The sequence below is a fragment of the Salinivibrio proteolyticus genome (genome assembly GCF_027286365.1).
GTDB classification, from domain to species: domain Bacteria; phylum Pseudomonadota; class Gammaproteobacteria; order Enterobacterales; family Vibrionaceae; genus Salinivibrio; species Salinivibrio proteolyticus.
In genome coordinates this window covers 1,074,731-1,132,401 of record NZ_CP114584.1, presented here as the reverse complement: position 1 = coordinate 1,132,401, position 57,671 = coordinate 1,074,731, and the positions used below count along the sequence as shown (strand labels likewise).

The window sequence follows — 57,671 nt, the reverse complement described above, 5'->3', positions numbered from 1 at the left end:
TCTCGCTAATCTTGGCGCACTTGGAACGCTAGGTTGGTGATTACTAACTTGCGTTATAACATCCCCAAGATATCCACACCTCATCAGCGTGTCGTTCTCTTGCAATATCGCGGTTATATCACTATCTTGTAACGCATCGACAAGCCGACCCCTATATATAGTGTATGAGCGACGCAACGTCCGCATAGAGGCCGACCAAAAAATCATCAGGCATTTTATAAAATCTTGCGAAAATAGCAGTTTGGCAAGGAAATTTTGGGAAAGCACACAAAATGAACAAAGAAATAACCGTACTTAAGCGTGATGGACGCAAAGAAAATTTAAACCTCGATAAAATCCATCGCGTTGTTACTTGGGCTGCAGAAGGCCTCACCAACGTCTCCGTTTCTCTCGTCGAGATGCGCTCTCACATCCAGTTTTACGATGGCATGCGTACTGAAGACATTCATGAGACGATCATCAAAGCTGCAGCGGACCTAATTTCGGAAGAAAGCCCAGATTATCAATACCTTGCTGCTCGCCTAGCGGTGTTCCACCTACGTAAAAAAGCGTACGGACAGTTCGAGCCGCCCACGCTCGTGAAGCATGTGAAAAACATGGTTGAGAAGGGTAAATATGATGCCCACATTCTCGAAGACTACAGCGAAGACGAGCTCGACACCCTAGACAGCTATATCGACCACTGGCGCGATATGAACTTCTCATACGCAGCCGTTAAACAGCTGGAAGGCAAGTACTTGGTTCAAAACCGTGTGACCGGTGAAATCTACGAGAGCGCCCAGTTCCTGTATATGATGGTTGCTGCGTGCTTGTTCGCTGCCTATCCAAAAGAAACGCGCCTTGATTATATCCGTCGTTTCTATGATGCGGTTTCTCAGTTCAAGATCTCATTGCCCACGCCAATTATGTCTGGGGTACGCACACCAACGCGCCAGTTTAGCTCGTGTGTACTGATCGAGTGCGACGATAGCCTAGACTCGATCAACGCGACCTCTAGCGCCATTGTTCGCTACGTATCTCAGCGTGCGGGGATTGGTATCAATGCCGGTCGTATCCGCGCGTTGGGTAGCCCAATTCGTGGAGGTGAAGCTTTCCATACGGGTTGTATTCCGTTTTATAAATACTTCCAAACTGCTGTTAAATGCTGTTCACAAGGCGGTGTGCGCGGTGGTGCAGCCACCTTGTTCTACCCTATTTGGCACCGTGAAGTTGAATCCCTGCTGGTATTGAAAAATAACCGTGGTGTGGAAGAAAACCGTGTGCGTCACATGGATTACGGTGTGCAGATCAACAAACTGATGTACACCCGCCTACTAAAAGGTGGCAACATCTCCTTGTTCTCGCCGTCTGATGTACCGGGACTGTATGATTCGTTCTTTGAAGACCAAGAGAAGTTTGAGCGTCTGTACACCCAATATGAAGCTGATGCATCTATTCAGCGTGAAACGGTCAAAGCTGTCGATCTTTTCTCTTTGATGATGCAAGAGCGCGCATCAACCGGTCGTATCTATATCCAAAACGTGGATCACTGTAATACGCACAGCCCATTCGATGCGTCTGTGGCACCAATTCGCCAGTCTAACCTGTGTTTGGAAATTGCACTGCCGACCAAGCCACTCAACAATGTTGAAGACGAAAACGGTGAAATTGCGCTGTGTACCCTCTCTGCATTTAACTTGGGTGCGCTGGAGTCACTGGACGAGCTTAGCGAGTTGGCCGATCTGACCATCCGTGCGCTGGATGCCCTGCTTGATTACCAAGACTACCCGCTACCGGCAGCACGTAAAGCGACCATGAACCGCCGTACCTTGGGTGTTGGTGTGATCAACTTTGCTTACTACCTAGCGAAACATGGTGTACGTTATTCCGATGGCAGCGCAAACGGTCTGACTCACCGTACCTTTGAAGCGATTCAGTATCACTTGCTTCGCGCCTCTGTTGAGCTTGCAAAAGAGAAAGGCGCCTGCCCAGCGTTTAACGAGACTACCTATTCGCAAGGTATTCTGCCAATTGATACCTACAAGAAAGATCTGGATGGTATCTGTGACGAGCCTCTGCACTTAGATTGGGAGACGCTGCGTAAAGACATTCAAACGCATGGCTTACGTAACTCAACATTGACCGCCTTGATGCCATCAGAGACGTCATCACAAATCTCAAATGCCACCAATGGCATTGAGCCACCTCGTGGTTACGTATCGGTAAAAGCATCGAAGGACGGTATCCTCAAGCAGGTCGTGCCGGAATTCCATAAATACAAGAATAACTACGAGCTGCTCTGGAACATTGGTAGTAATGATGGCTACTTACAGTTAGTCGGTATCATGCAAAAATTCGTCGATCAGGCGATTTCCGCCAACACCAATTATGATCCGAGCCGTCATCAAAGTGGTAAAGTTCCAATGAACCAACTACTCAAAGACCTGCTCACCGCTTATAAACTCGGGGTTAAAACCCTGTACTATCACAACACCCGTGATGGTGCGAGCGATGGTCAATCGGATCTGAGTGCTGCGCAAGCAGAAGATGATTGTGCCGGCGGTGCATGTAAGATCTAACAAATTGGGGTAAGGGCCTGCCCTGCGGGCCCTTTTCTAGAGGTTAATAGGATTCATGACTTACAGTACGTTTTCTAAAGTCAACAACGACCCATTGAAAGAGCCAATGTTCTTTGGCCAATCGGTCAACGTGGCGCGTTACGACCAACAAAAATATGAAATTTTTGAAAAGCTGATCGAAAAACAGCTTTCTTTCTTTTGGCGCCCAGAAGAAGTTGACGTGTCAAGTGACCGCATTGATTACAACAAGTTACCCGAACATGAAAAGCATATTTTCATCAGTAACTTGAAGTATCAAACGCTGCTCGATTCCATCCAAGGCCGTAGCCCGAATGTCGCCTTGCTTCCTCTGGTGTCAATTCCTGAGCTGGAAACTTGGATTGAGACGTGGAGTTTCTCAGAAACCATCCACTCACGCTCATACACCCACATTATCCGTAATATCGTTGCCGATCCGGCGATTGTATTTGATGATATTGTGATGAATGAGCACATCCAGAAGCGCGCCAACGACATTGCGCAGTACTATGACGACCTCATTCAAACCACTAACTACTATCACCAGTTAGGGGAAGGTACCCATACTATTAATGGCAAAACCATCAGCTTAAGCCTGCGTGCGTTAAAACGTAAGCTGTACCTGTGCCTGATGTCAGTGAATGCACTCGAAGCGATTCGTTTCTACGTCAGCTTTGCTTGTTCATTCGCCTTTGCGGAGCGTGAACTGATGGAAGGCAACGCCAAAATCATCAAGTTTATTGCCCGTGATGAGGCGCTTCACCTTACAGGCACCCAGCACATGCTGAATATTCTGCGTAGCGGGCAGGACGATCCAGAAATGGCTGAGATTGCCAAAGAGTGCGAGCAAGAGTGTTTTGATCTCTTCAAAGACGCCGCTGAGCAAGAGAAAGACTGGGCAGAATACCTGTTCCGTGATGGCTCTATGATTGGCTTGAACAAAGACATTCTTTGCCAGTACGTCGAATACATCACCAACTTGCGTATGTCGGCAGTCGGCCTTGCCCCTGCATACGATAACGCCACCCAAAACCCGATTCCGTGGATCAATGCGTGGCTATCTTCCGACAATGTGCAGGTTGCACCGCAAGAAGCCGAAATTAGCTCATACCTCGTGGGTCAAATCGATAACGAAGTGAGCGTTGAAGACTTTGGTGACTTCGAGCTATGACCCGAATCACGATTGAAGTGAACGGTATCAAGGTGGGTGGCAACACCCACCAAAGTTTGCTTGAACAACTTGAGCAAGCCGGTATTCAACCCGAATATCAATGCCGCAATGGCATGTGCGGTGCGTGCCGTTGTCAATTGCAACAAGGTTCGGTCAAACAAGAAGACGCGATGGCATTTGTTCGTCCCGGCGAAATTCTTACTTGCCAAAGTGCGCCACAGACCGATGTGTCAATTGAATTTGAATACCAGCCAGCAGCTAAAGCAAAAGTCGTTAATGAGTAGTGAGCCTACGCCCACTACTCCTCTCACCTTAGCGCCCAACAGGCACCGATTTAAGCAATCGTCTCAGCATCAATAAAAATGTCATCATGGCGCGCTAATGATGCGTAATCGGCAATCACCGGCTGCCCATGAAGATAACGCCTTAACATGTCCAGCAATACCGTCGCCATATAACAGCGCGCGTTGTCATGGGAGAAATGGCGTTTAAAGCTTAGTCGCTGTCCCCACTCTCCCTCGGGGGTGGAAATCGCCACGCAAATTTGTCCATGAAGCTCAGGACCACATGCTAAACCAATTTGATGCTGGCCTTGTACAATGGCCGCGCTGGCCATGGCTAATGAGGCAGCGAGCGGGTTGGCAACGGCTTGTTCGGGCACATGCGCATTTGACATGACCCAGCCTTGCTCGACCAAGTGTGCAGCTTGACCGTTTAACGTGCTAGCTAACCATCCGCCCGTAAATTGCTCCACCACCTTTAATACCGCACCTTGACGATTGAGATCGGCGGCCAGCGCTTGCACCATCGCTTGGTTGCAACTGACAACATGATCGCCAAGGCATGATTGCACCGCATCAATGAGCTGCACTTTATCGGGATGATCGTCAGCCATGAAGAGTTTCACTTCAATAAACGGCAGACTCGAGCGATAACCCAGCGTCACATCGTCAGGCAACGAAACAGATGCCATGGCATCGCTGATCCCCGATTCGGACAAGCCAAATGTAAACGAACGGTAACAAGAACGCGCACTGGGTGCATAGTTGTGGCTTAATTCAGGCAGAATCTGCTGCTCTACCATGCAGAAAAATTCTGAAGGCACCCCAGGTGTAAAATAGAAGTGACAGCCATTTAAGTGGCAATAAAAGCCACAGGCAGTGCCATTGGGATTATCGATGAGGCGAGCGCCCTCAGGGAGCATGGCTTGTTTTAGGTTGCTTTGCGCCATAGGACGGCCATGACGCTCGTAGCGCTGCTTTAATTCATCCAGCCAGGTTTCATTGAGTGTCAGCTCTACGCCCATCGCCGACGCCATCGCTGCCGTGGTTAAATCATCGGTGGTTGGCCCTAACCCACCATTCACAATCACCACATCCTCGGTTTGAGATAGCCGAACAAGCTCAACCGCCATCTCATCGAGCTCATCCCCGACGGTGACACGCCGAGACATCGCAAATCCATTTTCGTACAGCATGCGGGACAGCCAAGCCGCATTGGTATCTGTGATATCGCCAAGCAAAACTTCTTCACCGGTCGACAGCATCGCGATACGTGGCATGGGTGTTTTATGTTGTTGATTGTCCACCTAGCCGCTCCTTTTGATTAGTATCCTAGAGCATTGATTATGACATCACACGCCATTACGCACTAGCCCAAGCTAATCGTACACTTTATTTTACGGCGTCGTATCTGTATCATTACACTCATCAGTTTTTTAATCTGCATAAGCAGTGCACAATACGCATAAATTCACGTTATCTTTTGTGCGAACACAACAATTAACTTTTTATTTACACTGGTTAAACATTATATGAACAAGGTACTAGGAAGTTCGCTAATCATTGCAGGTACGACCATTGGCGCAGGCATGCTCGCGTTGCCGCTTGCCTCTGCAGGAATCGGGTTTGGCGCATCGATGGCGCTGATGGGGGTGATGTGGGCCTTGATGACCTACACCGCATTGTTGATGCTAGAAGTGCACCAATACGCCGACGCTGACGCCACCCTACACAGTCTCGCAAAACAATTTTTAGGGGATAAAGGCAAATGGCTGGCATCGTTCGCGATGCTGTTTCTTTTCTACTCACTTTGCGCTGCTTACATTGCGGGCGGTGGTAGTCAGTTGAATGAGAAGCTTGCACAGTGGTCCTCGATTCAACTCCCACCCGCAGCGGGCGCGGTGCTGTTTACCTTGGTGTTTGGATTGGTGGTGACACTGGGAACCAGCAAGGTAGATTTAATCAATCGTGGGCTATTCACGCTAAAAGTGGTGTTCTTGATCTTGGCCCTAACACTACTCACTCCCCATGTATCGAGCATTAATTTGGTCGAAATGCCGGTGGAGAAAGGCTTGATGGTTGCCGCACTCCCGGTCATTTTCACCTCGTTTGGCTTCCATGGCAGCATCCCTTCGATTGTACGTTATGTGGGGATTGATTTGCCCTCTTTGCGCAAGGTGATGATTATTGGTTCAACCTTACCCCTCGCCTTGTACATTTTTTGGCAGGTCGCGAGCTTGGGGAGCGTGGCGCAGTCAATCTTGCTACAAAACGGTGAGTTGTCACAATTTGTGAAAGTCATTCAGGCAGTGGTGCAACAAGACTATATTGCCTCGAGCATTTCGCTGTTCGCAGACTTGGCACTCGCCACGTCATTCTTAGGCGTGAGTTTAGGGTTGTTTGACTTTATTTCAGACAGCTTTAAGCGTCAGGACACAGTCGGCGGTCGACTGCAAACAGCAGCAATCACTTACTTACCACCGCTTGTTTTTGCACTTTTCTATCCACAAGGCTTTATCACTGCCCTTGGCTATGCTGCCATCGCACTGGTTATTCTTGCGGTCGTGTTGCCGGTGCTAATGGTACGTAAGGCTCGCCAGACCGTCTCTACCGACAACCATTATCAGGTCATTGGCGGTAATTTAGGCCTGAGTTTGGCGATGGTCGGCGGTATCGCTGTGGTGGTTGCGCAATTTATGGCGTAAACTTCCCGATCACCGTACACTATCAAAACGCCCAGCTTTGGCTGGGCGTTGCTTATGGGCAATGACACGCCTATCGCTATGTGCCTCTACCCACCTAAAAGCCCTCTGACCAAGGTACTCACCCCTGCTAACGTACACAGCACCAACATAGCGCGCCGAACCAGTACAGGCTTCACCTTCGGCGCGACACGGTAGGCTAACCATGTTGCGAGTAAAACCGCGGGCACCGCGAATGCGGCTTGCTGAACATGCCACCAAGTAAGATAGTCCGTCGCGCCCAGCGCAATCAATGACAAGATACAGCTAATCACAAAGTAGCCGGCCAAGCAGGCACGCATCTTATTCACTTCCGCATGCTGCAATACCAGTGCCATCGGCGGCCCACCGATGCTGGTTGTGGTGCCCATGACCCCCGATGTAAACCCAGCAATAAAGAAGTTGAGGCGATTCGGTGCAATGTTGAGGCGTGCCATACTGGCAAACACTGCCAGTAAGACCGCCGTGCCAATGATGATTTCTAGCATTTGCGTCGTTACCACCAACATAATGGCGCCTGCTAGCATGGTGCCAGGCACACGCCCCAAGTACGCCCAGCTTAAATCACGAAAGGACAGTTGGTGGCGATACTGCCACGCATTGATACTGGCGAGGGTCAGCCCCACCATTGAAATCGTGGTTGGGACCAATTTCGGATCAATCATAAGCAGCAGCGGCGCAGCAACAATCGCCATGCCAAAACCAATTAAACTTTGCACAAAACAGCCTAAGCCTAGGATCACGGCCACGGCAAATGACACGCTTAAATCTGCCATAGTAAAGCTTCTTTATATTAAGTTATTTGCGCGAAATTCTAGCGGCTAAGCGCACGCGATACTATCACTCATTAACAGATTGATTACTCAGGCGTGTCAATTCTACGTAACACGTAAGCAACGTGCTGGCGAAGCGCTTTCCTTAGCGACGCGTGGCATGAATAAGCAGATTGCGTGGCGTTAAGCTCGGTGCACAAAACTGGACGAGATCGGCGTGATAGTTATGTTGCTCAAGATACAGCACCCGATCGAGCGCTAGCCAGAGTTCTAAGGCTCGGCGGAACGCAGACTTCACGACATTGATTTGTTCCAGAATCACAAATCGCGTCTCTCCCCGAGCCAAATACGGCGTAAAGTCGGTATCGCTAGATACGGTTAAGCCTTTTTGCGTCGCGCCCCAATGACAAAACGCCTCAAAGCCATCATTCAGTTGCGACTTTTGAATCGCCGGCAGCGGTAAATACTGGTCAGACTGAAAAGCATCACGCTGCCACTCATCAAACCCTAACCGGTACGTGACTTCTTGATAGCGCTGACGACGGACACGCTCACCACCGGTGGCCGCTTCTTGAACCGCGATTTTAAGATCGGTTTTGCTCAGGACCAATCCTGCTTGCTGCCCCGCATCTGACAAAGGTTGATACGTCTTACCCGTGATCAATTGATAACAACACGGTGATACACTTATCGCGTTAAGATCGGCCGCAACCGCTTGGCGCAATAGGTGCACATGCAGATCGCCACAAGCATGCAGCGCCAAGGCATGATCGCAGCGATGAATCACGGGTAATGCCGCATCACTAAAGGCATCTAGGTGATGAAACTGCATCGGCAACTGGTGCTGTTCAGCATAAGCTTGGCCTTGTTCACAAAGCGCCTGCTGCCACTCTAAACTGTCCACTCGCGCGGGTGTACTTGCCGCCACAGCCCGGCCTAAATATCCTTTCCCCGCACACCACTCTAGATATCGTTGCGTTGATGGCTGTGTGGGGACGGCGCTCAAGTAAGTGCGGATTTGCGCCCACTTCCGCCCGGGGACGCCTACGCCAAGCCGCTCATCCATAGCCACTGCTGCCATCTTAGCCTCTGGGACATCCGTTAAGCGTGGAATCGCGGCCAACGCTGGCCACCAGTTCGCCAGTTGCTCTGCCACTTGATTCGGCGCCGCCTTCCATTGCGCGGCCTTTGAAATGTCGAGCGTTGAAAGCCATTCACACAGTTCAGGGCACGATGACCAAGGCAGACGCGCATGTGCCATCGGCATGGGTCGCCATAACCACTGATAGTCCACCAGCAATTCGGTCAGTTGCTTAAATTGAACAAGATATAACGAGTTAGGCATCGGGCTGGCACCTTGATTGGTCGACAAATAGCGGCGTTACTGGGATCAAAAAGGGCTGCCGAAGCAGCCCTAATGGCAATCCCTTATTTTATCGAATCGGTAGTGGAATGTCCTTAAACATTGCCTCAATTTCTTCGTTAGAGCGCAGTGCGACGGCTTGGTCAACAACGTTGCGCGTCAAATGAGGCGCGAAACGTTCGATAAAGTCATACATATAGCTTCGTAAGAAGGTTCCTTTGCGAAAGCCAATCTTGGTGGTGCTGGCGCCAAAGATATGGCTCGCATCAATCGCTACCAAATCGGTATCTGTATGACTGTCCATCGCCATACTGGCAATCACCCCGACTCCGAGCCCCAATTTCACATAAGTTTTTATCACATCGACATCGGTCGCGGTGAAGACAATTTTGGGGGTGAGATGAGCGCGATGAAAGGCTTCATCTAGCTCTGAGCGACCAGTAAAGCCAAACACATAGGTCACCAGTGAATAGGCCGCTAAATCTTCGATGGTGATCTGCTTTTTCTGCGCCAGTGGGTGATCTGGGGTAACGATAATTGAGCGATTCCAGTGGTAACAAGGTAGCATCACCAGATCTTCATAGAGGTGAAAGGCTTCCGTTGCAATCGCAAAGTCCGACGTCCCTTTAGCGACCGAGTCTGAGATTTGCGTAGGTGTGCCTTGGTGCATATGCAACGACACTTTCGGGAAACGCGCAGTGAAGGTTTTGATCACCTCAGGCAGTGCATAGCGCGCTTGGGTGTGCGTGGTTGAAATGTTCAGGTTCCCCATCTCTGGGTGGGTGTGCTCGCTTGCCACCGCCTTAATGCTCTCAACCCGTGAGAGAATATCTTGCGAAATAGAGACAATCGCCTCACCTGCTGGTGTCACTTTGGTTAAGTGCTTACCGCTCCGCTCAAAAATCTGCACGCCCAGCTCATCTTCTAACAACCTGACTTGTTTACTGATCCCTGGCTGAGAGGTATATAAACTCTCTGCCGTCGCAGACACATTCAAGTTATGATTGACGACTTCAACGATGTATCTAAGCTGTTGTAGTTTCATAGTGCAGACGCATGAGCCTCGTAATAAAAGTGACCGCCTTGGGATTTCTCTTCTTCATTTATATACCCAAATTCGATTATTTAATAGGCTTTGGTTATATAAACGTTAGTGATTGCACATTCACTAATCGATCCTGTGCCTATGGTGTGAGAAGGATGGAATATTCCTGCGAGGAAAACCCAGAATCAAGCAATTAGAGTCGCGAATTCCACCAACATGGGCCACACTCAAACAAGCTGACGCGAGATCGAACGTAAGTGAGGTTGAAACTCAGGTTAGAGACGGATCACTGAACCGTGTTAACACCTGTATTCATGCTATCTCTGACCTTAGAGATCGTGTATCTTAATCAGTTGAGTTTATTACAAGGAACATCGACGCTGAATTATGAATATTGCCTTGATAGCTGGCCTTTGTGTCATATTGCTCGGCCTGATTGTCGGCTACAACATTTTGGCTCAACAGCGCAAACAGATTGAATCGCATAAGCGTCAAGAAATGGCCAAACACATTGCGGTAATCGACGCTACCGAAGAGCTAATTGGTAACGCTCATAACCTGCCTTATAGCGGGACTTTGTTAGTTTGTTTGAACAAGAAGATCCTTGATTCACTCAAAGCAATGCATGAGATCGATAACTCAGATAAATCTATTCCGCAGCGTATCAGCGCCACGCAAGCGCAAATTGACCAAATTAAACAGAGTTTCTCGAACAAAGAATCGACATCATTTCGTGTCCCAGATAGCGACCGCCAAGCCATTTCCATGCTGAAACTGGTAAAGCGCCTTCGCTCAGTGATTAAAGCAGAGCACTCAAAAGGCCGTTTACAAACCCAAGCCTTTGTGGCTGAAAATGCGCGCCTTGAGCAGATGCAGCTCAAAATCAATATTGAGAACGTGGTGAAGCGCGCTAACGAAGCGAAGCGCAAAGGCCAGTTAGGAACGGCACAACAATTGTTGAAGAAAGCGATCGATGTATTGGGCACCAAAAACGACAATTACTCGGCGCAAATGAAAGAACGCCTTCAGCAAATGCACACTGAGGTGACAGAAACACTCAATACCGGTCACGAAAAGAACAAGTCCGATCAAGAGCAAGAGAAGAGCGAACTCGACGAACTCTTCGCACCAAAGAAAAAATGGTGATGGGCTCAAAGCGAATAATAGACTCAAAAAAGGCGCTTATCGCGCCTTTTTTATTGGCTTAACGCCGGCATCTCCGGCTTAAGCGCTAAATCGCATTTTGATATGGTCAAGCACCCCATCCGACGCTTCTTCCAGCAAATCCAAGACTTTTTCAAAGCCCTGCGCGCCACCGTAGTAGGGATCGGGGATTTCCTGTTCTTCGCCCTCACTCCAACTTAAAAACAAAGAGAGCTTGGATTGATGCGCGTCCGGACACATCATTTGTAAGTCGGATAAGTTGCTCTGATCCGCCGCCAATATCATATCGTGTTTTGCAAAATCATCGGGCTGGATCTGTCGAGCACGAATACCTGCGAAGGAATACCCTCTCGCTTCTCCCGCTTTTTGACTACGTGGGTCGGGCGGATTACCTTGGTGGTATCCCGCCGTCCCTGCCGAGTCGATACGAACCGCCAGTCCTCTGGCCTCAGCACGTGCTCTTAGCACGGCTTCAGCTGTCGGTGAGCGACAGATATTGCCTAAACACACCACCAACACACTGGGTATCGTTGCCGCTTCCTTCATTCACTATTACTCCTTTTGCCTGCGAGCTCACAGTGTATCAGGTCGTCTATTTGCGCGACTAGCTTAGTGCCACCGTATAATCAATCACAATTAAATCCTCAATCACGGGACGAAACACTTCCTTTAACGCTTCGTGTGCAGGATGGGGCAAATAGGTTTGTCGCGCCGTCTCATCACGAAAGGTCATTAAAATCACATGGCTGTAGCCTTGGTTTTTCCCCTCTGGGCTATTGTTTTCGCCCCACTCTACCGACTCTACACCTTCAATAGTTGAGGGCATCGCCTCGAACGCATCACGGACAGCCTGAATCTGCGCATCGCGTGCATTGGGCACAAACCGTACTACCAGTACATGACGTATCATTTTAAATTCCTTGTTGATTTGCCAAATCGACGCTTAATTGTTCGGAAAGGAACTGATTGAATGCTTGCCAAGACTGCTTGTCGGCTTGTTCGCGATAACGCTCCGAACCAAAGACAGTAAAGGCATGAGGTGCCCCAGCATACACTTGCGACCAGTAGTCAAGGTTGGCAGCTTCGAGTTCATTAATCAGCTGCGCAAATTCACTCATGGGAACGGCTTTATCCGCACCACCGTGAGCAATAAAAAGTGGTGCAATATCTTGTGAATACGCCTGCCCACTTGGGGTTTCCAAGCCACCGTGAAAACTGGCATAACCACTGACTGGCATCTGCTGCGGATTGCGTGCAAGTTCGAGTGTCACTGTCCCGCCAAAGCAATATCCTGCCACCACAGGCGCCTCAATCCCTTGCGACTTTGCCGCTTCCATGCCCGCTTGAATTAAGGTTTGCATCCGTGCTCTATCTTTATACAGCGCGCCTGTCGCCGCCCGCTTCGCCTCTAGCGTTTGAGGCCGGTTCCCTTTACCGAACATATCAAGCGCAAAAACACGATACCCCATTCCCGCCAACATGTCCGCTCGTTGCTGCTCATACTCAGTCAGCCCATCCCAGTCATGGATGATCACCACACTGCCCTTTTCAACCGAGCTAGGGGTCGCTAGATACCCGGAAAACATCTCATTGTCCCATTGATAATCGATCTGCTCTCCCGCCAATACCGGAAGTGAGAAAAGACATGTTACTGCCGCTAGACGTCGCATTGTTTGTTTCATCATTTCATCCTTGGTTGGTCTAGGTATGGGTGGTATTCAGTGCATGGTCTCTTTACTATAGACACAGGTTCATCGTTTATTGGAAATCAAATGTCTGAACAGGGTCATAAAAAACGCCAACAAAAACTCAAAGAGATGGTTGATGCCCGCGTAGAAGCGGCTCAGCAAGAAAAAGGATTACTGCTGATAATAACGGGGAATGGAAAAGGCAAATCAACCTCTGCCTTCGGTACAGTAGCACGAGCAACAGGCCACGGGCTCAAATGCGGGGTGGCGCAGTTTATAAAGGGAACGTGGGCATGTGGCGAGCGCGATCTGCTATCGCAGCATGGCGTTGACTTTCACGTGATGGGCACCGGATTTACATGGGATACCCAAGACAAAACCGCGGATACGGAAGCCGCGCAGCAAATCTGGCAACACTGCCAATCCATGCTGGCTGATCCAAACTACGACTTGGTCGTTCTTGATGAGATCACCTATATGATCACCTACGGTTATATTGAACTAGACAGCGTGGTCGCCGCATTACAGGCAAGGCCCGCCGACCAATCAGTGATTATCACCGGCCGAGGTGCCCACCGCCAGTTGGTAGATATGGCCGATACGGTCTCAGAAGTCCGTAACGTGAAGCATGCGTTTGATGCTGGGATCAAAGCGCGCCAAGGTATCGACTGGTAGTTCTGGTTTTAACCATAAAAAAATGGGCGAATACGCCCATTTTTAGTGATGCTGCTGCCCAACCTCAGGAGGATGAACGGACCTTTGCCTGTTGTTCCTCATTCGGGTAGCAATCTTTTTGATTACACAACAAAGCATCAATCGACTGGTCGCCGAGTAAGCGCCGCCAGAGGGCAGGGATAGTGCGAGGCAAGACCGGCCCTGGCTCTAGCTGACGCGGGGGAACAGGGCGCCATTCTCCTTGGTCACTTTGCTCGGCAAGCAAAAACTGGAACGGCCGATAGTTCGCCATACCTAATCGCAAGTCTGTGACAACTTGCTGCCCCCCACGATTTTCATAGCGTAAAAAGTCTCGTGCAAAAAAGCGCAAGGCGGTCAATGATTCTGACTCCGCCAGTGGCCATCCTTGCTGCTCAAACGCCATCCAATCAATCTCAGGCGTTTTGTCCAGTCGCGAGGCGAGTCCTTCCCAATAGGTCTGCTCACCTCTCACCACAATACGCCAAAGCACCGTATTAAACGGTGTGGGGGTAATAAACATGGGCTTTCCCGCCAGCTCAGTACCTTGGGTTTGTTGCGCCACGCGCGCTTTTATTTGCTCAAGCTGATACACAGAACTTAACAAATAAAGAGTCGATGCGATAAGTCCAACCACGCATAGCCTTGCTGCGTTCGTTCTCCATACTAGGGCCGCAAGCACACCGATCAGCAGTGGTAGCGTATACAAGGGGTCGATGATAAAAATACTGGCGACCGCAACAGGCGGCTTATCTAGCGGCCAAAAGAGCTGTGTGCCATACGCCGTCATGGCGTCAAGTAATGGATGGGTAACCAACACACTGACCACCAACACCATCAGCTGCCATAAAGGCCATGTTTTATCACTCAAGCGCCACCAGAGTGCCGCTATCGCGACACCCAAGGGCGGTAACACAAACAGTGAATGGCTAAAGCCACGGTGGTTGACGGTATTCGCCACCGGATCGCCATAATCAATCACGACGTCGAGATCTGGTAAGGTTCCTAACAGAGCCCCCGCTAAGAGCACCTTAGGGCTACAGCGTCGGCCTGCGATCACACCCGAGACAGCCGCGCCCAAGGCAGCTTGTGTTACAGAATCCATATGCGATATCTGTCCTTTATCCCGTTTGTATTACATAGTTTGGTACCGCATAAAGCGATCATTTAAACAAGTTGAGTAACTTGTCAGCGGCTTCTTTCACTTTCTCGTCATCGGCTTTATCCCCGAGTAACTTTTTAATGCCGCGTTGCGCTTCTTTACGCGCTTTCTCTTCCAGCACTTTATTGCTACTCAGTAGCTTTTTAATGTCGAGTTTGTAGCTTGGCGCCTGCCATGTTCCCGCAACATCAACGGGAATGGTCACATCCCGCAGTTCATCGATGTCTTTGCCGCCTTGGCCTTTGCTGGTCTCGACCACTGAGGTATACACCGCAAAATCGAGCGTCTCTTTCAATAAATCTGTCTGCCCTTCACTGCGTACGCGCAACGCAGGTGCTTCCAGCAATAAATCGTTGGTCCGCGCCATCCCATTTCCAAGCACAAAGCTTGCGGTCAGCGCACTGAAGTCGGTTTTACGGACTTCGTCAACATATTCCGACTTCTCACCTTTGAGCGTTGCCTTGGCTTCACGCAGCATCTGCGCCAAATTGATCCCATTGATTGCACCGTCTTCAAAGAAGATCGCAACACGGCCATTGATGGCTTCACGCAATGCATAAGGAGATAGCCCCTTACCTTGTACATTGACGTCAACGTTTCCTTTGCCTGCTAATAGATCAACTTCGGCAGCGTCTTGAAGCAGCGGTAGCACCTCGATACCTCGCGCCCGCTTGCTGACCTCGTACCGTGCCGGCGAGACTGACGCATCCAATACCGCACTTGCCGATACCGTGCCTTGATAGGCCTCTGTCACAAAGCGCGATAAGGTGACTTTACCCCGGTTAATGGCCACTTCGGTTTCAGTTTGACCGAGTTCGACGTTAGCGACTTTGAGTCCTTGAAGGGCAAGGGTTCCCGCTACATCCAATTGTTGTAGCGCGGATAGATCAGGCTCTTCTCGACTCAATGCTAGCGTGGTTTGCTCTTGTGGGGCTGCCGATGATGAAGACGCCGAAGCGGCATTGCCTTTATCTTGTTGGGGCGCCTCTGTCGTCGTGGGCAGTAATGCATCCACATCAATGCGGTTGGTGTTCAGCGCAAAACGAACTTGGGGAATATCAGTGAGCTTGACGGCCACTTTGCCATCCACGATCACTTGGTCGGTGTTTAAACGACCAACAAGATCCGTCACCGTGACCGCATTCGCGTCCATATCATAATCAATATCCGCTGCCAGCTGCTGCGTGATTGACTGGTTAGGCACCGCCTCACCCGAGACCGTAGTCAACATATCCAGCCCTTGAATCGCAAACTGCCTCAAAGACGACGCAACCGTGACTTGCGCTTTACCCGACGTTTCTACGTCCATATCTGCGGTCTTTAACTTGGCGTTAAACCCAAGCGCTGAAGCTTCATCCAGCGCAAAACTTTCTAAGGTAAGATTTGCTTCGCGCAGTGTCACGTCTCCCGATTGCGCAGATAATGTCATCGCAAACTGACGTAACTGACTTTGCATCGGATCGGTCATCAATTTCACATCACCTTGGCCTTGCAGGGAAAAGGTTTCTGCATTTTGGCTTCCCACCAGCGAAACGCTTACCGGCGTCCACACCGCCGGTGCCAAATTGCCAATCTCTACATTCACCTCATCAAGGCGTGTCTGTGTACTCGCTTGATCATCTTTGAGCAGCACACTGGCATTACTGACACGCAACCCTTGTAGCGTTATATCCCAGCCAGCAGCCTGTGTTTCGGCTGGTGATGCTGAGTTGCTCGGTGTCACAGGTGTGCTTTCCGTGGTGGTTTCAGACTCGGCTTGCTGTGGGGTAAGGTTAGTTTCACCATTGGCAAGCGTTTGGACAAAAATACGCGGATCTTGCAGTAAGATTTCACCCACATGGAGCTGCTGAGACAGTAAAGGCAACACATCAATAGACATTTGCGCGCGCGACAGCGCGAGCAAGTTTGGCTCATCAAACCCGGGGCGGTTTTTCACTGCCACATCCGCCACTGAGAAGCCCAAGCTCGGCCAAAACTGCCAATCGATATCACCATCAATGACCAAATCAAAGCCAGTTTGCTGTTTCACTTGCTCAACTAACATCGGCTTAAATTGATTCGGGTTAATGGTGGCGACAACGGCGGCCAGACCACCGATAAGGATGACCAGTAACCCAGCCACTATCGCCGCAATTTTCTTTACCATCACTGTATGCTCCTTGTTCGCGTGGCGAAAATAACGCGTTATATTTGATAGCGTTATCGACCACAGTTCGACAATCTGGTTCCATTTCATCAAAAAATGCGCCCGTAGGCGCATTTTGATAGTTAAGCCTTATCTTGGCTAATTCGCGAGGCGACCGCCCCTTGTTGGTTCTTATATTTGGCGTTATCACGCTTATTGTAGGGTTGCTCTGCCGGCCCTGACATGGGCTCAAAACTAAGCGCGCCAATGGGCATGCCTGGGCGCAGTGCAAGTGGCAAGCGGCCATTATTATAAAACTCTAACACAATGCGGCCCGACCAACCTGGATCGATACGATGCGCAGTCACATGCACCATCAGTCCCAAACGCGCCAATGATGAACGGCCATCAAGCCAGCCAACAATATCATCGGGTAACGTCACGGATTCATGAGTGACTGCCAGAGCCAGCTGCCCGGGGTGCAAATAAAATGCCTCCCCTTCAGCAACCTCGATTTCATCACTCATCACCTTTTCGAGTTGCGCATTGACCTCTTCTTTTGGGCCAGACAAGTCGATGTAGGGGGCGCCATGATCATTAAAGACACGAAATTGGTTACCTAGAGTCACATCAGCCGTGACACCTGAAATCGATGCATCAGCCGGACGCGGATCAATTTTGATGCGGCCATCATCGAGGTGCTCTTTGATATGCCTGTCGCACAGTCGCATCGGGGTTCCTCACTGTAGATGGTTTTAGAACACGGCATCACGCAAGGTCGCATGTGCCGCTATTCGCTAGATTATCGGTTGGTTTACGCTTTTAGCAAACGGGCAATATGCGCTTTTAGCACATCAATGGCAATCCGGTTTTTACCCCCGCGAGGCACAATGATGTCTGCATATTGTTTTGACGGCTCAATAAACTGCATAAACATAGGGCGGACCGTCTTTTGATATTGCTCCATGACAGAATCCATGGTGCGGCCACGCTCGGCAACATCACGTTTCATGCGGCGTAGCAAACAGATATCAAGTGGGGTGTCCATAAAGACGCTAGCGTGGATCAAATTGCGAAGACGAGGATCGGTGAGCAGCAGAATACCTTCGAGGATAATGACTTTTTTCGGGGTCATCGTCGTGGTTTCCGCCATTCGGGTGTGCTCAGAATAACTATAAACTGGCACATCAACCGACTGACCGGCGACCAATGCTTCCAAATGCTCACACAACAGATCGTGATCCAGTGCCTGTGGGTGGTCATAATTCGTTTTTACGCGCTCTTCCATGCTGAGGTGGCTTTGATCGCGGTAGTATCTATCTTCCGTGATCACGCCGATTTGATGATCGCCGACTTTTTCCTTTAATTCCTTATAAATGGTGCTGGCGATAAGGCTTTTACCGGATGCAGAGGCGCCTGCGATGCCGATAATAACGCAGTGGTGGTTGTTATCACTCATAATATGAATACCCAGAGGAAACTTGGCGGAATCAACATAAACCGCCTGATTATAGGGAGTTGAGCCGGCTGGCGCCAGTGAAAATCTTGCTTGATCGCCACATCAGCCGGCATTCGCGTCTCAACAGCGGTCCGTGCTCAACCTCTAGGACAAGGTTTGTATAGCTATCTGTTCAGGACGCGTTTCACCTTGCCAATACAGTTTACTCGCCACCGTGCTCGCCATATCACGATACGCATGGGTATGCTCGCTCTCAGGACGTGCCACGACACTTGGCTTTCCGCTATCAATGTCTTCACGAATGAATACATGCAATGGCACCTGCGCCAAAACTGGCGTGCCTTGCTGCTTCGCCATTTTTTCCGCGCCGCCCGTGCCAAAAATTGCCTCATGATGCCCACAGTGAGAACAAATGTGATAACTCATGTTTTCAACCACCCCTAACACAGGGACCGAGACTTTCTCAAACATCGCCACGCCTTTTATCGCATCGGCGAGTGCAAGGTCTTGCGGCGTCGTCACGACCACCGCGCCGTTTACCGGAAACTGTTGCGCCAAACTTAATTGAATGTCGCCCGTCCCCGGTGGCATATCTACCACCAAATAATCCACGTCAGGCCAGTGGGTTTCATTGATTAATTGAGCGAACGCTTTCGACGCCATCGGACCACGCCAAACTGTCGCGTTGTCGGCCGGGACAAGATAACCAATCGAATTCGAGACAATGCCATAGCGCGACACAGGCTCCATCAGTTTGCCATCGTGGGTTTGCGGTTCGCTATGCTGTGCACCGAGCATGAGAGGCACAGATGGTCCATAGATATCTGCATCCAACAGCCCCACACTTGCCCCTTCCGCGTGCAAGGCGAGCGCTAAGTTCACCGCTGTGGTGGACTTACCAACGCCCCCTTTTGCCGAACTGACCACAATCAGGTTTTTCACCCCTTTTACCGGCGCTTTGTCACCGGCTTTCAGCGGAGCGACGCGCTGGGTCAATGAAAACTGGCTTGCGTTTTCCGGTACCTGTACGGCGAGCCAGTCAGAGAGCGCTTGGATGATCGACCCCGCGGCAAAAGGAAACACCACCTCAATACTGTTTTCATGATCCTTGACCCAATGCGGCTGGCTGGCCCATTGGTCGATCAACCCCGGATGAGAGAATTGATTAAGTAACGTCACCGCTGCGTCTTGGCTCATCACTGATGCCGCTTTTTTCGTTGATTTGTTCTTTTTGCCGCCAAAAAACATGCTTCACCGTCCAATTTATTCATTATTTGGGTCCGCGTCCCTAACCAATTATGCGTAAACGCCTTATGACACGGCCTTGCTCTAGGCAAGGCATATCGTATCAGGTAAGATTTCCGCAATCATTCCATTCATATCATAAGAGCGAACAAACAAGATTATGGCTGCAAACCCACGTAAAATTTTGGTGACCTGTGCGCTGCCTTATGCGAACGGCTCAATCCATTTGGGCCACATGCTCGAGCATATTCAGGCAGATGTATGGGTCCGCTATCAGCGCCTGCGCGGCAATACCACTCACTTTATTTGTGCCGACGATGCTCACGGCACGCCTATTATGTTGAAAGCGCAGCAAATGGGCGTGGAGCCCGAAGCCATGATCGCCGATGTGCAAAAAGAGCATAAAGCCGACTTTGATGGCTTTAACATCAGCTTTGATAACTATCACAGCACACACAGCGAAGAAAACCGCGAGTTGGCGTCATTCATTTACACCCAATTGCGCGATAAAGGCTATATCACCAGCCGTACGATTTCACAGCTGTTCGATCCTGAAAAAGAAATGTTCTTACCGGATCGTTTCGTCAAAGGTGAGTGCCCGAAATGTCACGCCGACGACCAATATGGCGATAACTGTGACAACTGTGGCGAAACCTATGCACCGACGGAGCTCATTAATCCTCGCTCGGCAGTCAGCGGTGCCACCCCTGTGATGCGCGACTCTGAACACTTTTTCTTTGATTTGCCGCAGTTTGAGCAAATGCTGAATACCTGGACCAAATCAGGTGCGCTGCAAAGCGAAATTGCCAACAAAATGAACGAGTGGTTCGAAACCGGTCTACAACAGTGGGATATCTCGCGTGATGCGCCCTATTTTGGTTTTGAGATCCCAGACCAACCCGGTAAGTTCTTCTACGTTTGGCTCGACGCCCCAATTGGTTATATGGGCTCGTTCAAAAACTATTGCAACAAGCACAACGACATCGACTTTGACGAATACTGGAAAGAAAATAGCGAAGCCGAACTTTATCACTTTATCGGTAAAGACATCGTCTATTTCCACAGCTTGTTCTGGCCAGCGATGCTGGATGGCGCTGGATTCCGTAAGCCAAACAACGTCTTTGTGCATGGCTATGTAACAGTAAACGGCGCGAAAATGTCCAAATCGAAAGGGACATTTATCAAAGCCAGCACTTATCTAAAACATCTCGACCCTGAGTGTTTGCGTTACTATTACGCCGCGAAGCTAAACAGCCGTATCGATGACCTTGACCTGAGCTTGGATGATTTCATCCAACGCGTAAACTCAGACATCGTCAATAAAGTGGTCAACCTTGCTTCGCGCAACGCTGGTTTTATTAGCAAGCGTTTCGATGGCCAATTGGCCGATACCTGTGCTGAGCCTGAGCTTTATCAGTCATTTGTCGACAAAGCCGAGCACATTGGTGAGCTTTACGAAGCACGCGAATACAATCGCGCTATTCGCGAGATCATCGCCTTGGCAGACAAAGCAAACCAGTATGTCGATGAGAAAGCCCCTTGGGTGGTTGCTAAAGAAGAAGGCAAAGACGCCGAGCTTCAAGCTATTTGTTCTGTCGGCATTAACCTATTCCGCGTGCTCATGACATATCTGAAACCTGTGATGCCTCAGCTTGCAGAGCGTGCCGAAGGATTCTTGAATGACACCCTGACTTGGGAAAGCATTGCTCAGCCACTGACAGGCCACGCCATTAGCAAGTTTAAAGCGCTGTTTAGCCGTATCGATCCGAAAGCGGTGGATGCCATGATTGCCGACAGCAAAGAAGATGTCGCGGTGGAAGAGGCAGAAAAAGCGAAAGCGCAAGGTCCTTTAGCGGATGATCCTATCGCTGAGGAAATTGAGTTTGGCGATTTTGCAAAAGTCGATCTGCGTGTGGCTAAAATTTTGGAATGTGAATCCGTGCCTAAAGCGGACAAGCTGCTCAAGTTTAAGCTCGATATTGGTGGTGAAACTCGCCAAGTGTTCTCTGGGATTAAATCGGCTTACAAGCCTGAGGATTTAGTCGGTAAACACACGGTGATGGTCGCAAACTTGAAGCCACGTAAAATGAAATTTGGCATGTCAGAAGGCATGATCCTCGCTGCGGGACCGGGTGGCAAAGAGTTGTGGATCCTTGAACCACACGAAGGCGCCCAAGCCGGCATGCGTGTGATGTAAGCCAAGACTCACTGGCACCGCGCCACCTTGCGGTGCTGAGATGAGCGTAAAAGAGAGCCTTGATGGCTCTCTTTTTTATGCGCGCTTTTAGTGAAACATTCGCCAATGCGTCAAAACAGTGCATCACTTCACCAGCACAGTGCGAAAACGGCGCAGTTTTCTTTCATTGTCGGCTGCCTAGCCCCTTGCACAGGGCGTGATAAATCTCTCATTTTAGGCACGATTCCTGCTGGGTAGGTCATATCAGCGACTGAAACGCAGGGAGCGACTATGGAATGGCTATTAATGGTAGGAACATTAGCATTGAGCATCGCGGTGGTGGTAGCGGTACAGCTTTTCCGTCAGCGCCCAGATTTGCACTTACACCAACTGCATGAACTACGTGTGCTGTTACAGCATGCTCAGCACTTAGCCACCCAACCCAGTATTAGCTCAGACGACTACCAAGTGCTGTTAAGCCAAACGCGTCACCTTCACCAACTGGCTCCTCAAGCGCAAAAGCCGATGTATCGACTCTTTTTTCACCACCTTCATGCCTTACCGTCTTACGACAACGACACCCAAACCCGTATGAAAAATCGGGCTCTGCAACATATCGTCTACTTGGTGGATGAAGCAGTCCCGCCAGCATTGATCGCGCAACGCGACGACACCCGTTTGGAGAGCTATCAGCAAATCTGGTATACGATTTTAGAACTATTACAAGCAAGGCAGCGTTACAGCCATGCGGCATACCAAGAGCAACAATCCGCGCGCAACGCCCAGCAATCTCTCACTTTGCACCAGCAAATACTCGCGAAGCGCTTACGCCAACTGCAGGCTTTGTCATTGGCCGACGACATCCAAAAAGAAATCACCCAGGTGTTAAACCAGCTCGCGCAGTCAGAACAACTGCCCTTTGAGCATAAAGTTGCGCTATCGCAGCGCGTAAACCGAATTATGCTTCATGTGCTCGACAGCTTTATCGCACGTGTGCTGACACGCTATCCCTGCCAACACGATGATGCACTTAGCCCCATCGCGCCGTTTCCTCAGTCAGGTTCGGGGCAATGACCTGCCTCAACAGCGTGTCGTCACCCCAATAAAAAAGGGCCGGCAATCATGCCGACCCTTTGTTCTTTAACCCTGACTCACTTCATTAGCCAATGTGCGTTTGACCGCCCATGTATGGACGCAATACTTCAGGGATTTCAATGCGGCCATCTGCTTGTTGGTAGTTTTCTAAAATAGCTACCAGAGTACGACCAACGGCCAAGCCAGAACCGTTCAAGGTATGCAGTAACTCAGGTTTTTTCTCACCTTTGCGACGGAAACGCGCCTGCATTCGGCGTGCTTGGAAATCTTGCGTGTTTGAGCACGAAGAAATCTCACGGTAGGTGTTTTGTGCAGGTAACCAGACTTCAAGATCATAGGTTTTCGCCGCACCAAAGCCCATATCGCCGGTACACAGCAACACTTTACGATATGGCAGGTTAAGCAGTTGTAACACCTTCTCTGCATCCGCAGTGAGTGATTCAAGTGCTTGCATAGAATCTTCTGGCTTAACGACTTTGACCAGTTCAACTTTGTCAAACTGGTGCATACGAATCAGGCCACGGGTATCGCGACCATAGGAGCCAGCTTCTGAACGGAAACACGGTGTATGTGCCGTCATGCACAGCGGCAAATCGGCCTCATCGACAATTTCATCACGCACCATGTTGGTCAGCGGTACTTCCGCGGTTGGGATCAAGGACATCCCTACCCCTTCTTCGGTGGCCGGTTTGGTGTTAAACAAATCTTCACCAAATTTTGGTAACTGACCTGTGCCATAAAGACTGTCTGCATTCACCAAATAAGGCACGTACATCTCAGTATAACCGTGCTCGTTGGTATGTAAGTCGAGCATAAACTGGGTCAAGGCACGATGCATACGCGCCATCTGTCCTTTCATCACGATAAAGCGTGAGCCCGACAGTTTCACAGCACTGGCGAAATCAAGCCCGCCAGAAAGCTCGCCCAAATCAACGTGATCTTTGATTTCAAAATCAAACTGACGCGGCTCACCCCAACGAGACACCTCGAGGTTTTCAGACTCGTCTTTACCCGTTGGGACTTCATCGGCTGGCAAGTTTGGCACCGCCATTACCACGTCGTTCACTTTCTGTTGCAGTTCAGCCAGCTCGGCTTTTGCAGCGTCCAGCTCGTCACCCAAGTTCGCGACTTCTGCTAGTAGTGGCGCAATGTCCTCACCCTTCGCTTTAGCCTGGCCAATGGACTTCGATCGGGAGTTACGCTCTGCTTGCAATTGTTCGGTGCGAATCTGCAGGGATTTACGTTGTTCCTCGAGTTCACGTATAGCGTCAACATCGAGCGTAAAGCCACGACGAGCGAGTTTTTGAGCCGTTTCTTCCAGCTCAGTTCGAAGTAATTTGGAATCCAGCATGCTAATCCTGTGCTTTTCGGGTTGATTAGTTGATTATCACTTGTCATCACGATTTGAAGACAAGCTGCGATCGTGCGTATTGTATAACGCGATTGGCCGAGGGTGACCGTGGATGTCACCACTACTAGGCGACTGCGCCTTGATGGTGCAGCCGCACTTTAAACCTTACCCAAAAAGGGTGAAGTTGCCTAGCGCTTTTGCGGGCTTTTTGCGTCAAGCTCGTCCAGAAAGGCGAGCTTTTCAGCGATTTTAATTTCTAGCCCGCGATTAACGGGCTGGTAATAACGCACATCACTGACTTCATCGGGCAAATAACGCTCACCGGCGGCGTAGGCATTCGGTTCATCATGGGCATAACGATACCCGTCGCCATGTCCCAAGCTTTCCATCAGGGCCGTCGGTGCATTACGAAGGTGCATAGGGACAGGGGCATTCGCCGTGGCTTTTGCATCGCGCAGCGCTTGTTTCCACGCGGTGTAGACTGCATTGCTTTTAGGAGCACAGGCAAGATACACCGCAGCTTGTGCGATCGCGCGCTCACCTTCCGCCGGCCCGACGCGGGTAAAGCAATCCCATGCGTTCAATGCAACCTGCATGGCACGCGGATCGGCATTACCCACGTCTTCAGAGGCAATCGCTAACAATCGACGCGCCACGTACAAGGGATCCCCTCCCGCGGACACGATACGGGCATACCAGTACAAGGCTGCATCTGGGTTAGAGCCGCGCACGGACTTATGAAATGCTGAAATGAGGTCATACCATGCGTCGCCTTGCTTATCGAACTGTGCCACCTTCTCCCCAGCGACGTCTTTCAGCATCGTCATAGTCACCGCACCATCAGCCATATCGGCTAACATTTCCAGCAGGTTCAAAGCCATGCGCGCATCGCCACTACAGGTGTCCGCCAGAGCGTCTTTCACCCCCGTATCAAAACGTAGCTCTCGCTCACCGAGTCCACGGTTTTTATCCGCCAATGCTTGGTCAATCACCGCAATCAAATCATCACGCTCAAGCGCACTCAGCCGGTACACCCGCGCACGTGATAACAAGGCGTTGTTTAACTCAAAAGAGGGGTTTTCAGTCGTGGCACCAATAAAGGTGACTGTCCCCGCTTCAACATGCGGTAAAAACGCGTCTTGTTGGCTTTTGTTGAAACGGTGAACCTCATCAACAAACAGGACAGTACGTACTCCGGCTTGTTTATTCTGCTCTGCACGCACAATTGCATCGCGAATTTCTTTCACGCCCGAGGTCACCGCAGACAATCGTTCGATTTCCGCATTGGCTTGACGAGCCGCGATATCTGCCAAGGTGGTTTTGCCGGTGCCCGGTGGGCCCCAAAAAATCATTGAATGCAGGCTGCCAGATTCGATGGCGCGGCGAAGAGGCTTGCCCTCGGCCAGTAAATGCTGCTGGCCAATGTACTGACTTAACGAAAGCGGCCGCATGCGAGCAGCAAGCGGCCGAAAGTCGTCAGCAAAATCTAGCGGTAGTGTCGACAATCTTCTCTCCCGTGATTAACGCGGCTGACGTTGATCATCCACCAGCACCGAGTCCGGTGGCGTAAATTCAAACAAGGACGCATCCGGTGCCTGACGACTAAACTGGCTGAGCGTGAACTGGCTTTGCTGCCCATCTTGCTCGGTCACCCGAAAATGGGTCAAGGTGCCATCCGGTTTTACCGTCACGGCAAACGTGCCAATGCTCCCTACCGTTTTGGGGGTCAGGGTAAAGGTGTCACCTTGCTGGGTAATAGTGTACATCTGCCAATCGTCTGGCTGATTGCGGGTTAACAACACAAACGGGGTTTGTGCGGTCGCATCGTCTAACCACATGGCAGTAACTTGCTCGACAAACGGGCTGTAGTACCACAATGTTTCCCCATCAGAGATCATGATATTTTCATCGGGTGTGGTCGTGGTCCAATTGAACAAGTTGGGACGTTCAATAGATAGTCGTCCTTTTGCAGCGTGGATCTGCTCCCCTTCCGGGCTGATCACAGCCTGTTCAAAATTGGCGCTAAAGGCATCCACTTTACTCAATCGGTCCATCAGCTGCTGCTGGGCAGTGGATTGCGCTTGAACAGCAACCGCAAACATCAGCGTCAGCATCGCGATTAGGTGGCGATAAAAAGCTTTCATTTTCATACAACGTCCATCTGATTACGCTTTCGGTGGCGGTGGCGCCAACACTTCTCGGTTACCGTTGTGGCCCGGTGAACTTACGACACCGTGTGCTTCGAGTTGTTCCACAATTCGAGCCGCACGGTTGTAACCAATTTTAAAGCGGCGTTGCACCCCTGATACAGAGCCGCGGCGGCTTTCGGTGACAAACTCAACCACTTGGTCAAACAGCTGATCCAGCTCTTCGCCATCCGCGCCTGTCGGGGTTTCTCCCGGCAATAAGCTATCGGAACCCTGATCGCCATGAGTGATCTCTTCGAGATACTGCGGCTTACCGCGCGCTTTCCAGTTGTTCACCACACGGTGCACTTCTTCGTCACTGACAAACGCGCCGTGCACTCGGATAGGATGGTTAGAACCGTTGGGCATGAACAACATATCCCCCATGCCCAACAGCGACTCTGCACCCCCTTGGTCCAAGATGGTGCGCGAGTCAGTTTTCGTGGAGACGGTGAAAGCCATCCGCGTCGGAATGTTCGCTTTGATAAGGCCGGTGATCACATCAACGGATGGGCGCTGGGTGGCAAGCACTAGGTGAATACCCGCTGCTCGGGCCTTTTGCGCCAAACGGGCGATCAGCTCTTCCACTTTTTTGCCCACCACCATCATCAGATCAGAGAACTCATCAACGACCACGACGATATAAGGCAGCTTTTCTAGCGTAGGGGCCGTTTCATCCATGCTGTCACTCGGTTTCCAGAGTGGGTCTGGAATCGGGTTATTCGCCGCCTCAGCGGCTTTGACTTTCTCGTTAAAGCCTTTGAGGTTACGAACACCTAACGCCGACATTAGCTTGTAGCGTCGCTCCATCTCGCCAACACACCAGCGCAATGCATTGCCCGCATCCTTCATGTCGGTGACCACTTCGGTGAGCAAATGCGGGATCCCCTCATACACAGAAAGCTCCAGCATTTTCGGGTCGATCATGATAAAGCGGACATCTTCCGGCGCCGCTTTATAGAGCATACTGACGATCATAACGTTCACACCCACCGACTTACCCGAGCCAGTAGTACCGGCGACCAGTAAGTGAGGGGCTTTGCCTAAATCGGTCACAATCGCTTCACCAGCAATGTCTTTTCCTAACACCACAGAAATCGGCGACTTGCTGTTCTTAAAGCGCTCGCTGCCAACCACTTCCGACATAAAGACGGTCTCGCGGTTTTCATTGGGTAGCTCGAGTCCGATATAAGGTTTACCTGGGATCACTTCCACTACCCGCACCGCGGTGGTCGACAAAGAACGCGCCAAGTCTTTCGACAATCCAGAAATGCGCGACACTTTGACACCCGGCGCTAAGTCCAGCTCAAAACGCGTAATCACGGGCCCGGGATAGACCCCCACAACACGCGCTTGGATTTTATAATCCTCAAGTCGTGCTTCGACTAACCGCGCGATTTGTTCAAGCTCTTCCCGTGTCGCCTGTGAAGCGGTTTTTCGCGCAGGATCGAGCAAATCTAAGGTCGGGAAAGGCTCCGCAGGTTTTGGCAAGTTTGGCTCATCTTTGACTAAGAAAGGATGATCAAGCCCAGCAGCCTGTTGCTGGGCTTGCTGCGCTTTACGAATCGTTTCTTGGAACGGATCCTCATCGTCCTCAGCCGCCCCAGCGGCTTGCTCGGCACGCTCTAACTCAGACAAACCGTCTTGATTGCCATAGGTGGTTTCATGAGATACCGGCTCACTCGCCACCTCTTCACTTTCGTCACTTCCTTCACTTCCAACACTTCCATCGCTGGATGCATCGGTCTCTTGCCACGGCGGTAATGTTTCATCCCCCGGCGCGTCATCCGACAGCGGTACGTTCGGTTGGGTTGGTTCGTCTTCTGGCTCGACAACCCCTTGCCACTGTCCCAAGTTAGGCTCAGGGTCATCCAGTGTTTTGCCATCGTCATCGGCGGGTAAGGCTTGTCCCCCAAAGATAATCGGCGTGCTTGGTGCGGCTGATGCCCTATCCTCTGGGACTTCTTGCACACTCGGAGACGGGGTGAAGCGGCGCAAATCACTTAATTCCATCGGCTCTGCCGCGTCAGTCACCTTGTCTGACTCAGTGACGGTTTGTGCAGCAGGCTTGCCAAGCTCAGTCACCTTATCGCCACGGAGGCGGTTAACCAACCAAGTAGTGGCCCTTAAGGTCACCGCTCCTAGATTATCCACAATGCTTAGCCAAGAGATCCCAGTAAACAATGTAAACCCTGCTGCCCAACAAAACAGCATCACCAATGTGGTGCCTAGTACGTTAAGCAGTGGCAATGCCAAACTGTTGGTGACATCGCCCATCACTCCCCCAGAGGAGAAATGCCAAAAATCATCAAAATTGAGATCGGCTAGCGAACAACTGGTTAGGAATAGAACGAAAAGCCCTAAGATCCTCGCGGCTAAAATCGTGTAGTTGAGTGGCTCGTCGTCGCCACGGCGGCGCAAGAAAACCCACCCCCCCAGCATGGCAGCTGGCGGTAATGGGTAGGCCAAAATACCGAATGAGAAAAAGAGGCTGTCGGCGACCCACGCCCCTAATGAACCTGCCGCGTTGTGCACATCACCGTGCCAAGCAGTTTGTGACCAAGAGGGATCAGCCGGATTAAAAGACAGTAGCGCAACCATCACAAAGACGGCCGCTGCCAGCACCAAGATAAAGCCACACTCTTTCAAACGCTGAGCGCCATCCAATCGCACCTTGGGCTGAGCCGATTTGGGCTCACGACGCAAAGAAAACTCCATCATCACCTGTTTACTACTTTTCGTTATTCGCATTCCCCACCATGGTTTGAGGTTTGCATTCGCCACTGCACTGACTTTACCACATTCGTGCCTGAACGGCAGGCATGATGCGAGTCAGCGATGAATCTTTACCGAGATATCACATAATTGTTGCTGATTAAGACAAAAAAGAAACCGAGCACGGTGGCTCGGTTTCATCGTTTGGGGGATCGACACCAATGTGGCGATTGGCAAACAGGTTTAGCGGGTGCGAATCACCAAATGATTGCTCTGCTTCACCTCTTCCATTACCACGTAAGTGCGTGTGTCATTCACACCGGGCAAACGCAGCAAGGTTTCACCCAATAACTTGCGATATGCCGACATATCAGCTACTCGTGTTTTAAGTAGGTAGTCAAAATCACCGGAGACAAGATGACATTCTTGAATGTCTTCCAGTGTTTGAACCGCTTTATTGAATTGCTCAAACACATCTGGTGCGCCACGGTTCAAGGTGATTTCGACAAACACCAGCAATGATGCGTCGAGAAACTGGGGATTGAGCAGCGCCGTATAACCAGTGATATAGCCTTGGCGCTCCAAGCGACGGACACGTTCGAGACAGGGGGTAGGAGAAAGACCGACTCGTTTAGATAACTCAACGTTTGAAACACGCCCATCCTTTTGGAGCTCATTCAGGATGTTGCGGTCAATGCGGTCCAATTCCTTGGAGGGCTTTTTTTTGGTATCTACCATTTTTTATTCCACCTTGTTACTTCCTTGCAAAAAGATATACCGAATTAAATAACATCTTTATAAATTTTAGCATCAAATGCTGATTTTTTCCCTTTATACTAGCCTGAAAATTGACAATATCAACAACTAGCCAGCCGATAACACTGAATAAACAAGAGGTGACAGCATGATCATTGGCGTTCCAAAAGAGATCAAAAACCATGAATACCGCGTTGGTATGGTTCCAGCAAGTGTCCGCGAACTTATTTCTCACGGCCACTCTGTTTACGTAGAGACCAACGCTGGTAACGGTATTGGCTTCTCTGACGACGACTATAAAGCCGCCGGCGCATCTATCCTTCCTACCGCGGCTGACGTGTTCGCCAAGGCCGAGATGATTGTTAAAGTCAAAGAGCCGCAAGCGGTTGAGCGTGCCATGCTCCGTGAAGGACAGATTTTATTCACCTATCTGCATCTTGCACCAGATTTTCCACAAACAGAAGACTTAATTAAGAGTAAAGCCGTCTGTATCGCCTATGAAACCGTAACAGATTCTAAAGGTCGATTGCCACTCCTTGCGCCTATGTCTGAGGTAGCGGGCCGTATGTCTATTCAAGCAGGTGCACAAGCACTGGAGAAATCACACGGCGGTTCAGGCATGCTACTAAGTGGTGTTCCAGGCGTTGAACCGGCGAAAATTGTGGTACTCGGCGGTGGTGTTGTCGGTTCAAACGCAGCGCGCATGGCCGTTGGCCTACGTGCTGATGTGACTATTTTAGACAAAAATGTCGACACACTGCGTCGTTTGGATGAAGAATTCCAAGGTCGCGCAAAAGTGGTCTACTCCACAGAAGAAACACTGGAGCAACACGTTCTCAATGCTGATCTGGTTATCGGTGCGGTACTGATCCCAGGTGCAGCCGCGCCAAAACTGGTTAACGAAGACCACATCAAGCGCATGAAACCAGGTGCGGCGGTCGTCGATGTTGCCATTGACCAAGGTGGCTGTTTCGCGACATCACACGCGACCACCCATGCGGATCCAACCTACATTGTTGATGATGTGGTTCACTACTGTGTCGCTAACATGCCAGGCGCGGTTGCTCGCACCTCTACCGTTGCTCTCAACAACGCGACCCTGCCTTATATCGTGAAGTTGGCCAACAAAGGCTATCGCGATGCCTTGGTAGAAGATCAACACCTGCGCAATGGTTTGAACGTTATTCATGGTCAAGTCACCATCAAAGAAGTGGCTGAAGGCTTTGAACTTCCTTATGTGGATGCCATGGACGCATTAAAAGCCGCACATTAATGTGCGTTTTGTACCCTACAATCAAAGGGCACCGTCACGGTGCCCTTTCTTTACCCGTCCAATTTACCTACAATCAGGCCATTCAAAACGAACCTCTATCCTGCCCGGAGACGTGAATGAGTAACATTAAGCATGCTAACCTATTGATCCTTGGTTCAGGCCCGGCTGGCTATACCGCCGCTGTTTATGCGGCACGTGCCAACCTGAATCCAGTTATGATCACGGGTATGCAACAAGGTGGCCAGCTAACCACCACCACAGATGTAGAGAACTGGCCTGGCGATCCAGAAGGCCTCACGGGTCCAGCCTTGATGGACCGCATGAAAGACCATGCGGAGAAATTCGACACCGAGATTATTTTTGACCACGTCAACGACGTTGATCTGTCTCAGCGCCCATTTCGTTTAAAAGGCGACAGTGGTGAATACACCTGCGATGCCTTAATTATTTCGACAGGTGCATCCGCACAATATCTTGGTTTGCCATCAGAAGAAGCCTTTAAAGGCCGTGGGGTCTCCGCCTGTGCAACCTGCGATGGCTTTTTCTATCGCAACCAAAAAGTGGCTGTGATTGGCGGTGGTAATACCGCGGTCGAAGAAGCCTTGTATTTGTCTAACATCGCCTCTGAAGTCCATGTTGTACACCGCCGTGATAGCTTTCGTGCGGAAAAAATCCTCGTGGATCGCATGATGGACAAAGTTGAGAACGGTAACATCGTTTTACACACTGACCGTGTGCTGGACGAGGTGCTTGGCGATGAAATGGGCGTCACTGCTGTGCGCTTAAAAGACACCCAAAGTGATGCGACAGAAACGCTGGATGTCATGGGCGTCTTCGTCGCTATCGGCCATAAGCCAAACACTGACATTTTTGCCGGTCAATTGGAGATGGAAAACGGATACATCAAAGTGGCTTCCGGCCTGAACGGTAACGCCACACAAACCAGCATTGAAGGCGTTTTTGCCGCTGGCGATGTGATGGATCATGTCTACCGCCAAGCGATCACGTCAGCCGGCACCGGCTGTATGGCAGCGCTCGATGCTGAGCGCTACCTTGACGGGTTAGCTGAGAAGTAACCCTCGCGCGATCCCACGCAGGCTGCCCCTGAGCAGCCTGCTCTGCCTCACTCGCAGGCCTTTCATAAAATAATAAGACGATATGGATAAATCTAAACAGCGGGCGCTAACGAAATGGCTCAAGTCGCAGAGCGTGTTAGCCAAACCCTGGTTAGTTGCGACGATTGGCATAGCCTTTACATCTGGACTGCTACTCATTGCTCAAGCAGCGCTCCTCGCCCATTTGCTTTATCAGCTCATTATCGAACAAGCCGATAAATACAGTTTGCTGCCCAGTTTCATTGGTCTGGGGGCCGTAGTATTACTGCGTGCGGCCTGTAGTTGGGCCAAAGAGCGAACGGGCTATCGCTGTGGCCAAACCATTCGCCACCATATTCGCCAGTTGATCTTGAATCGTCTTCATGAACTCGGCCCCGTGAGTATTCAAGGTCGTCCGGCGGGCAGTTGGGCTAGCTTGCTCCTCGAGCAAGTCGAAGAATTACAGGACTTCTTTGCCCGCTATTTACCGCAAATGGCGATTGCCGTATTGATCCCCGTGGTGATTCTCGTCACCGTGTTCCCCATCAATTGGGCCTCCGGCTTGATATTCTTGATTACCGCGCCGCTGGTGCCCTTTTTTATGGCCTTGGTGGGGATCAAAGCCGCAGACGCAAATCGCAAGAATTTCAAAGCACTGCAACGACTGTCAGGCTATTTTTATGACCGTTTGCGTGGCTTACCGACACTGCGACTATTCAATCGCACTGATGCAGAAGCCGAACAACTGCATCTAGCGTCACACACCTTCCGCAAACGAACCATGGAAGTGCTACGACTGGCTTTCTTATCGTCTGCCGTGCTCGAGTTTTTTACGGCCATTTCCATTGCAGTCGTGGCCGTCTATTTCGGTTTCAGTTTCATTGGTGAACTTAACTTTGGCCACTATGGTGCCCCGATATCGCTATTTACCGGCCTATTTGTGCTGGTGCTCGCGCCTGAGTTTTACCAACCATTACGAGATCTTGGCACGTTTTATCACGCCAAAGCCCAAGCGATTGGTGCTGCCGAATCCATCGTCGAGTTTCTCGATGCGCAACCCGATACCGGCACACAAGGCCAAGAGACACCCGATCTCGAGGCTGTGACCATCACCGCGCGCGATCTCGAAGTGCTCAGCCCTGATGGCCATGTCTTGGCTGGGCCGCTCAACTTTGACGTTAAAGCCGGTGAGCATATTGCACTTGTCGGCGTCAGTGGCGCAGGCAAGTCGAGCCTGTTGAATGCACTGCTCGGCTTTTTACCCTATCGCGGCAGTCTGGTCGTTAACGGCTGTGAGCGCCGAGCGCTCTCACTCACCCATTGGCGCCAAGCGATCAGTTGGGTAGGCCAAAATCCACAGCTATTCCATGGCTCTATTCGTGACAACATTGCGCTCGCCAACCCTGATGCCACGCCAGAGTCGATTAATCATGTAATGACACAAGCCTATGTCGATGAGTTTGTCATGCGTCTGACCGACGGACTGGCTCATCCCGTTGGCGACCGTAACGGCGGACTGTCAGTCGGCCAAGCACAGCGTATCGCAGTTGCACGTGCTTTATTGCAAGACGGTGCACTATGGGTATTGGATGAGCCGACGGCAAGCCTCGATGCCCACAGCGAACAACTGGTCAATTTGAGCTTACACACAGCAACCCAAGGAAAAACCTGTATTCAGGTGTCACACCGCCTCGATGCGCTCGACAACTGCGATCAGGTTTGGGTCATGGCTGATGGCGCCATCACTCAGCAAGGCAAATTCAAAGATATCGCCGCTCAAGGGCAGCTTGCTGACATGCTAGCCTCAGCAGACAGGAGAAATCTCGATGCGTGAACTACTCCCCTACTTACGCCTGTATAAGCGTCACTGGTTTGGTCTTAGCTTGGGCATGGTGTTGGCGTTTGCCACCTTGTTTGCCGCGATTGGCCTATTAACCTTATCAGGCTGGTTTATCGCTGCGGCGGCCGTGGCTGGACTCACTGGCATGGCCACCTTCAATTACATGTTGCCCGCTGCTGGCGTGCGTGGTTTTTCTATCGGCCGTACCTTTGGGCGCTGGGCAGAGCGCGTCGTCAGCCACAATGCCACGTTTAAATTGCTTGCCGACCTGCGGGTAGCGTTTTTCCGTAAGCTTGCTCCTTTGGTGCCGGATCAAACCCTGAATGTGCGTGATGGCGACCTGCTCAATCGCATGGTGGCCGATGTTGATGCGATGGATCACGTCTATCTGCGCTTGGTCAGTCCCATGGTTGTTGGCGCCCTCGGCGTCCTTGCTGTGAGTCTGTTTTTGGGTTGGTTAGACCCAACCTTAGGGCTAGCGTTGGGCAGCTGTTTATTGGCGTTACTGCTGGGGTTGCCCGTTATTTTTTACCATCTTGGTAAGCAACATGGACGCCAGCAATTAGAACAAAATGCCGCTACCCGAATCGCCCTACTCGATTGGCTGCAAGGCCATGCCGAACTCGCCCTTTTTGGCGCAGAATCCCGTTATCGTGCACGGGTTGATAACAGTGAAAAAGCCATGCTAGCCGCGCAAGCGAACATGGCAAACGTCACCGGCTGGGCGAATGCGGTGCTGATGGCGGCAACCGGTTTAACCTTAGTTTTGATGATTTGGTTAGCTGCCGATGGTGTGGGTGGTCGCTTGCCCGATCCGCTGATTGCAATGGTCGCGTTTACCACTATGGCAAGCTTTGAGTTGATGATGCCCATCACCGCGGCTTTCCAATATTTGGGAAAAACCCTGACCGCGGCTAAGCGGCTCAACCGGATTACAGAGCGTACACCCAGTGTCTATTTTCCGCCGCAAGGACATGCCGATGCGGTGCAAGGTGAGCTCAAGCTGGATAACGTCAGTTATCAATACCCAGAAACTGCAAACCCTGCATTAAACCACATTTCTTTGCACGTACATGCGGGGCAAAAAGTGGCGCTACTCGGTCGGACCGGATGTGGAAAATCAACCCTGCTTAGCTTGTTAACGCGCGCATGGGATCCAAGCAACGGCGAGATCCATCTTGATGGCAAGCCGTTACGTCAATGGTCAGAGCCGGCGTTACGCCAAGCGATTTCTGTCGTCACGCAACGGGTCGACATGTTTAATGGCACCTTGCGCGATAACCTGATCTTGGCATGCCCGCAGGCCAGCGACGAGACGCTGACGCAAGTGTTAACCCAAGTAGGCTTGCAGACCTTGCTGGCCGAGTCAGGACTCAATGCATGGATGGGAGATGGAGGCCGACAGCTTTCTGGTGGCGAGCGACGACGGATTGGTATTGCGCGTGCCCTTTTGCATGACGCACCTATCGTTTTATTAGATGAGCCAACCGAAGGGTTAGATGTGCAAACGGAGGCGCAGATCCTATCCTTACTACAGCAACATTGTGCAAACAAAACCGTGGTGTTTATCACTCACCGCTTGGTCGGGCTTGAGCAAATGGACACCATTTGTCTCATGGATGCCGGTGAGATTGTCGAACAAGGCGATCATACTGCACTCATGGCGGCAAACGGACGCTATGCACAACTGCGACAACGCTTGTAACACATGGAGAGACTGCGGGTATGACCCTCTTTTTGCCGCCATTAGCGGCAGATGATTTTCGCTTTCCTCCGGTGAGCGATGCACTCGCTCACCCAGATGGCCTGTTAGCTATTGGTGGCGATCTCTCGGCTGCACGGCTGATGTCTGCCTATCGTAGCGGTATTTTCCCTTGGTTTGGTGAAGAAGACCCGTTACTGTGGTGGTCGCCAAGTGAACGGGCCATCATTCGTCCCTCTGACTTTCACGTCAGCCGCAGCTTGCGCAAAGCGGCGCGCAAAAGCCAAGTGACCGTGACCATCAATCATGCCTTCGAGGCAGTGATTCATCAATGTGCCGCCATCAGGGGCCCTGAGCAAACTTGGATCACCGACCAGATGCGTGAGGCCTACCTCGCCCTTCACCAGCAGCACGATGCGCACAGTGTCGAAGTGTGGCAAGAGGATCAACTCGTAGGGGGATTGTATGGTGTCGCCGTAGGACAGTTTTTCTGCGGTGAATCCATGTTTTCGCTTATCGATAATGGCTCAAAATTCGCGCTTTGGCAGTTTTGTCATCACTTTCAAGCTCAAGGTGGGCAGTACATCGATTGCCAAATGATGACGCCCCACCTTGCCTCTCTCGGCGCCACGGCGTGGCCAAGGGATGAGTTTATTCACGCCCTATACGCGGCGCGAGACACGCGCTTAAAAGCCGCATATATGCCGCACGTTATCGCGGACTTTCGTGAGAGGCAGTCATGAACGTAGCGCTAAAAGTCGGCCTTACTCCAGCTTCTCGCTGCCAATATATATCGACAGAGAACGAACAGCTCGCGGTCGTGTTATCCCCCGACATGCACCACCCTGCAGGTTACCAGCAACTGATCAACGCCGGTTTTCGCCGCAGTGGTAACATGATGTATCGCCCGCATTGTCCTCACTGTAATGCGTGCCAATCCTTGCGCATTGATGTTGGCGCGTATCAACCAAGTAAAAGCCAAAAGCGCCATCGCAGCCAACTAAAACGGCTGCGGGTAAAGGTTAGCGACCAGCTCGACCCAAACTGGTTTTTACTTTACGATCAATACATCACCGCGCGTCATGCTGATGGCAATATGTACCCAGCTAAAGCGGAGGACTTTATTGCCTTCACCCATAGCGACTGGCTTCACCCCTGCTTTATTCATTTGTATGAGCCTAATAACGGTGAAGAGACCTTGGTTGCGATTGCCGTTACCGATGTGCTGAGTGACGGTTTAAGCGCCTTATACAGCTTTTTTGACCCGTTCCATCGTTTTTCATTAGGACGCGTCTGCATTCAAGCTCAACTTGAATATGCCAGCGCCGAGAAAAAATCGTGGCTTTATCTGGGCTATCAAATTGATGATTGTCCAGCCATGCGTTACAAAGCGGATTACTTCCCGCATCAACGCTTTATAAATCACCAATGGCGACCCTTTAGCTTGCCCATATCCACCGCTTAGTGGCTATTTTTTCTAGCAAGCTTGGCGTCAACAGGGTAAAATTCGCACCCGAACTTTACAGACTTTCAGAATAGAGGCATTATCTGTCGGTCAAAAAATTGGCTAAAACAGTAAGCCTAAGAGGATTCAATGGCAAAAGAAGACGTAATTGAAATGCAAGGTACCGTGCTAGACACGCTACCTAACACTATGTTCCGCGTTGAGCTAGAGAACGGTCACGTGGTGACTGCCCACATTTCAGGCAAGATGCGCAAAAACTATATCCGCATCCTGACCGGCGACAAAGTCACTGTTGAAATGACCCCTTACGATTTGTCGAAAGGTCGCATCGTTTTCCGTTCGCGTTAATCCTCATAACGCGATCAAAAAACCCGGCGCATGCGCCGGGTTTTGCTTATCAGACTTCTCCTACGCTCTATGCAGGTTCCATCTGGTCGCTGAATTGGAAATCCAAGCGGTTGTTTTTAAGCACAACACGCACTGTCCCACCGTTCACTAGGCAGCCAAACAACAGCTCGTTTGCCAACGGCTTTTTCAGGTTGTCTTGAATCACCCGGCCCATTGGACGCGCGCCCATGGCTTTGTCATAGCCCTCTTCGGCAAGCCAGCGCTTCGCTTCGGAGGTCACTTCCAGAGAGACCCCTTTCGCATCCAGCTGAGCTTGTAACTCAACAATAAACTTATCAACCACTTGCAGAATGACCGTTTCATCAAGGTGATTAAACCAAATGATGTTATCTAAACGGTTACGGAATTCCGGTGAGAACACCTTTTTGATTTCCGACATCGCATCGTGACTGTGATCTTGTTGAATCAAGCCAATGGACTTACGGACCGTCTCTGCCACACCGGCGTTGGTTGTCATGACCAAAATAACGTTACGGAAATCCGCTTTACGGCCGTTGTTATCGGTCAGCGTCCCGTTATCCATCACCTGTAACAACAAGTTGAACACGTCCGGATGCGCTTTTTCGATTTCGTCCAGTAACACCACCGAGTGTGGATGCTTGATCACTGCATCAGTTAACAACCCACCTTGGTCGTAACCCACGTAACCTGGAGGCGCACCAATCAGTCGACTCACAGTGTGGCGCTCCATATATTCGGACATATCAAAGCGCTGTAACTCGATTCCCATGGCACGTGCCAGTTGCACCGTGACTTCGGTTTTACCCACACCGGTTGGCCCTGCGAATAAGAACGAACCCACAGGCTTGTTTTCCTCGCCTAGCCCCGCTCGGCTCAGCTTGATCGCTTCCGACAACGCCGTAATCGCCTTGTCTTGACCGAACACCAGCATCTTCAGCTTATCTTCCAACGACTGAAGCACATCTTTGTCCGAGGACGACACTGATTTTTCTGGGATACGCGCCATCTTGGCAATCATCGACTCGACGTCCGCAACATTCACGGTTTTCTTACGCTTGCTCGCTGGCGCCATCCGACAACGCGCCCCAGCCTCATCAATCACATCAATCGCTTTATCTGGCAAATGACGTTCATTGATGTATTTAGCCGACAGTTCAACCGCCGCACGGATCGCCTTGTTGGTATAGCGAACTTCGTGGTGCGCTTCATATTTCGGCTTCAAGCCCATCAAAATCTTCGTGGTGTCATCGATAGACGGTTCAATGACATCGATTTTCTGGAAACGACGTGCCAAGGCACGCTCCTTCTCAAAGATGGAGCCATATTCTTGATAGGTTGTTGAGCCAATACAACGTAACTTCCCGCTGCTTAGCAATGGCTTAATCAAGTTTGCGGCATCAACTTGTCCACCACTCGCCGCCCCTGCACCGATAATGGTGTGGATTTCGTCGATAAAGAGTACGGCATGATCTTCTTTCTCAAGCTGCTTCAAGATGGACTTAAAGCGCTTCTCAAAATCGCCACGATATTTGGTACCCGCAAGAAGCGAGCCGATATCCAGCGAGTAAATCACGCAATCTTTGATGACATCAGGGACTTGCCCTTCTACGATTCTCCATGCGAGGCCTTCAGCGATAGCGGTTTTACCCACGCCGGCTTCGCCGACTAACAGCGGATTGTTCTTACGACGGCGGCATAGCACCTGAATGGTGCGTTCCAGCTCCTTGTCACGACCAATCAACGGATCAATGCCCCCGACCCGCGCGAGCTGATTCAGGTTGGTGGCAAAGTTTTCCAGTTTATCTTCACCGGGCTCGCCACTCGCCTCTTCAGCGCCCATGTCGCTACTCGGCAAATCGTCGTTGTCATCTTTCGTGGTGCCGTGAGAGATAAAATTCACCACGTCCAAGCGACTCACGTCGTTCTTTTTCAAAAGGTAAGCCGCGTGAGACTCTTGCTCGCTAAATATCGCGACCAATACGTTCGCACCACTCACTTCGCTGCGCCCTGACGATTGCACATGGAACACCGCGCGTTGCAGTACGCGCTGGAAACTCAATGTCGGTTGCGTTTCGCGTGATTCATCATCAACAGGGATAAGAGGGGTCGTTTGCTCAATAAACGCATCGAGCTCTTTACGCAGGCCATCTAGGTCTGCGCGGCAAGCTGTCAAGGCTTCTTGAGCGGCGGCGTTGTCAATTAACGCGAGAAGCAGGTGCTCCACCGTCATGAATTCGTGGCGCTTTTCACGCGCACGTGCAAAGGCTCCGTTGAGACTCGCTTCAAGTTCTTTATTCAGCATAAGGCACCTCCCTCAATAACCGCGCTAAAGCGTGCCGGAGAAATCATGCTTTCTCCATGGTGCACAGCAATGGATGACCATGCTCTTTGGCGTACATCATCACTTGTGCCACTTTTGTTTCCGCTACCTCTGCGGTGAATACACCGCAAACGGCTTTTCCTTCGTAGTGCACCGTCAGCATGACTTGCGTCGCTTTGTCCACGTCCATGGCAAAAAACGTCTGGAGCACTTCAATGACAAACTCCATCGGCGTGTAGTCATCGTTGTTCAGCACCACCTTATACATAGATGGCGGTTGTAGCTTCGTCTTCTCTGACGCTGCGATGTCAGCATCAGGGAGCGCCCACTCGTTCCAATTACTCATAACCACTTACAATGCATTGTTTGGGTGTCTAGGCTGTCGTTGTGGCGGGGCGTTGCTGCCATCCACTGATCCCGTCCACCTATCTTTAAAGTTAAGCCACAGATTGTATTCCAGCAACCCTTTCAATGCGAACAAAGTGTGTCTGTACAATTGTTAGTCACTTACTGATATATCTAGGGGTAAAAGTGCTAAAACGTTCACTGTTCAACAAAAACATCTCAGCCCCCACCATAAGAAGTGTACAAAAATAAAGACACTCGACGGCTATAAAGTGGAAATAACTGTGTTGATGGGATTGAAAAAGGGATTTTCGCTAAATCTATCTCAGTATTTAGACGTAAGAAATTATTCATAAACCAATAAAATTTATTACACCCGATGATTGCGATTTCATTCACGCCACTAGGTTATCCCATCTTGTATAGTGAGATAAATAACTCTAGATACAACACATAACTAGCTGAATTTATAACAATTAAGCGACATTTCACCTATAACAGATAGTCACGTACCGAGCATCCACAGTGAGAGGTGAGTCGATAGATTCATGAAAATGACATTATTGTTTTTTATGCATTTATTGTCAGGCTCTCACACTTTTCCGGATTACTATGAAAATGTTGTTATAAGTTATTATCGATACTTGACTGCCTAAAAGTATCTACTACAGTGGAAATTGTGGTAGATAAACTAACCACTTTTTGATCGCACGCTCACCATCTTGAGCAAATGCTGTCTGATGCGTGCTAGCGCAGAGGTCATGAGTGGGCACTTAGTTTATTGCAAGGTATGCAAAAGTTTGATGCAAGAGGGATGTTTCGCATGGAAACTGGTACAGTAAAATGGTTTAACAATGCCAAGGGATTCGGCTTTATTTGTCCTGAAGAAGGAGAAGGCGACGTTTTTGCGCATTACTCAACAATCCAAATGGATGGATACAGGACGTTGAAAGCGGGTCAAACCGTCAGCTACGAGGTTCAAGAAGGACCGAAAGGCTACCATGCGAGCCAAATCGTCCCCGTTGAACAAGAAGCAGCGAAATAACAACGCGTTATTCGCGACGGTTACAAAGGAAAAAGCGAGCGCATTGCGTTCGCTTTTTTTCGTACTCGGCGCGCTCTACCTTATAGAGACACTCGCCCATCGCAGGCCATGCTCATAGTAAGCCAAGAGCTTCCTTATAGTGCAACCGGCAAACCGACACATAACGCTCGTTACCACCGATCACAACTTGATCGCCATCAGCGATCGCATTGCCATTCGCATCTTGGCGGATCACTCGATTGGCTTTACGACCACAATGACAAACCGTTTTTAGTTCTACTAACTTATCCGCCCAAGCGAGTAAGTATTGAGAGCCTTCAAATAGCTCTCCTCGAAAGTCTGTGCGTAATCCATAACACAACACAGGAATACGCAATTTATCGACCACATCAGTTAACTCAAGCACTTGCTGCTTGGTGAGAAACTGGCTCTCATCCAGTAACAGGCAGTCTACTTTTTCGTGTTCTTGAATGGCTGAAACATGTTCGAATAAATTGGTTTCATTGTGGTATAGGTGCGCCTCTGTCTCTAAACCAATTCGTGAGCTAATTTTTCCCTGACCATATCGGTCATCGATTGCCGCTGTATATAACAGGGGCTGCATGCCTCGTTCTTGATAATTAAAGGCTGATTGCAAAAGTGTTGTCGACTTACCGGCATTCATTGCGGAGTAATAAAAATAAAGCTGCGCCATTGTTATCTCGGATTATTCGGTCATCAGGCTTAAAATCAATCCAGCATGCTACCGGATCTCATCAAAAAGGAAAGCCCCGACCAGCGGGGCTTTGCGCTCAATCCTATTATGAGGTAGTTACGAGCGAGATTAGGCCATGGCTTTGCACGGGCGCTTTTTCAGCCACAGTAGCGCAAAACAAAGCGCGACAAAGGCCAGTGTCGTGGCGGCAAATGCCAACCATAGTGATGCGGTAACGCCAAGGACCAAAAAGCCAACCGCGGACACCAGAGCGCCACCAATCGCATAAGGCAACTGTGTCGAGACATGATCAATATGCCCACAGCGTGCCCCTGTGGATGACAAGATGGTGGTATCTGAGATCGGTGAGCAATGGTCACCAAACACCGCACCGGCTAATACCGCCGACAGCATAGGTAACATCAAGGAAATTTCCGTCGCCGCAGCCAGATCGCCCGCGATCGGTAGCATGATACCAAAGGTTCCCCATGAGGTGCCGGTCGCAAATGCCATCACTGCCGCGAGTGAAAAGAGCACAACAGGGAGTAGCTCAGATGGCATATTGCCCTGCACCAATGAAGACAGATATTTACCCGTTTGCAAGTCGCCGATGATATGGCCAATAGACCATGCAAACAGCAGAATAAGAATGGCCCCAAACATGGATTTCGCCCCGACCCATAAGGTTTTGCTGATCGCAGGCGCACCAATCCCTTGTTTGATCGTCATGGCTAAAGCAACGATAAGTCCAGCTGCGCCTCCCATCAGAAGGGACATGCCTACATCAGTATTCTCAAACGCGCCGAGTACTGAGAAGGATACATCGTCACCCGCTAACGCTTGTGCGCCGGTGTAGAGCATCGCACTGATGGTCGCCACAACGAGGACCACAATCGGTAACACCAGATCAGAAACCGTGCCGTGCTCGCTTTCTTCAATCCCAAGATCGTCACAAAGATCGGCACAATTGTCGCTTTCATCCCCTAAGCGACTGCCTTTTTTTGCTTGGTATTCAAATTGACGCATAGGGCCAATATCAAGCTGAAACCAAATCACTGCAAAAACCAGCAGAAGCGCAAAGATTGCATAGAAGTTCATCGGGATCATGGTGACAAAGGCGCCGAGCGGCGTGTAATCTGTCACCCCATGTGCGACTAAAATCGAGCCGATGACGGTAATGATATAAGCGCCCCAGCTCGAAGCGGGGGTAATAACACACATAGGTGCGGCGGTCGAATCGAGAATATACGCCAGCTTGGCTCGAGACACATGGAAGCGATCGGTCACAGGGCGCGAAACAGCCCCCACCGCCAAGCTATTAAAATAGTCATCTACGAAAATAAATACGCCCAAGAAAGCCGCCAGTAGCTTTGCTCCTCGTTTGCTTTTAATTCGGCTCTGTGCCCAATTTGCAAACGCTCGTGTTCCTCCAGAGAGGGACAATAAAGCGGTGATCATTCCCAGCAATACTAGGAAAGCAAGAATACTCATATTCCAGCTATTAATGCTGCCGTCAGCCACAAATAGGCCGGCAACCACATCAAAAAGGTATTGCGCCGATGTCCCTAGGGAAAAGTCAGCGAGTAGCAAGGTACCGAGTACAATCCCCATGCCTAGCGACAACAGCACGCGACGTGTTGCAATGGCAAGGCCCAAAGCCAGCAAGGGTGGAAGTAACGATAAAGCGGATGAAGAAAAGTCTGTTAAGTTCATGATCTCAATATCAACCAATTGGTTGGAGATCTACTGCAGAAACGAAGACTGGTAAGGCGTGGTAACACACAGCAAACAACTTGCCTCCTACAGTAGCGCTCCATAGTGTGTCCTAATTACTATGGCAGTGCTGCCCCTATTCGGTAACAGCCCCAGCACAGTCGGCATGATGGCCTTACTGGCTTCGGCGTTGGCTCCTTTCATGTGCGGTCACTGGCATCACCCTCGTGCACACTACTTATAAACAACGCACCTCTACGTTAAGAGTGGAGCATTCTACACAAGATGTTCACTATCGCAACTGTTCACGCACAAAAAGCCACCACTTAAAACGTCACACTATCAAGTGTCGATGAAATCAGTCGCAACCACTCAAAATTTGGGCATATTTAAAAAAACACCCTTAAATATGGGTAACAAATATTGCGAACAGAAAATAAATAATGAAAAATAGGCACTAATTATTTTATGTAATATTGTATATTTCACTTATACTGTTACCATCCGTTCAATTAACATATAAATCAAATAGGAACCCAATAATGTCTGATGCAATGAAAGCGTTACTTAACCTACGCAGCTTACGTGCTGTCGCAAAAGAAATGACCGCCGAGCAACTTAAAGAAGCGTTAGAAAAGCTACAAACCGTCGTTGAAGAACGTGAAGAGATTGAGCGTCAAGCGCAAGAAGAAGAAAAAGCACGCCTAGCGAAACTGGAAAAATACCGTGAGATGTTAATCGCCGATGGTATTGAACCTGATGAACTCATGAAATTATTAGGTGGTGCAAGCAAGTCTAAATCAACAGGCAAGCGCGCGGCACGCCCTGCTAAATATCAATACACTGATAGCGACGGCTCGGTAAAAACATGGACCGGTCAAGGTCGTATGCCGAAAGTGATCCGTGAAGCAACCGAAAATGGTAGTGCGAAATTAGAAGACTTCTTGATCCCTGGCCAACAAGCCTAAGTGTTGCACATGAAGATAAAAAAAAGAGGCCGGACGGCCTCTTTTTTTTATCTGATTCGTAGAATCTCTATCATCACCCATTAACCAAACTTTATCCGGTCTGCCAAATGACTGACCGCTAACGCAAAGTAGTGTGAACGGTTCCATTTCAACAAGCTTTGATAGTTGTTATAAACCAAATAAGCTCGTCCAAGTTCATCATCAGGCTGAATCAACCAAGCTTGAATATCGACATTCGGCAACGCTTGGCCATTAAGACGCGTTACACCCAGTGCTTGCCATTGATTTAATGACAGCGCCTTATTACTTTCGACACCAAGTTTATTCCTATCTATATGCTTTGGTAATTTAACTTGGCGTCCCCATGTGTACGTATCGTCCCAGCCAGCTTGTTTTAGATAGTTCGCCGCAGAAGCAAAGACATCAGCTTCCGTTTGCCAAATATCTTTTTTACCATCTTGGTTCCCATCAACCGCATAATGAAGGAAAGACGTCGGCATAAACTGGCTTTGCCCCATTGCACCGGCCCATGAACCTTTCATGTTTTCAGGCGCAATATGCCCTTCTTGCAATATGGTCAGTGCTGCCATTGTTTGTTGGCGGAAAAAGGTTTCTCGACGCCCATCATAAGCCAATGTGGCCAGTGCTTCGATAACATTGTAGTTGCCTTGCAGTTTGCCAAAATTACTTTCCACGCCCCACAAGGCTACAATGAAACGAGGCTGAACCTGATATTCCTCACCGACTTTTTTTAGCGCCGCATAATGTTTTTTATACAGCGCTTTCGCCTGATCGACTTTCCAATCAGGTACGGCGCGGGGAATGTATTCATCCAAGGTTAAACGCCGCTCAGGTTGATTTCGATCGGCACTGACCGCCCGTTCATGATACTCAATGCCAGCAAACGCGCGTGCCAGTATATCGTCATCAATCCCTGCTTGACGCGCTTCCTCTTTCAATGATTCGACGTACTGATCAAACCCTTCTTTTGCAAATAGCGGCCCCGAGGTAAAAACTGAGGCTGCAACCAATGCTGAAATCAAACCTTTGCGCATACGCTTCCCTAATTACAATTTTTCATTCTTGTTTCGGATAGCCTGCAACGCCGCATCCGGTGGCGGTGGTAATTGTAGAAAGAACCCTTCGTTTTGCAGACTTTGTTTCACTTTCTCAATATCAACAACCGCAAGTTTTTCTCGCTTACCGAGATCAATCATCATGGCAAACTCTGGTTGTCCAAAACTGTTCATTAATGCTTCTGGCACATCATCGAATTTATCTCTCCCCGGTACATAAAGATAGGTGCCTTCTTTCTTTTTGCTACGATAAATTGCGCAATACATCTCAATGTCCTCATCAGCATGCCATAACGATGGCGAAATAGTGTCATCGACGAGTTAAGGTTTGTTAGGCTTTGCCGCAAAATGTGTCACACAATGCTCACTAAACGCGGCTCACATCGCGCACCATGACAAGAAATCGCCAAAATTAGGGGGCAATGTCCGCCGAATATCAAACCCTGCTTGCCGCATCGATGCTGTGAATATACCATGCTATCCAACGTCTGATAATGCGCGTCTGACTCGCGTTTCAACGATATAACCGGAATCAAACAACATGCACAAACACCCGGAGTTGAAAGGCTCAACTTTTACTTTGTCTGTTCTTCATCTTGTGGATGACAATTTTACTGAAGCGGCCGCCATTTTGGCTGATAAGGTTTCCCAAGCCCCCGCATTTTTTGAAGGCGCGCCTGTGGTGGCGGATGTCAGCCGTTTAAAGCTATGCCCAGATCTCACCGCTTTAAAGCACTGTTTAAGTGAAACTGGGATGATTTTAGTCGGCCTTACTGGCGTCACGCATAACGATACCCGCCAGCAAGCCAAATCGGTGGGGCTTGCGGTACTCAAATCGAGCAAGCAATCTCGTGTTGCCGATCCGATTCAAACCCCCACTAAAGTGGTCACGAATCCCGTGCGCTCGGGACAGCAAATCTATGCCAAAAATGCTGACTTGGTGGTATTGAATCATGTCAGTGCCGGGGCGGAAGTCATTGCTGATGGCAGTATTCATATTTACGGCGTGCTGCGCGGCAGAGCCATTGCCGGCGCCAGCGGCCAGCAGCAAGCGCGTATTTATTGCCAGAATTTACAATCAGAATTATTGTCAGTAGCCGGTAGCTACTGGCTAAGCGACAAAATTCCATCTGAGTTTATTGAGCGCCCCGTCATGGTCTCGCTCAATCAAGAAAGCTTACAAATAGACCCCCTCACGCTATAACAGAATAAGGACGAGGAATGGCACGAATTATTGTAATTACCTCCGGTAAAGGCGGTGTTGGTAAAACCACGTCGAGTGCAGCACTCGCGACGGGACTCGCCATGGCTGGCAAAAAAACCGCAGTGATTGATTTTGATATTGGTCTTCGTAATCTCGATTTAATTATGGGATGTGAGCGCCGCGTGGTGTATGACTTTGTCAACGTGATCAACGGCGAAGCCAACCTTAATCAAGCACTGATCAAAGACAAACGGGTTGAAAATCTATTTATTCTTCCAGCCTCACAAACTCGTGATAAAGATGCGCTCACCAAAGAGGGCGTCGAGCGGGTGTTAAAAGAGATGGATGAGCTTGGGTTTGAATACATCATCTGCGATTCGCCTGCGGGTATCGAAGCTGGCGCCCTCATGGCCCTGTATTTTGCCGACGAAGCCATCGTCACGACCAACCCTGAAGTCTCTTCGGTGCGCGACTCTGATCGCATTCTGGGCATTCTCGATTCAAAATCTCGCCGCGCCGAAAACGGTGAGGAACCGGTTAAGCACCACTTGCTCTTAACCCGTTATAACCCAAGCCGCGTGACCAACGGCGAGATGCTCAGCGTGTCGGATGTTGAGGAGATCTTACGTATCCCACTGTTAGGGGTCATCCCAGAAAGCCAGTCAGTACTGCATGCCTCAAACAAAGGCGAGCCTGTGGTTCTCGATCAAGAATCGGATGCGGGACAAGCGTATGAAGATGCCATTGCAAGATTGCTTGGCGAAGAGCGCCCATTCCGCTTTATTGAGGAAGAGCGCAAAGGTTTTCTAAAACGCTTATTTGGAGGCTAATGTGGCATTGCTAGAGTTCTTTCGGCCAGCCAAGAAAAAATCCGCCAACATTGCAAAAGAGCGCCTGCAAATCATTGTTGCGGAGCGACGCAGTGCAGATAGCCCTGCCCCAACCTATTTGCCACAGCTCAAGCAGGATATCTTAGATGTGATCCGTAAATATGTGGATATCGGTCCCGAGCAAGTCTCCGTGAGCCTCGAGCAAGGGGACGACGATCTTTCCGTCTTAGAGTTAAATGTGACTTTGCCGGAAGAAGGGAAAGAGAGCTAAAGCGTGAGCCTCGTTCGCTGATTGTAGAAAAGCGGTGCTGAGCACCGCTTTTTTAATGCGTCACTGGCGCACTGGGAATCATCGCTATCAGGCGCTTGCCAATCAGAGTATACCGCCACCCTTGTGCGAGATCTGGGCGTTTATCCTCCGCTTTATGCTCTCGCCATACCCAACTGATCAACTGATTCAATTGCTTCTTTGAGCCAATAAACTCTGGTACAAAACCCAGCTCATCCGCACACTGTTGAACGCTTTCTTTGAGCGTCTTAATCACGGCTTTGTAACCCGGCTCATCGACTAAACGCGTGATGGGTTGTGGCCACTTCGCTTTAGGAAGCTTCTCAGCTTGCTTCGCCAGCGTGATCAAAGTTTGGGCATGATAGCGAATCTCAAATTTATCAAAATCATGCGCTTGCATTTGCTCAACGCTACGAATTCCAAATCGCGCCATTTTCCAAAGGTGAAGCTCTTTCACAATAAAATTAAGCGCAATATCGCGACGTCGTGCCTCTTTCGCGCGCCACTTTGCAAGCGATTGGAGCACCGCTAATTGATTCGGCTGCAGCTGCCACGCGTATTTAATATCAAGATATGCCAGCGAATCCTCTTTGGGTTGGCGCTTTTTGTCACATAAGCGGATACATTCTTCTTGCAACGCCGCTTGCCACTGTGTTTTTGCCAAGGCTTTCTCAAGCGCTTGGTACAGAGGCATCAAATAATACACATCCGCCGCCGCATAATGCTTTTGCTTATCGGTTAGTGGGCGCGCACACCAATCAGTGCGTGATTCGCCTTTATCAAGCGCCACTCCCACATAGGTATTCACCAAACTCGCAAACCCTTCTGATACACCGTGCCCTAAAAAAGCAGCCATCAGCTGAGTATCAACCATAGGGGTGGGTAAGGTACCAGCATAGTGTTGGAACACATCCAAGTCTTCACTACTGGCATGCAATACTTTGGTGACATTGGTGTCAACCAGCAATGCCCACAATGGGGAAAGATCCTCGATTTCAATCGGATCGATGAGTACAAGTTGCTCACCATCATACAATTGCACCAACCCAAGTTGCGCGTAAAACGTACGGGTACGCACAAATTCGGTATCGACCATCACAGCAGGTTTCTGGCGCATTTTTGCGCATACGTCGACAAGTTGTTGATGTGATGTGATTTGTTGATAATTCACAAGTTAGCCTATAAAGAAAATGCCGGCAATGCCGGCATTTCGTGATTCGTTACGCTCCAGTTTACCCTTTTCGCGGGCAGCGCGCATCAAGCAGAAGCTTTTTGCGGCGCCTTAGGGGCTTCATCGCGTAACTCACGGCGCAAGATTTTACCTACATTGGTTTTCGGTAGCTCATCGCGGAATTCAACCACGCGAGGCACTTTATAACCGGTCAAATGCTTACGGCAGTGCGCTATCAGATCATCACGGGTCAGCGACGGATCCTTTTTCACCACACAAATCTTAACGACTTCGCCTGAGTTTTCGTCTGGCTGACCAATCGCGGCGACTTCCAATACCTTATCATGCAGGGCGACCACATCTTCCACTTCATTGGGATAGACGTTAAAGCCTGATACAAGGATCATATCTTTTTTACGATCGACAATGTGTAAGAAGCCGTTATCATCAAACTGCACCACATCACCGGTTGCCAACCAACCGTCTTCATCGATACTTTCACGCGTCGCCTCTGGTCGGTTCCAATAACCTTGCATCACTTGCGGACCACGCACCAACAATTCGCCCGGTTGGTTATCGGCGACATCTTCACGATTCTCATCCACAATACGGACTTCCGTAGATGGGACGGGCAAACCGATCGACCCGTTGTAATCACGCAAATCATAAGGGTACGCCGCCACAAGCGGTGAGCACTCGGTTAAGCCATAGCCTTCTAGGAGGTGCTTACCGGTCAGTTTTTTCCAGCTTTCTGCGACAGCGCGTTGTACCGCCATGCCGCCACCAACAGTAAGGCGTAAGTTGGAAAAATCTAACTCATGAAAATCTTCGTTGTGTAGCAAAGCGTTAAAGAGGGTATTCACCCCTGTAATCGCCGTAAATGGATATTTTTGTAGCTCTTTGATAAAGCCCGGAATATCACGCGGGTTGGTGATCAACAGGTTCTGTCCACCCATTTCAATAAACAGCAGGCAGTTTACGGTTAGCGCAAACACGTGATAAAGCGGTAGCGCGGTCACTACCAACTCTTCGCCCACGTTTAGCACCGGTTGATAAGTGCCTTTCGCTTGGTAGACGTTGGCCAACATGTTGCGGTGCGTCAAGATAGCGCCTTTCGCCAATCCAGTGGTACCACCCGTGTACTGGAGGAAAGCGACATCATCACCTTTTAAGAAAGGTTTTACATACTGCATACGGCGGCCACGGCGGAGCGCATTACGCATCGACGTTGCGTCCGGCAAATGGTATTTCGGTACCATTTTCTTGACGTACTTGACCACAAAGTTCACTAACGTGCCTTTCGCACGAGGGAGCTGGTCCCCTAAACTCGTAAGGATCACGTGCTTAACGGGTGTATTCTCCACCACCTTTTCCAAGGTGTGAGCAAAATTGCTGACAATCACAATCGCTTTCGCACCTGAGTCAGTCAACTGGTGCTCCAACTCTCGTGGCGTATATAAAGGGTTGACGTTAACCGCCACACAGCCCGCTCGCAAAATACCGAACAACGCAATTGGATACTGCAGCAAATTCGGCATCATGATCGCCACACGATCGCCTTTTTGTAATTTCAGCTCGTTTTGCAGGTACGCCGCAAATGCGCGGCTACGCTCTTCGAGCTTACGGAAGGTCATGACCTGGCCCATGTTAATAAAGGCTGTTTGGTCAGCGAACTTTTGCACTGAGTGTTCAAACATCTCAATCAAAGAGCGATGGGCATCTGGATCTATTTCCGCCGGCACATCCGACGGGTAACGATTAAGCCAAACCTTTTCCACTGGCTTTCTCCTATGTTTTAGCTTGCAGGCTATACTGCCCGCTTCGATCGACGCGAGATTCTATTCAAACAGGTGTTTAACCCGTCCACCATAGCGTTAACATTATTTTTACACGAGCATTTTAAGTGCGCGTTTGAATTTTGGTCACAAAATCTGTTACCCACGATGCAGCCTGTTGCGGTTGTTGAAGGTGACAGTGATGCGTACCCGGCAGGTCCACCACCTGTAATTGGCGAAACCCATGCATCCGTTGCTGAGCATCCTGCGAACGCAATGCAGGATAGCCATACGTTCCTCGAATGGCGAGAGCAGGACAGTGAATTGCCCGGATAATCGATTCACAATGCGCGGGCGACATCCGGTAAAGCGCATCCCCGCGCAAATGAGGATCGTGTCGCCAAGTGATACCTTGAGGAGTCTCCATCAATCCGCGAGCGACTAATGGCAAAAGCGGTTCAGCCGCCACTTTATTGATGGACGCGCGTAATTGTAGCGCCTGAAATGCAGAATCAAAGTAGCGTTGGCGCTTTTGACGCTGCTTTAAGCGTTGATCAAGACTTTTCGCCAATCGGTTGGTTATCTGTTGAGCAGGTTCAGCCATCGGGCCGAGCGCTTCTATCATTACCAGTGCAGCAATGCGGTCTGGAAAAGCAGCGGCATAGCAACTCGCCACCAGCCCACCGAGTGAGTGGCCAACCAAGATCAGTGGGCCGGAGAAGCGCTGTTGATGGAGCACTTGGTGTAAATCATCCAAGTAGTCGTAGAAGGGGTAGTAGTAGTCGCCCAGTTTATGTTCTGACAGACCGTGTCCGGGCCAATCAAACAATAATAATCCCCACTCGCGGGGTAAATAAGGCACCAGAGCATGAAAACTGGCTAGGTTATCTTGCCAGCCGTGAAGCATGACCAAAGTAGGCGCACCGATTGCCGCTGGACGGGCAGCTCCCGTGACACGCGTTGAGGCCAGTGAGAGCGTGAGTGGTTCCAATCCGCTCGACAGGCCGATCATCGCTGGATTTGCCTGAAGTGCCTCATCAAGTTGCGCCGACAGTGGAGAATGCATCATTGGTTAGGGTAAAGTGATCACGCTTTGTACTCGCCCAGTCCCGACGCCTACCCGAACGCGCGAGCAATATAGTCCATAACAATAAGGGCGATCGTCATCGATAACCTTTTGCTCAATGTTCCACAGCTGGTGCCCTTTGACTGACAATACAGGGTAGGCATATTCATAGTCCCCGACTTTACCCATTTGCTGTTCAACAAATTCACCCAGCACCGTAATAGGACGCCCTTTCGCATAGTCTGCAGGATCGACAAAACCGCTAAAAACCGCTTTAAATCGACCCAGTGACGACGCACCAATATCGGGGCGCCCCGCACTGGAGGTGGGCAACGCGACGATTTCGACTACCGAGTCCGCTTCGCGGTTTTCAACACTGGCGATCATGCCGCCCATGCGCACTTCTTCACCCTGATTGGCTGCGGTCATACTGGCTACGACCGGGTACTCAGTTACCGGCTGATCCATACGACCTTTTAAACTGTCAGGCAAGGTGCTGCAACCGGTTAACAGTAGCGCCCCGATCATCAGCAATCCGGTTGATATTAGCTTCATCACACGTACTCCTCTCTCGACGTCATACATAGATATCGACCCCGACGAGGTTAAGCAGTTCCTCTCGCCGCGCATGGTTAAGCACCGCTAAGTAAGATGACATTGCCTGACGACCGCGGCCATCGGGTAAATCATACTGAATATGTTGTTTAGCTTGCTCTGCCTCTGAGACAGAGACATGTTGCACCTTTTGCCGCACTGCCTTGGCAACTTGGCTCGTTTGCGGAGTTTGTTTACGCGACGCTTTCTCCGAGGATGAAGGGCGCCGCGTTTGATTCGGCCGGTTAGGCGGTGAAGAAGGAATTCCGTTAATCGATACCATACTTGCTTCCTATGCGAGGCAAACCGACCCAAACAGACTCTTACTCGCGTCCGGGGAGCTTCTTCCACGTGACCTTGTCACGCAAGTAGGTGGGCGTCGCGAGCTCAGCGGCGACAGCCTCACCACGCTGGTAGGCGTATTTGGCAATAGCCAGCATGTCTTGTGCTTGTGGATACAACACGCCTGATTCTGTGGTGGTCAGATCCAACCCTTTCGCTAATTCAGGATAGGCAGGCCAGCCGGTTCCTGCCAGTGCCCACGTACCGTCGGTCGATTCAAGGCACAATGCGTCAGGCGCCACAACCGCTTCATCAGCCAACGCATGCCAATCGCCATTTTCTTGACGTTCATACTGGGCAAAGTATAGCTCTCCCATTCGCGCATCAATCGCCGTGAGTACTTGCGTTGCGCCATGAGTACGGTGCGCTTGCTCGGCCATCGCCGCTAGCGTCGATACACCCAGCACGGGTAAATCAGCACCAAACGCTAAACCTTGTGCAATCCCAATGCCAATTCGCACACCAGTAAAACTCCCTGGCCCCCGGCCGAAGGCGAGTGCATCGAGTTGCGTGAGTGATACGCCCGCCTCCGCGAGTACCTCATCGACCATGGGTAAGATTTTATTGGTGTGTTCACGCGGCGCAATGTCACTGCGCACCATCATCTGATCGCCGATACACAGCGCAACAGAGCAGTTTTCCGTGGCCGTATCCACGGCAAGCATTTTTAGCGTCATTTAACCCTCAATCGGTGATTGCAATGCAGGCATCTCTGCATCGGTATGGTCAGCATTTATGGCTGATAAAAAGTCGTCAATATTATTCAGATCGCGCGTACGCGGTATGGGCGGTAAGCTGCGTAAAAAGGTGGCGCCATAAGGGCGCGTCACTAGGCGGTTATCACAAATGATCAACGCGCCTTGGTCACGCTTATCGCGAATCAAACGCCCTACCCCTTGCTTGAGCGTGATCACCGCTTCTGGAATTTGCACTTGCGAGAAGGGGTCGCCGCCTTGCAACTTACAATCTTCAATACGCGCTTTGAGCAAGGGGTCATCGGGCGACGCAAACGGCAGTTTGTCGATGATCACGCAACTGAGTGCCTGTCCACGCACATCGATCCCTTCCCAAAACGCGCCGGTTGCCACCAGCAACGCATTCCCCAGTGATAAGTATTCTGCCAACAGGCGCTGTTTCGGCATTTCGCCTTGCATCAACACGGGAATCGCGAGTTGGTCGCGAAACAATGCTGTTAAGTCTCGCACCATTTGATGCGACGTACACAAAAAGAAACAGCGCCCTTGATTACGCTCAATCACAGGCCCTAACAAGGTTGCCAGCTTGTCGGCTCGCCGATAGCTATTGGTTTCAGGCACATGGCGTGGCACACACAGTCGCGCTTGTGAGGGATAGTCAAAGGGGCTTTCTAACGTCATCTGCCGTTGTGCTGAAATGCCAAGTCGATGACTAAAGTGGCTAAAATCACCTTCCACGGCGAGTGTCGCCGAGGTAAAAATCCATGCCCCACCTTGTTCATCCATTTGTTCGCGGAAACGATCGGCCACCGAGAGCGGCGTAATATTGAGGCTGAAGTGATGGCGCGTACATTCATACCAGTACGAATAGCCTGTGATCGACGTATCACGCAGTCGCGATAAACGTGCCTTAAATAAGGTGATGCGATCAAACGCCGCATCCAATAGTTGGCTGCGACCCAGTGACAGTTTGACCACGTCATGGGCCAACTCCAGTGCATCGGTTAAGCGTACTAATTCTTTCTCGACAGCCGGTGAAGCTTGAAGCTCTCGCCAATTGCCACGAAAGCCGGGCTCTCCCATCACTAAACGCATATCCATCGCCGCTTGCGATAAACGATCGGCGACTTTTTCCAACTGTCGGGTATCACGCAATTCCGTACGATAAGCAATGTGGATGTCTTTCGCGGCGTCTTGTAACTGGCGACTAGACAGCGACTGACCGAAATATTGGCTGGCAATATCAGGTAATTGATGCGCTTCATCGAACACCATGATATCCGCATCTGGGATCAATTCCCCAAACCCAGTTTCTTTGATCGCCACATCAGCCAAGAACAAATGGTGGTTCACGACCACTACATCCGCCTCCATCGCGCGACGGCGCGCCTTGACGACATAGCAGTCTTCATAGCTTGGACAGTCTTTACCAAGGCAATTGTCGTTGGTCGACGTGATCACGGGAATGAGCGGACTGTCTTCCGCCAACGCGTCACACTCACTCAAATCCCCCGACTCTGTATACGAAGACCATTCGCGGATTTTGACCAGTTGGCTTAATTGGCTCGGATCACTATCTGGGCGATGACACTCACTGATCTGACGACTCAAGCGCTCTGGACAAAGGTAGTTCACTCGCCCTTTCAACAGCGCCGTGGTACCAGTGAACCCCAACGCCGATTTCATCAAGGGTAAATCGCGATGATAAAGCTGCTCTTGCAGGTTCTTTGAGCCCGTGCTGATGATGGCTTTTTTACCACTCAACAATACAGGGGCAAGATAGGCATACGTTTTCCCTGTTCCTGTCCCGGCCTCGACCACCAACTGTCCTTGCTCGCGGATCGCGGCATCGACCGCCATCGCCATATCGGTTTGCGGCTGTCGAGGCACAAAGCCATCAATTGCTTTTGCCAGCGCACCGGCATCAGAGAAAACCTTTCGGATCATTGGATAAATACACAGGGGAAAGCGGGCATTATGCCAAAGCCCCCAAGAGGATGAAACCACTTCCCCTCGGATGTTCGGCGATCAGGGTAAATTCACTTTGACCTTGGGGTGTAGACAGGGTAAAACCGAAGGACTATTAAGCAACATCACATCAACATGGAACGAAAAACATTACTCACGGATTGTCCCGATGCCCAAGGCCTGATCGCCAAGATCACCAATATTTGTTATAAGCACCAACTCAACATCGTCCATAATCGCGAATATGTCGACAATGCCACGGGTCGATTTTACATGCGCACCGAATTGGAAGGGATTTTTAATGACCACACGCTGTTGTTAGATCTCGACCAAGCGCTTCCTGCTGGGAGTCACCGTCAGCTTATCAGCTCACGGCGAAAGCGCGTTGTGATCATGGTGACCAAAGAGTCGCACTGTTTGGGCGATATTTTAATGAAAGCCTACGATGGCTCTTTGGATATCGAGATTGCTGCCGTGGTGGGAAACTATGACAAGCTACGGACGCTGACTGAGCGCTTCGATATTCCTTTCCACCATGTTTGCCATCAAGATTTATCGCGTGAGGCACACGAGCAGGCAATGTTAAAGGCAATCCAGCCGTACCAGCCCGACTACATCATACTGGCCAAGTATATGCGCGTGCTCACCCCCGACTTTGTCGCGCAATATCCACACAAAATCATTAATATTCACCATAGCTTCTTGCCGGCATTTATTGGCGCACGCCCCTATCATCAAGCTTTTGAGCGTGGTGTCAAAATCATTGGTGCGACCGCTCACTTTGTTACCAACGACTTGGATGAGGGCCCCATTATTGGTCAAAACGTGATTCATGTTGACCACAGTTTTAATGCGCAAGATATGGCCAAAGCCGGACGTGATGTGGAAAAAAGCGTGCTGAGCCAAGCGATTGCCCGAGTGGTGGATGACAAGGTATTTGTTCACGGCAATAAAACCGTGATCCTATAATCACATATCGCACTCCCGACAGCTCCATGAAGCCAGTGCTTAGTCACTGGCTTCGCTTGCAATAATCTCAGCCAGCGGAAAAGGGTGAAACTTCACGCAAACATCTTGATACTTAAAAGCAATGGTCGGATTAGGTAACCGCTCGCCTTTCACACAAGGTTCGCTGCACTTCACCGTGATGGTATGTTGCTGTTCTGCGCGCGCAAATATGCCTGGAAACGCGCGCTGCAATGCTTGCTTTAGTCCTGCCATGTCAGCGGTGGTACAGGGCAGCACAAACTCAACATGCTCCCAGCTTTGCCGCGAATACCGTTTGTGGTTAGGAAACGGAAGCTCAACCCAAAGCGTTTGCCATTGACCAATGGTTAATGCCCGCTCCAGTGCATAAATGTGGATTGGCCGACCATTGACGATCGCCTCAGAGCACAACTTACCTTGCGACGCGAGCTCACTGGCCAAAGATTCGGTTACCGCGATATCGTGGGTGCGTATCGCGACATGATCCAGTGTCAGCTCCGCGCAATTGATCGCAAGCAAATCAAGCAACTGATTGATTTTATCTGCAAAAGCTGCTTTATCTCGCATCAGGGTAGTTAGGTTCGTGGCATCATGCATGGTGACCTCTTTAAGGTTAAACGTCGCCCGTTTCATTTCAGCGCGTAAAGATATCAGTGTTGACGGTGAATAACTATTGCCAACCCCTGCTAGTTTATGGGTATCATTAGGGTTTACCCGCGTCAGTTGACGCCACGGTTCGCAACAATACAGCATCCCGCCAACACTGTGCTTGTACGCCCAAGGCTCAGTGCAGTGTTGGCGGATTCTTGTATCTGTAAGCTGGAAGCCCACACAACGGGCAGTTAACAATCGGCCCGGTTAGTAGTAAAGGTAAGCAAGTGAATATTCAAAGTCTTCTTAACGAGAAAGTTTCTGCCGCCATGGTTGCGGCGGGTGCGCCTGAAGGCACACCGGCGGCGGTACGTCAGTCTGCTAAACCTCAATTTGGTGATTATCAGGCCAACGGCGTGATGGGCGCAGCAAAAAAATTAGGGTGTAACCCTCGCGAGTTCGCACAAAAAGTACTGGATGCCCTCGACCT

Annotated in this window: 53 protein-coding genes and 1 riboswitch (1 of these 54 cut by a window edge); of the genes, 22 read left to right on the top strand and 31 right to left on the bottom strand. The window is 50.3% G+C overall.

The features are described 5' to 3' along the window. Positions 1-272 precede the first annotated feature (272 nt). The 3 genes from nrdA to yfaE are packed head-to-tail and all read left to right on the top strand — an operon-like array spanning position 273 to position 4,031. Positions 273-2,558 (top strand): class 1a ribonucleoside-diphosphate reductase subunit alpha, encoded by a 2,286-nt coding sequence (gene nrdA, locus N7E60_RS05440; RefSeq protein ID WP_269598316.1) that lies wholly within the window; start codon positions 273-275, stop codon positions 2,556-2,558. Between the two features lie 55 nt (positions 2,559-2,613). Continuing rightward, complete coding sequence (gene nrdB, locus N7E60_RS05435) at positions 2,614-3,747, top strand: class Ia ribonucleoside-diphosphate reductase subunit beta (RefSeq protein ID WP_069588853.1); 1,134 nt, start codon at positions 2,614-2,616, stop codon at positions 3,745-3,747. Next, the gene (gene yfaE / locus N7E60_RS05430; RefSeq protein ID WP_077480740.1) at positions 3,744-4,031 is read left to right on the top strand and encodes a class I ribonucleotide reductase maintenance protein YfaE; all 288 of its coding nucleotides are present in this window, start codon (positions 3,744-3,746) and stop codon (positions 4,029-4,031) included. The genes nrdB and yfaE overlap by 4 nt, the downstream gene beginning before the upstream one ends. Before the next feature lie 50 nt (positions 4,032-4,081). Here yfaE and N7E60_RS05425 read toward each other — a convergent pair whose 3' ends face one another. Further along, complete coding sequence (locus N7E60_RS05425; RefSeq protein ID WP_269598315.1) at positions 4,082-5,335, bottom strand: CinA family nicotinamide mononucleotide deamidase-related protein; 1,254 nt, start codon at positions 5,333-5,335, stop codon at positions 4,082-4,084. A gap of 225 nt (positions 5,336-5,560) precedes the next feature. Between N7E60_RS05425 and tyrP the strand changes: the two genes are divergently transcribed. Then, a complete protein-coding gene (gene tyrP, locus N7E60_RS05420) occupies positions 5,561-6,733 on the top strand; it encodes a tyrosine transporter TyrP (RefSeq protein WP_069588848.1) in 1,173 nt (390 codons plus the stop codon). 86 nt (positions 6,734-6,819) lie between these two features. Here the strand turns inward: tyrP and N7E60_RS05415 are convergent, their stop codons facing one another. The 3 genes from N7E60_RS05415 to cysB form a co-directional block, all read right to left on the bottom strand. Beyond that, a complete protein-coding gene (locus N7E60_RS05415) occupies positions 6,820-7,545 on the bottom strand; it encodes a sulfite exporter TauE/SafE family protein (RefSeq protein WP_077641080.1) in 726 nt (241 codons plus the stop codon). Between the two features lie 142 nt (positions 7,546-7,687). Then, positions 7,688-8,887 (bottom strand): methyltransferase, encoded by a 1,200-nt coding sequence (locus tag N7E60_RS05410; RefSeq protein ID WP_269598314.1) that lies wholly within the window; start codon positions 8,885-8,887, stop codon positions 7,688-7,690. An 88-nt stretch (positions 8,888-8,975) separates the two neighbouring features. Continuing rightward, the gene (cysB, locus tag N7E60_RS05405) at positions 8,976-9,950 is read right to left on the bottom strand and encodes an HTH-type transcriptional regulator CysB (RefSeq protein WP_269598313.1); all 975 of its coding nucleotides are present in this window, start codon (positions 9,948-9,950) and stop codon (positions 8,976-8,978) included. A gap of 387 nt (positions 9,951-10,337) precedes the next feature. On the opposite strand from cysB, the gene N7E60_RS05400 reads away from it, so the two are divergent. Then, positions 10,338-11,096: a DNA repair protein gene (locus tag N7E60_RS05400; protein ID WP_077455177.1), complete on the top strand. Its 759-nt coding sequence runs from the start codon at positions 10,338-10,340 to the stop codon at positions 11,094-11,096. Between the two features lie 78 nt (positions 11,097-11,174). Here N7E60_RS05400 and N7E60_RS05395 read toward each other — a convergent pair whose 3' ends face one another. The 3 genes from N7E60_RS05395 to N7E60_RS05385 all read right to left on the bottom strand — a co-directional run bounded on the left by N7E60_RS05395 (position 11,175) and on the right by N7E60_RS05385 (position 12,799). Next, entirely contained in the window at positions 11,175-11,642 is a 468-nt protein-coding gene (locus N7E60_RS05395) for a low molecular weight protein-tyrosine-phosphatase (RefSeq protein WP_096631347.1), read from the bottom strand. A 76-nt stretch (positions 11,643-11,718) separates the two neighbouring features. Beyond that, entirely contained in the window at positions 11,719-12,024 is a 306-nt protein-coding gene (locus N7E60_RS05390; protein ID WP_069588837.1) for a Dabb family protein, read from the bottom strand. A 1-nt stretch (position 12,025) separates the two neighbouring features. After that, on the bottom strand, positions 12,026-12,799 hold the full coding sequence (locus tag N7E60_RS05385; RefSeq protein ID WP_269598312.1) for a dienelactone hydrolase family protein: 774 nt from the start codon (positions 12,797-12,799) through the stop codon (positions 12,026-12,028). An 87-nt stretch (positions 12,800-12,886) separates the two neighbouring features. Here N7E60_RS05385 and cobO point away from each other — a divergent pair, with 87 nt between their 5' ends. Next, positions 12,887-13,477 carry a cob(I)yrinic acid a,c-diamide adenosyltransferase gene (gene cobO / locus N7E60_RS05380; protein WP_269598311.1) on the top strand — a complete coding sequence of 197 codons (591 nt, stop codon included), beginning with the start codon at positions 12,887-12,889 and terminating at the stop codon, positions 13,475-13,477. A 64-nt stretch (positions 13,478-13,541) separates the two neighbouring features. Here cobO and N7E60_RS05375 read toward each other — a convergent pair whose 3' ends face one another. The 5 genes from N7E60_RS05375 to apbC all read right to left on the bottom strand — a co-directional run bounded on the left by N7E60_RS05375 (position 13,542) and on the right by apbC (position 19,438). Next, a complete protein-coding gene (locus N7E60_RS05375) occupies positions 13,542-14,600 on the bottom strand; it encodes a metal-dependent hydrolase (RefSeq protein ID WP_269598310.1) in 1,059 nt (352 codons plus the stop codon). A gap of 58 nt (positions 14,601-14,658) precedes the next feature. After that, positions 14,659-16,803: an AsmA family protein gene (locus N7E60_RS05370; RefSeq protein WP_269598548.1), complete on the bottom strand. Its 2,145-nt coding sequence runs from the start codon at positions 16,801-16,803 to the stop codon at positions 14,659-14,661. A gap of 122 nt (positions 16,804-16,925) precedes the next feature. Then, on the bottom strand, positions 16,926-17,513 hold the full coding sequence (dcd, locus tag N7E60_RS05365) for a dCTP deaminase (protein WP_069588830.1): 588 nt from the start codon (positions 17,511-17,513) through the stop codon (positions 16,926-16,928). Positions 17,514-17,596: 83 nt separating this feature from the next. Continuing rightward, positions 17,597-18,241, bottom strand: coding sequence for a uridine kinase (gene udk / locus N7E60_RS05360; RefSeq protein ID WP_069588827.1), 645 nt, complete (start codon positions 18,239-18,241; stop codon positions 17,597-17,599). A 144-nt stretch (positions 18,242-18,385) separates the two neighbouring features. Then, positions 18,386-19,438, bottom strand: coding sequence for an iron-sulfur cluster carrier protein ApbC (apbC, locus tag N7E60_RS05355; RefSeq protein WP_269598547.1), 1,053 nt, complete (start codon positions 19,436-19,438; stop codon positions 18,386-18,388). Between the two features lie 208 nt (positions 19,439-19,646). Here apbC and metG point away from each other — a divergent pair, with 208 nt between their 5' ends. Both metG and N7E60_RS05345 read left to right on the top strand, forming a co-directional pair. Then, positions 19,647-21,683 carry a methionine--tRNA ligase gene (gene metG, locus N7E60_RS05350; protein ID WP_077455184.1) on the top strand — a complete coding sequence of 679 codons (2,037 nt, stop codon included), beginning with the start codon at positions 19,647-19,649 and terminating at the stop codon, positions 21,681-21,683. A 270-nt stretch (positions 21,684-21,953) separates the two neighbouring features. Continuing rightward, positions 21,954-22,736: a hypothetical protein gene (locus tag N7E60_RS05345; protein ID WP_269598309.1), complete on the top strand. Its 783-nt coding sequence runs from the start codon at positions 21,954-21,956 to the stop codon at positions 22,734-22,736. Positions 22,737-22,821: 85 nt separating this feature from the next. On the opposite strand, the gene serS is transcribed toward N7E60_RS05345, so the two are convergent. The 5 genes from serS to lrp form a co-directional block, all read right to left on the bottom strand. Beyond that, complete coding sequence (gene serS / locus N7E60_RS05340) at positions 22,822-24,108, bottom strand: serine--tRNA ligase (protein ID WP_269598308.1); 1,287 nt, start codon at positions 24,106-24,108, stop codon at positions 22,822-22,824. Positions 24,109-24,296: 188 nt separating this feature from the next. Then, on the bottom strand, positions 24,297-25,559 hold the full coding sequence (locus N7E60_RS05335) for a replication-associated recombination protein A (RefSeq protein ID WP_269598546.1): 1,263 nt from the start codon (positions 25,557-25,559) through the stop codon (positions 24,297-24,299). A 69-nt stretch (positions 25,560-25,628) separates the two neighbouring features. Then, positions 25,629-26,258, bottom strand: coding sequence for an outer membrane lipoprotein chaperone LolA (lolA, locus tag N7E60_RS05330; protein WP_096627795.1), 630 nt, complete (start codon positions 26,256-26,258; stop codon positions 25,629-25,631). A 15-nt stretch (positions 26,259-26,273) separates the two neighbouring features. After that, positions 26,274-29,012, bottom strand: a complete 2,739-nt coding sequence (locus N7E60_RS05325; protein WP_269598545.1) for a DNA translocase FtsK — start codon at positions 29,010-29,012, stop codon at positions 26,274-26,276. Positions 29,013-29,252: 240 nt separating this feature from the next. Continuing rightward, complete coding sequence (gene lrp, locus N7E60_RS05320; protein ID WP_069588819.1) at positions 29,253-29,747, bottom strand: leucine-responsive transcriptional regulator Lrp; 495 nt, start codon at positions 29,745-29,747, stop codon at positions 29,253-29,255. Positions 29,748-29,913: 166 nt separating this feature from the next. On the opposite strand from lrp, the gene ald reads away from it, so the two are divergent. The 7 genes from ald to infA all read left to right on the top strand — a co-directional run bounded on the left by ald (position 29,914) and on the right by infA (position 37,487). Beyond that, positions 29,914-31,038 (top strand): alanine dehydrogenase, encoded by a 1,125-nt coding sequence (ald, locus tag N7E60_RS05315; RefSeq protein WP_069588818.1) that lies wholly within the window; start codon positions 29,914-29,916, stop codon positions 31,036-31,038. A 116-nt stretch (positions 31,039-31,154) separates the two neighbouring features. Continuing rightward, entirely contained in the window at positions 31,155-32,114 is a 960-nt protein-coding gene (trxB, locus tag N7E60_RS05310) for a thioredoxin-disulfide reductase (protein ID WP_069588816.1), read from the top strand. A gap of 82 nt (positions 32,115-32,196) precedes the next feature. Next, positions 32,197-33,966: a heme ABC transporter permease/ATP-binding protein CydD gene (gene cydD / locus N7E60_RS05305; RefSeq protein WP_269598307.1), complete on the top strand. Its 1,770-nt coding sequence runs from the start codon at positions 32,197-32,199 to the stop codon at positions 33,964-33,966. Beyond that, positions 33,959-35,677, top strand: a complete 1,719-nt coding sequence (gene cydC, locus N7E60_RS05300; RefSeq protein ID WP_269598306.1) for a heme ABC transporter ATP-binding protein/permease CydC — start codon at positions 33,959-33,961, stop codon at positions 35,675-35,677. Before cydD ends, cydC begins: the two co-directional genes overlap by 8 nt. A 20-nt stretch (positions 35,678-35,697) precedes the next feature. Further along, entirely contained in the window at positions 35,698-36,417 is a 720-nt protein-coding gene (aat, locus tag N7E60_RS05295; protein ID WP_269598305.1) for a leucyl/phenylalanyl-tRNA--protein transferase, read from the top strand. Next, positions 36,414-37,139: an arginyltransferase gene (locus N7E60_RS05290; RefSeq protein WP_269598304.1), complete on the top strand. Its 726-nt coding sequence runs from the start codon at positions 36,414-36,416 to the stop codon at positions 37,137-37,139. Before aat ends, N7E60_RS05290 begins: the two co-directional genes overlap by 4 nt. A 129-nt stretch (positions 37,140-37,268) precedes the next feature. Continuing rightward, on the top strand, positions 37,269-37,487 hold the full coding sequence (gene infA, locus N7E60_RS05285) for a translation initiation factor IF-1 (RefSeq protein WP_069588804.1): 219 nt from the start codon (positions 37,269-37,271) through the stop codon (positions 37,485-37,487). A 67-nt stretch (positions 37,488-37,554) separates the two neighbouring features. Here the strand turns inward: infA and clpA are convergent, their stop codons facing one another. Together clpA and clpS are read right to left on the bottom strand one after the other, a co-directional pair. Continuing rightward, the gene (gene clpA / locus N7E60_RS05280) at positions 37,555-39,810 is read right to left on the bottom strand and encodes an ATP-dependent Clp protease ATP-binding subunit ClpA (RefSeq protein ID WP_077455191.1); all 2,256 of its coding nucleotides are present in this window, start codon (positions 39,808-39,810) and stop codon (positions 37,555-37,557) included. Positions 39,811-39,853: 43 nt separating this feature from the next. After that, positions 39,854-40,174, bottom strand: coding sequence for an ATP-dependent Clp protease adapter ClpS (gene clpS, locus N7E60_RS05275; RefSeq protein WP_069588801.1), 321 nt, complete (start codon positions 40,172-40,174; stop codon positions 39,854-39,856). A gap of 822 nt (positions 40,175-40,996) precedes the next feature. Here clpS and cspD point away from each other — a divergent pair. After that, positions 40,997-41,218, top strand: a complete 222-nt coding sequence (cspD, locus tag N7E60_RS05270; protein ID WP_069588926.1) for a cold shock domain-containing protein CspD — start codon at positions 40,997-40,999, stop codon at positions 41,216-41,218. Positions 41,219-41,330: 112 nt separating this feature from the next. On the opposite strand, the gene N7E60_RS05265 is transcribed toward cspD, so the two are convergent. After that, entirely contained in the window at positions 41,331-41,912 is a 582-nt protein-coding gene (locus N7E60_RS05265; protein WP_069588799.1) for a thymidine kinase, read from the bottom strand. 129 nt (positions 41,913-42,041) lie between these two features. Further along, entirely contained in the window at positions 42,042-43,625 is a 1,584-nt protein-coding gene (locus tag N7E60_RS05260) for a Na+/H+ antiporter NhaC family protein (RefSeq protein WP_269598303.1), read from the bottom strand. Positions 43,626-43,710: 85 nt separating this feature from the next. Continuing rightward, positions 43,711-43,891, bottom strand: a riboswitch (Lysine riboswitch). Positions 43,892-44,167: 276 nt separating this feature from the next. Between N7E60_RS05260 and N7E60_RS05255 the strand changes: the two genes are divergently transcribed. Further along, the gene (locus N7E60_RS05255; RefSeq protein ID WP_069588796.1) at positions 44,168-44,593 is read left to right on the top strand and encodes an H-NS family histone-like protein; all 426 of its coding nucleotides are present in this window, start codon (positions 44,168-44,170) and stop codon (positions 44,591-44,593) included. Positions 44,594-44,673: 80 nt separating this feature from the next. On the opposite strand, the gene N7E60_RS05250 is transcribed toward N7E60_RS05255, so the two are convergent. Both N7E60_RS05250 and N7E60_RS05245 read right to left on the bottom strand, forming a co-directional pair. Beyond that, on the bottom strand, positions 44,674-45,648 hold the full coding sequence (locus tag N7E60_RS05250) for a lytic murein transglycosylase (protein ID WP_077765697.1): 975 nt from the start codon (positions 45,646-45,648) through the stop codon (positions 44,674-44,676). A 12-nt stretch (positions 45,649-45,660) separates the two neighbouring features. Beyond that, positions 45,661-45,936: a YcgL domain-containing protein gene (locus tag N7E60_RS05245; RefSeq protein ID WP_069588792.1), complete on the bottom strand. Its 276-nt coding sequence runs from the start codon at positions 45,934-45,936 to the stop codon at positions 45,661-45,663. 274 nt (positions 45,937-46,210) lie between these two features. Between N7E60_RS05245 and minC the strand changes: the two genes are divergently transcribed. Genes minC through minE form a run of 3 tightly spaced genes read left to right on the top strand, consistent with a single transcriptional unit; the run spans position 46,211 to position 47,974 of the window. Then, positions 46,211-46,873 (top strand): septum site-determining protein MinC, encoded by a 663-nt coding sequence (minC, locus tag N7E60_RS05240; RefSeq protein ID WP_069588789.1) that lies wholly within the window; start codon positions 46,211-46,213, stop codon positions 46,871-46,873. 17 nt (positions 46,874-46,890) lie between these two features. Beyond that, positions 46,891-47,703, top strand: a complete 813-nt coding sequence (gene minD, locus N7E60_RS05235) for a septum site-determining protein MinD (protein WP_077455195.1) — start codon at positions 46,891-46,893, stop codon at positions 47,701-47,703. 1 nt (position 47,704) lies between these two features. After that, positions 47,705-47,974: a cell division topological specificity factor MinE gene (gene minE / locus N7E60_RS05230; protein ID WP_069588784.1), complete on the top strand. Its 270-nt coding sequence runs from the start codon at positions 47,705-47,707 to the stop codon at positions 47,972-47,974. A gap of 52 nt (positions 47,975-48,026) precedes the next feature. Here the strand turns inward: minE and rnd are convergent, their stop codons facing one another. The 7 genes from rnd to N7E60_RS05195 all read right to left on the bottom strand — a co-directional run bounded on the left by rnd (position 48,027) and on the right by N7E60_RS05195 (position 55,582). Continuing rightward, a complete protein-coding gene (rnd, locus tag N7E60_RS05225) occupies positions 48,027-49,163 on the bottom strand; it encodes a ribonuclease D (RefSeq protein ID WP_269598301.1) in 1,137 nt (378 codons plus the stop codon). An 86-nt stretch (positions 49,164-49,249) separates the two neighbouring features. Then, positions 49,250-50,941: a long-chain-fatty-acid--CoA ligase FadD gene (fadD, locus tag N7E60_RS05220; protein ID WP_269598300.1), complete on the bottom strand. Its 1,692-nt coding sequence runs from the start codon at positions 50,939-50,941 to the stop codon at positions 49,250-49,252. A 121-nt stretch (positions 50,942-51,062) separates the two neighbouring features. Further along, the gene (locus N7E60_RS05215; RefSeq protein ID WP_269598299.1) at positions 51,063-52,007 is read right to left on the bottom strand and encodes an alpha/beta fold hydrolase; all 945 of its coding nucleotides are present in this window, start codon (positions 52,005-52,007) and stop codon (positions 51,063-51,065) included. A 3-nt stretch (positions 52,008-52,010) separates the two neighbouring features. After that, complete coding sequence (locus N7E60_RS05210) at positions 52,011-52,559, bottom strand: Slp family lipoprotein (RefSeq protein ID WP_167314190.1); 549 nt, start codon at positions 52,557-52,559, stop codon at positions 52,011-52,013. Positions 52,560-52,581: 22 nt separating this feature from the next. Next, complete coding sequence (locus tag N7E60_RS05205) at positions 52,582-52,881, bottom strand: hypothetical protein (protein WP_077481179.1); 300 nt, start codon at positions 52,879-52,881, stop codon at positions 52,582-52,584. Between the two features lie 40 nt (positions 52,882-52,921). Next, entirely contained in the window at positions 52,922-53,617 is a 696-nt protein-coding gene (gene tsaB, locus N7E60_RS05200) for a tRNA (adenosine(37)-N6)-threonylcarbamoyltransferase complex dimerization subunit type 1 TsaB (RefSeq protein WP_069588773.1), read from the bottom strand. After that, complete coding sequence (locus tag N7E60_RS05195) at positions 53,618-55,582, bottom strand: ATP-dependent DNA helicase (protein WP_269598298.1); 1,965 nt, start codon at positions 55,580-55,582, stop codon at positions 53,618-53,620. A 156-nt stretch (positions 55,583-55,738) separates the two neighbouring features. Here N7E60_RS05195 and purU point away from each other — a divergent pair, with 156 nt between their 5' ends. Further along, on the top strand, positions 55,739-56,572 hold the full coding sequence (gene purU, locus N7E60_RS05190) for a formyltetrahydrofolate deformylase (RefSeq protein ID WP_269598297.1): 834 nt from the start codon (positions 55,739-55,741) through the stop codon (positions 56,570-56,572). A 39-nt stretch (positions 56,573-56,611) separates the two neighbouring features. Here the strand turns inward: purU and N7E60_RS05185 are convergent, their stop codons facing one another. Then, positions 56,612-57,187: a VOC family protein gene (locus N7E60_RS05185; protein ID WP_269598296.1), complete on the bottom strand. Its 576-nt coding sequence runs from the start codon at positions 57,185-57,187 to the stop codon at positions 56,612-56,614. Between the two features lie 281 nt (positions 57,188-57,468). Here N7E60_RS05185 and argS point away from each other — a divergent pair, with 281 nt between their 5' ends. Beyond that, on the top strand, positions 57,469-57,671 hold the beginning of the coding sequence (gene argS / locus N7E60_RS05180) for an arginine--tRNA ligase (RefSeq protein WP_069588765.1). 1,528 nt of this gene lie beyond the right edge of the window; only the first 203 of its 1,731 coding nucleotides appear in the window; its start codon is at positions 57,469-57,471; its stop codon lies off the right edge, out of view.

Excerpts from the sequence above, each read along its gene's own strand:
- nrdA (WP_269598316.1), top strand. The coding sequence starts at position 273 with ATGAACAAAGAAATAACCGTACTTAAGCGTGATGGACGCAAAGAAAAT.
- nrdB (WP_069588853.1), top strand. The coding sequence starts at position 2,614 with ATGACTTACAGTACGTTTTCTAAAGTCAACAACGACCCATTGAAAGAG.
- yfaE (WP_077480740.1), top strand. The coding sequence starts at position 3,744 with ATGACCCGAATCACGATTGAAGTGAACGGTATCAAGGTGGGTGGCAAC.
- tyrP (WP_069588848.1), top strand. The coding sequence starts at position 5,561 with ATGAACAAGGTACTAGGAAGTTCGCTAATCATTGCAGGTACGACCATT.
- N7E60_RS05415 (WP_077641080.1), bottom strand. The coding sequence starts at position 7,545 with ATGGCAGATTTAAGCGTGTCATTTGCCGTGGCCGTGATCCTAGGCTTA.
- N7E60_RS05410 (WP_269598314.1), bottom strand. The coding sequence starts at position 8,887 with ATGCCTAACTCGTTATATCTTGTTCAATTTAAGCAACTGACCGAATTG.
- cysB (WP_269598313.1), bottom strand. The coding sequence starts at position 9,950 with ATGAAACTACAACAGCTTAGATACATCGTTGAAGTCGTCAATCATAAC.
- N7E60_RS05400 (WP_077455177.1), top strand. The coding sequence starts at position 10,338 with ATGAATATTGCCTTGATAGCTGGCCTTTGTGTCATATTGCTCGGCCTG.
- N7E60_RS05390 (WP_069588837.1), bottom strand. The coding sequence starts at position 12,024 with ATGATACGTCATGTACTGGTAGTACGGTTTGTGCCCAATGCACGCGAT.
- N7E60_RS05385 (WP_269598312.1), bottom strand. The coding sequence starts at position 12,799 with ATGATGAAACAAACAATGCGACGTCTAGCGGCAGTAACATGTCTTTTC.
- cobO (WP_269598311.1), top strand. The coding sequence starts at position 12,887 with ATGTCTGAACAGGGTCATAAAAAACGCCAACAAAAACTCAAAGAGATG.
- N7E60_RS05375 (WP_269598310.1), bottom strand. The coding sequence starts at position 14,600 with ATGGATTCTGTAACACAAGCTGCCTTGGGCGCGGCTGTCTCGGGTGTG.
- N7E60_RS05370 (WP_269598548.1), bottom strand. The coding sequence starts at position 16,803 with ATGGTAAAGAAAATTGCGGCGATAGTGGCTGGGTTACTGGTCATCCTT.
- dcd (WP_069588830.1), bottom strand. The coding sequence starts at position 17,513 with ATGCGACTGTGCGACAGGCATATCAAAGAGCACCTCGATGATGGCCGC.
- udk (WP_069588827.1), bottom strand. The coding sequence starts at position 18,241 with ATGAGTGATAACAACCACCACTGCGTTATTATCGGCATCGCAGGCGCC.
- apbC (WP_269598547.1), bottom strand. The coding sequence starts at position 19,438 with ATGAGCCAAGACGCAGCGGTGACGTTACTTAATCAATTCTCTCATCCG.
- metG (WP_077455184.1), top strand. The coding sequence starts at position 19,647 with ATGGCTGCAAACCCACGTAAAATTTTGGTGACCTGTGCGCTGCCTTAT.
- N7E60_RS05345 (WP_269598309.1), top strand. The coding sequence starts at position 21,954 with ATGGAATGGCTATTAATGGTAGGAACATTAGCATTGAGCATCGCGGTG.
- serS (WP_269598308.1), bottom strand. The coding sequence starts at position 24,108 with ATGCTGGATTCCAAATTACTTCGAACTGAGCTGGAAGAAACGGCTCAA.
- N7E60_RS05335 (WP_269598546.1), bottom strand. The coding sequence starts at position 25,559 with ATGCGGCCGCTTTCGTTAAGTCAGTACATTGGCCAGCAGCATTTACTG.
- lolA (WP_096627795.1), bottom strand. The coding sequence starts at position 26,258 with ATGAAAATGAAAGCTTTTTATCGCCACCTAATCGCGATGCTGACGCTG.
- N7E60_RS05325 (WP_269598545.1), bottom strand. The coding sequence starts at position 29,012 with ATGGAGTTTTCTTTGCGTCGTGAGCCCAAATCGGCTCAGCCCAAGGTG.
- lrp (WP_069588819.1), bottom strand. The coding sequence starts at position 29,747 with ATGGTAGATACCAAAAAAAAGCCCTCCAAGGAATTGGACCGCATTGAC.
- ald (WP_069588818.1), top strand. The coding sequence starts at position 29,914 with ATGATCATTGGCGTTCCAAAAGAGATCAAAAACCATGAATACCGCGTT.
- trxB (WP_069588816.1), top strand. The coding sequence starts at position 31,155 with ATGAGTAACATTAAGCATGCTAACCTATTGATCCTTGGTTCAGGCCCG.
- cydD (WP_269598307.1), top strand. The coding sequence starts at position 32,197 with ATGGATAAATCTAAACAGCGGGCGCTAACGAAATGGCTCAAGTCGCAG.
- cydC (WP_269598306.1), top strand. The coding sequence starts at position 33,959 with ATGCGTGAACTACTCCCCTACTTACGCCTGTATAAGCGTCACTGGTTT.
- aat (WP_269598305.1), top strand. The coding sequence starts at position 35,698 with ATGACCCTCTTTTTGCCGCCATTAGCGGCAGATGATTTTCGCTTTCCT.
- N7E60_RS05290 (WP_269598304.1), top strand. The coding sequence starts at position 36,414 with ATGAACGTAGCGCTAAAAGTCGGCCTTACTCCAGCTTCTCGCTGCCAA.
- infA (WP_069588804.1), top strand. The coding sequence starts at position 37,269 with ATGGCAAAAGAAGACGTAATTGAAATGCAAGGTACCGTGCTAGACACG.
- clpA (WP_077455191.1), bottom strand. The coding sequence starts at position 39,810 with ATGCTGAATAAAGAACTTGAAGCGAGTCTCAACGGAGCCTTTGCACGT.
- clpS (WP_069588801.1), bottom strand. The coding sequence starts at position 40,174 with ATGAGTAATTGGAACGAGTGGGCGCTCCCTGATGCTGACATCGCAGCG.
- cspD (WP_069588926.1), top strand. The coding sequence starts at position 40,997 with ATGGAAACTGGTACAGTAAAATGGTTTAACAATGCCAAGGGATTCGGC.
- N7E60_RS05265 (WP_069588799.1), bottom strand. The coding sequence starts at position 41,912 with ATGGCGCAGCTTTATTTTTATTACTCCGCAATGAATGCCGGTAAGTCG.
- N7E60_RS05260 (WP_269598303.1), bottom strand. The coding sequence starts at position 43,625 with ATGAACTTAACAGACTTTTCTTCATCCGCTTTATCGTTACTTCCACCC.
- N7E60_RS05255 (WP_069588796.1), top strand. The coding sequence starts at position 44,168 with ATGTCTGATGCAATGAAAGCGTTACTTAACCTACGCAGCTTACGTGCT.
- N7E60_RS05250 (WP_077765697.1), bottom strand. The coding sequence starts at position 45,648 with ATGCGCAAAGGTTTGATTTCAGCATTGGTTGCAGCCTCAGTTTTTACC.
- N7E60_RS05245 (WP_069588792.1), bottom strand. The coding sequence starts at position 45,936 with ATGTATTGCGCAATTTATCGTAGCAAAAAGAAAGAAGGCACCTATCTT.
- minC (WP_069588789.1), top strand. The coding sequence starts at position 46,211 with ATGCACAAACACCCGGAGTTGAAAGGCTCAACTTTTACTTTGTCTGTT.
- minD (WP_077455195.1), top strand. The coding sequence starts at position 46,891 with ATGGCACGAATTATTGTAATTACCTCCGGTAAAGGCGGTGTTGGTAAA.
- N7E60_RS05215 (WP_269598299.1), bottom strand. The coding sequence starts at position 52,007 with ATGATGCATTCTCCACTGTCGGCGCAACTTGATGAGGCACTTCAGGCA.
- N7E60_RS05210 (WP_167314190.1), bottom strand. The coding sequence starts at position 52,559 with ATGAAGCTAATATCAACCGGATTGCTGATGATCGGGGCGCTACTGTTA.
- N7E60_RS05205 (WP_077481179.1), bottom strand. The coding sequence starts at position 52,881 with ATGGTATCGATTAACGGAATTCCTTCTTCACCGCCTAACCGGCCGAAT.
- tsaB (WP_069588773.1), bottom strand. The coding sequence starts at position 53,617 with ATGACGCTAAAAATGCTTGCCGTGGATACGGCCACGGAAAACTGCTCT.
- N7E60_RS05195 (WP_269598298.1), bottom strand. The coding sequence starts at position 55,582 with ATGATCCGAAAGGTTTTCTCTGATGCCGGTGCGCTGGCAAAAGCAATT.
- purU (WP_269598297.1), top strand. The coding sequence starts at position 55,739 with ATGGAACGAAAAACATTACTCACGGATTGTCCCGATGCCCAAGGCCTG.
- N7E60_RS05185 (WP_269598296.1), bottom strand. The coding sequence starts at position 57,187 with ATGCATGATGCCACGAACCTAACTACCCTGATGCGAGATAAAGCAGCT.